This is a genomic window from Pseudomonas lactucae, assembly GCF_016937615.1.
In the GTDB taxonomy this organism is placed as follows: Bacteria; Pseudomonadota; Gammaproteobacteria; order Pseudomonadales; family Pseudomonadaceae; genus Aquipseudomonas; species Aquipseudomonas lactucae.
The window spans coordinates 1-57,671 of the sequence record NZ_JAFHKI010000059.1 but is presented as its reverse complement, the minus strand read 5'-3'; the positions used below and the strand labels follow the sequence as shown (position 1 = coordinate 57,671).

Annotated in this window: 47 protein-coding genes and 5 pseudogenes (1 of these 52 running past the window's edge); 20 read left to right on the top strand and 32 right to left on the bottom strand. The window is 61.2% G+C overall.

What is annotated here, in order from left to right; all coding sequences use genetic code 11:
* Both JWR98_RS12135 and JWR98_RS12130 read left to right on the top strand, forming a co-directional pair.
* Nucleotides 1-209: the end of a metal-dependent hydrolase gene (locus JWR98_RS12135; RefSeq protein WP_205490141.1), read on the top strand. The gene continues 634 nt to the left of window position 1, outside the view; 209 of the gene's 843 nt are visible here — the last part of the coding sequence; its start codon lies off the left edge, out of view; it ends in the stop codon at nucleotides 207-209.
* A gap of 163 nt (nucleotides 210-372) precedes the next feature.
* Complete coding sequence (locus JWR98_RS12130) at nucleotides 373-702, top strand: DUF6388 family protein (RefSeq protein ID WP_078733448.1); 330 nt, start codon at nucleotides 373-375, stop codon at nucleotides 700-702.
* A gap of 8 nt (nucleotides 703-710) precedes the next feature.
* Here the strand turns inward: JWR98_RS12130 and JWR98_RS12125 are convergent, their stop codons facing one another.
* The 17 genes and pseudogenes from JWR98_RS12125 to tssA form a co-directional block, all read right to left on the bottom strand.
* Entirely contained in the window at nucleotides 711-1,553 is an 843-nt protein-coding gene (locus JWR98_RS12125; protein ID WP_205490140.1) for a serine/threonine-protein kinase, read from the bottom strand.
* The gene (locus JWR98_RS12120; RefSeq protein WP_078733450.1) at nucleotides 1,550-2,278 is read right to left on the bottom strand and encodes a PP2C family protein-serine/threonine phosphatase; all 729 of its coding nucleotides are present in this window, start codon (nucleotides 2,276-2,278) and stop codon (nucleotides 1,550-1,552) included. The genes JWR98_RS12125 and JWR98_RS12120 overlap by 4 nt, the downstream gene beginning before the upstream one ends.
* Nucleotides 2,275-5,649 (bottom strand): type VI secretion system membrane subunit TssM, encoded by a 3,375-nt coding sequence (gene tssM, locus JWR98_RS12115; RefSeq protein ID WP_078733451.1) that lies wholly within the window; start codon nucleotides 5,647-5,649, stop codon nucleotides 2,275-2,277. Before tssM ends, JWR98_RS12120 begins: the two co-directional genes overlap by 4 nt.
* Nucleotides 5,650-5,664: 15 nt before the next feature.
* Nucleotides 5,665-6,525, bottom strand: coding sequence for a type IVB secretion system protein IcmH/DotU (gene icmH / locus JWR98_RS12110; protein WP_205490139.1), 861 nt, complete (start codon nucleotides 6,523-6,525; stop codon nucleotides 5,665-5,667).
* Between the two features lie 5 nt (nucleotides 6,526-6,530).
* The gene (gene tssK, locus JWR98_RS12105; RefSeq protein ID WP_078743618.1) at nucleotides 6,531-7,859 is read right to left on the bottom strand and encodes a type VI secretion system baseplate subunit TssK; all 1,329 of its coding nucleotides are present in this window, start codon (nucleotides 7,857-7,859) and stop codon (nucleotides 6,531-6,533) included.
* On the bottom strand, nucleotides 7,846-8,346 hold the full coding sequence (tssJ, locus tag JWR98_RS12100) for a type VI secretion system lipoprotein TssJ (RefSeq protein WP_205490138.1): 501 nt from the start codon (nucleotides 8,344-8,346) through the stop codon (nucleotides 7,846-7,848). Before tssJ ends, tssK begins: the two co-directional genes overlap by 14 nt.
* Nucleotides 8,347-8,351: 5 nt before the next feature.
* A complete protein-coding gene (gene tagH / locus JWR98_RS12095; protein WP_078733458.1) occupies nucleotides 8,352-9,530 on the bottom strand; it encodes a type VI secretion system-associated FHA domain protein TagH in 1,179 nt (392 codons plus the stop codon).
* Nucleotides 9,531-9,546: 16 nt separating this feature from the next.
* Nucleotides 9,547-9,678 (bottom strand): type VI secretion protein, encoded by a 132-nt coding sequence (locus JWR98_RS29400; RefSeq protein ID WP_078733459.1) that lies wholly within the window; start codon nucleotides 9,676-9,678, stop codon nucleotides 9,547-9,549.
* A gap of 59 nt (nucleotides 9,679-9,737) precedes the next feature.
* The gene (locus JWR98_RS29765) at nucleotides 9,738-10,235 is read right to left on the bottom strand and encodes an AAA-type ATPase lid domain-containing protein (protein ID WP_263974484.1); all 498 of its coding nucleotides are present in this window, start codon (nucleotides 10,233-10,235) and stop codon (nucleotides 9,738-9,740) included.
* Nucleotides 10,221-10,654: pseudogene (locus tag JWR98_RS29760) on the bottom strand (sigma-54 factor interaction domain-containing protein); the annotation flags it as partial. The gene JWR98_RS29765 and the pseudogene JWR98_RS29760, both read right to left, overlap by 15 nt.
* Nucleotides 10,655-11,265: 611 nt before the next feature.
* Nucleotides 11,266-13,698, bottom strand: a complete 2,433-nt coding sequence (locus JWR98_RS12085) for an AAA family ATPase (protein ID WP_078733461.1) — start codon at nucleotides 13,696-13,698, stop codon at nucleotides 11,266-11,268.
* 12 nt (nucleotides 13,699-13,710) lie between these two features.
* Complete coding sequence (gene tssG / locus JWR98_RS12080) at nucleotides 13,711-14,718, bottom strand: type VI secretion system baseplate subunit TssG (RefSeq protein WP_205490137.1); 1,008 nt, start codon at nucleotides 14,716-14,718, stop codon at nucleotides 13,711-13,713.
* Nucleotides 14,682-16,469, bottom strand: coding sequence for a type VI secretion system baseplate subunit TssF (tssF, locus tag JWR98_RS12075; protein ID WP_078733463.1), 1,788 nt, complete (start codon nucleotides 16,467-16,469; stop codon nucleotides 14,682-14,684). The genes tssG and tssF overlap by 37 nt, the downstream gene beginning before the upstream one ends.
* Nucleotides 16,459-16,860, bottom strand: a complete 402-nt coding sequence (gene tssE, locus JWR98_RS12070; RefSeq protein ID WP_205490136.1) for a type VI secretion system baseplate subunit TssE — start codon at nucleotides 16,858-16,860, stop codon at nucleotides 16,459-16,461. The genes tssF and tssE overlap by 11 nt, the downstream gene beginning before the upstream one ends.
* Nucleotides 16,861-16,874: 14 nt before the next feature.
* Complete coding sequence (gene tssC, locus JWR98_RS12065; protein ID WP_078733465.1) at nucleotides 16,875-18,350, bottom strand: type VI secretion system contractile sheath large subunit; 1,476 nt, start codon at nucleotides 18,348-18,350, stop codon at nucleotides 16,875-16,877.
* Nucleotides 18,351-18,376: 26 nt separating this feature from the next.
* Nucleotides 18,377-18,874 carry a type VI secretion system contractile sheath small subunit gene (tssB, locus tag JWR98_RS12060; RefSeq protein ID WP_078733466.1) on the bottom strand — a complete coding sequence of 166 codons (498 nt, stop codon included), beginning with the start codon at nucleotides 18,872-18,874 and terminating at the stop codon, nucleotides 18,377-18,379.
* 200 nt (nucleotides 18,875-19,074) lie between these two features.
* A pseudogene (gene tssA / locus JWR98_RS12055) lies at nucleotides 19,075-20,366 on the bottom strand (type VI secretion system protein TssA); the annotation flags it as partial.
* Between the two features lie 566 nt (nucleotides 20,367-20,932).
* Between tssA and JWR98_RS12050 the strand changes: the two are divergent.
* Complete coding sequence (locus JWR98_RS12050; RefSeq protein ID WP_003174383.1) at nucleotides 20,933-21,448, top strand: Hcp family type VI secretion system effector; 516 nt, start codon at nucleotides 20,933-20,935, stop codon at nucleotides 21,446-21,448.
* 51 nt (nucleotides 21,449-21,499) lie between these two features.
* Here JWR98_RS12050 and JWR98_RS12045 read toward each other — a convergent pair whose 3' ends face one another.
* Complete coding sequence (locus JWR98_RS12045) at nucleotides 21,500-22,321, bottom strand: aldo/keto reductase (RefSeq protein ID WP_078733468.1); 822 nt, start codon at nucleotides 22,319-22,321, stop codon at nucleotides 21,500-21,502.
* Nucleotides 22,322-22,427: 106 nt separating this feature from the next.
* Between JWR98_RS12045 and JWR98_RS12040 the strand changes: the two genes are divergently transcribed.
* The 12 genes and pseudogenes from JWR98_RS12040 to JWR98_RS11985 all read left to right on the top strand — a co-directional run bounded on the left by JWR98_RS12040 (nucleotide 22,428) and on the right by JWR98_RS11985 (nucleotide 37,452).
* Nucleotides 22,428-22,922 (top strand): DUF1543 domain-containing protein, encoded by a 495-nt coding sequence (locus tag JWR98_RS12040; RefSeq protein WP_078733469.1) that lies wholly within the window; start codon nucleotides 22,428-22,430, stop codon nucleotides 22,920-22,922.
* A 100-nt stretch (nucleotides 22,923-23,022) separates the two neighbouring features.
* Entirely contained in the window at nucleotides 23,023-23,304 is a 282-nt protein-coding gene (locus JWR98_RS12035) for a peptidylprolyl isomerase (RefSeq protein ID WP_078733470.1), read from the top strand.
* A gap of 130 nt (nucleotides 23,305-23,434) precedes the next feature.
* Complete coding sequence (locus JWR98_RS12030) at nucleotides 23,435-25,297, top strand: extracellular solute-binding protein (protein ID WP_205490134.1); 1,863 nt, start codon at nucleotides 23,435-23,437, stop codon at nucleotides 25,295-25,297.
* Nucleotides 25,297-26,358 carry a microcin C ABC transporter permease YejB gene (locus JWR98_RS12025; RefSeq protein ID WP_078733472.1) on the top strand — a complete coding sequence of 354 codons (1,062 nt, stop codon included), beginning with the start codon at nucleotides 25,297-25,299 and terminating at the stop codon, nucleotides 26,356-26,358. Before JWR98_RS12030 ends, JWR98_RS12025 begins: the two co-directional genes overlap by 1 nt.
* The gene (locus JWR98_RS12020) at nucleotides 26,358-27,380 is read left to right on the top strand and encodes an ABC transporter permease (RefSeq protein ID WP_003174389.1); all 1,023 of its coding nucleotides are present in this window, start codon (nucleotides 26,358-26,360) and stop codon (nucleotides 27,378-27,380) included. Before JWR98_RS12025 ends, JWR98_RS12020 begins: the two co-directional genes overlap by 1 nt.
* A gap of 10 nt (nucleotides 27,381-27,390) precedes the next feature.
* Nucleotides 27,391-28,964: pseudogene (locus tag JWR98_RS12015) on the top strand (ABC transporter ATP-binding protein).
* Entirely contained in the window at nucleotides 28,961-30,361 is a 1,401-nt protein-coding gene (locus JWR98_RS12010) for a sigma-54 interaction domain-containing protein (RefSeq protein ID WP_078733474.1), read from the top strand. Before JWR98_RS12015 ends, JWR98_RS12010 begins: the two are co-directional and overlap by 4 nt.
* 283 nt (nucleotides 30,362-30,644) lie before the next feature.
* On the top strand, nucleotides 30,645-32,036 hold the full coding sequence (locus tag JWR98_RS12005; RefSeq protein WP_078733475.1) for a GntP family permease: 1,392 nt from the start codon (nucleotides 30,645-30,647) through the stop codon (nucleotides 32,034-32,036).
* Nucleotides 32,037-32,043: 7 nt separating this feature from the next.
* Nucleotides 32,044-32,817, top strand: a complete 774-nt coding sequence (locus JWR98_RS12000) for a 3-hydroxybutyrate dehydrogenase (RefSeq protein ID WP_078733476.1) — start codon at nucleotides 32,044-32,046, stop codon at nucleotides 32,815-32,817.
* Between the two features lie 60 nt (nucleotides 32,818-32,877).
* Nucleotides 32,878-34,830: an acetoacetate--CoA ligase gene (locus JWR98_RS11995; protein ID WP_205490132.1), complete on the top strand. Its 1,953-nt coding sequence runs from the start codon at nucleotides 32,878-32,880 to the stop codon at nucleotides 34,828-34,830.
* 140 nt (nucleotides 34,831-34,970) lie between these two features.
* The gene (locus JWR98_RS11990) at nucleotides 34,971-37,145 is read left to right on the top strand and encodes a hybrid sensor histidine kinase/response regulator (RefSeq protein ID WP_205490131.1); all 2,175 of its coding nucleotides are present in this window, start codon (nucleotides 34,971-34,973) and stop codon (nucleotides 37,143-37,145) included.
* Nucleotides 37,146-37,176: 31 nt separating this feature from the next.
* Nucleotides 37,177-37,452: a peptidylprolyl isomerase gene (locus tag JWR98_RS11985; RefSeq protein ID WP_003174397.1), complete on the top strand. Its 276-nt coding sequence runs from the start codon at nucleotides 37,177-37,179 to the stop codon at nucleotides 37,450-37,452.
* 37 nt (nucleotides 37,453-37,489) lie between these two features.
* Here the strand turns inward: JWR98_RS11985 and JWR98_RS11980 are convergent, their stop codons facing one another.
* The 8 genes from JWR98_RS11980 to JWR98_RS11945 all read right to left on the bottom strand — a co-directional run bounded on the left by JWR98_RS11980 (nucleotide 37,490) and on the right by JWR98_RS11945 (nucleotide 43,937).
* Complete coding sequence (locus JWR98_RS11980) at nucleotides 37,490-38,395, bottom strand: sugar kinase (RefSeq protein ID WP_205490129.1); 906 nt, start codon at nucleotides 38,393-38,395, stop codon at nucleotides 37,490-37,492.
* Nucleotides 38,396-38,427: 32 nt separating this feature from the next.
* The gene (locus tag JWR98_RS11975) at nucleotides 38,428-39,636 is read right to left on the bottom strand and encodes an amino acid deaminase (protein ID WP_078733481.1); all 1,209 of its coding nucleotides are present in this window, start codon (nucleotides 39,634-39,636) and stop codon (nucleotides 38,428-38,430) included.
* Between the two features lie 9 nt (nucleotides 39,637-39,645).
* Complete coding sequence (locus JWR98_RS11970) at nucleotides 39,646-40,410, bottom strand: IclR family transcriptional regulator (protein ID WP_078733482.1); 765 nt, start codon at nucleotides 40,408-40,410, stop codon at nucleotides 39,646-39,648.
* 105 nt (nucleotides 40,411-40,515) lie between these two features.
* Nucleotides 40,516-40,905 (bottom strand): RidA family protein, encoded by a 390-nt coding sequence (locus JWR98_RS11965; RefSeq protein ID WP_010210958.1) that lies wholly within the window; start codon nucleotides 40,903-40,905, stop codon nucleotides 40,516-40,518.
* Between the two features lie 16 nt (nucleotides 40,906-40,921).
* Nucleotides 40,922-41,704: an amino acid ABC transporter ATP-binding protein gene (locus tag JWR98_RS11960; protein ID WP_003174403.1), complete on the bottom strand. Its 783-nt coding sequence runs from the start codon at nucleotides 41,702-41,704 to the stop codon at nucleotides 40,922-40,924.
* Nucleotides 41,701-42,363 carry an amino acid ABC transporter permease gene (locus tag JWR98_RS11955; RefSeq protein WP_003174404.1) on the bottom strand — a complete coding sequence of 221 codons (663 nt, stop codon included), beginning with the start codon at nucleotides 42,361-42,363 and terminating at the stop codon, nucleotides 41,701-41,703. The genes JWR98_RS11960 and JWR98_RS11955 overlap by 4 nt, the downstream gene beginning before the upstream one ends.
* A 12-nt stretch (nucleotides 42,364-42,375) precedes the next feature.
* Nucleotides 42,376-43,038: an amino acid ABC transporter permease gene (locus JWR98_RS11950; RefSeq protein ID WP_078733483.1), complete on the bottom strand. Its 663-nt coding sequence runs from the start codon at nucleotides 43,036-43,038 to the stop codon at nucleotides 42,376-42,378.
* 50 nt (nucleotides 43,039-43,088) lie between these two features.
* Nucleotides 43,089-43,937 carry a transporter substrate-binding domain-containing protein gene (locus tag JWR98_RS11945; protein ID WP_078733484.1) on the bottom strand — a complete coding sequence of 283 codons (849 nt, stop codon included), beginning with the start codon at nucleotides 43,935-43,937 and terminating at the stop codon, nucleotides 43,089-43,091.
* A gap of 330 nt (nucleotides 43,938-44,267) precedes the next feature.
* Here JWR98_RS11945 and JWR98_RS11940 point away from each other — a divergent pair.
* Nucleotides 44,268-44,540: pseudogene (locus JWR98_RS11940) on the top strand (thioredoxin family protein); the annotation flags it as partial.
* Between the two features lie 37 nt (nucleotides 44,541-44,577).
* Here JWR98_RS11940 and JWR98_RS11935 read toward each other — a convergent pair.
* Both JWR98_RS11935 and sohB read right to left on the bottom strand, forming a co-directional pair.
* Nucleotides 44,578-46,143, bottom strand: a pseudogene (locus tag JWR98_RS11935) (TerC family protein).
* Nucleotides 46,144-46,546: 403 nt separating this feature from the next.
* Nucleotides 46,547-47,575, bottom strand: coding sequence for a protease SohB (gene sohB / locus JWR98_RS11930; RefSeq protein ID WP_078733486.1), 1,029 nt, complete (start codon nucleotides 47,573-47,575; stop codon nucleotides 46,547-46,549).
* A gap of 194 nt (nucleotides 47,576-47,769) precedes the next feature.
* Here sohB and JWR98_RS11925 point away from each other — a divergent pair, with 194 nt between their 5' ends.
* Nucleotides 47,770-48,480, top strand: a complete 711-nt coding sequence (locus tag JWR98_RS11925; protein ID WP_205490127.1) for a histidine phosphatase family protein — start codon at nucleotides 47,770-47,772, stop codon at nucleotides 48,478-48,480.
* Nucleotides 48,481-48,536: 56 nt separating this feature from the next.
* Entirely contained in the window at nucleotides 48,537-48,851 is a 315-nt protein-coding gene (locus tag JWR98_RS11920; protein WP_078733488.1) for an SCP2 sterol-binding domain-containing protein, read from the top strand.
* A gap of 70 nt (nucleotides 48,852-48,921) precedes the next feature.
* On the opposite strand, the gene JWR98_RS11915 is transcribed toward JWR98_RS11920, so the two are convergent.
* Together JWR98_RS11915 and JWR98_RS11910 are read right to left on the bottom strand one after the other, a co-directional pair.
* The gene (locus JWR98_RS11915) at nucleotides 48,922-51,549 is read right to left on the bottom strand and encodes an MGH1-like glycoside hydrolase domain-containing protein (protein WP_078733489.1); all 2,628 of its coding nucleotides are present in this window, start codon (nucleotides 51,547-51,549) and stop codon (nucleotides 48,922-48,924) included.
* A 69-nt stretch (nucleotides 51,550-51,618) separates the two neighbouring features.
* Nucleotides 51,619-53,028, bottom strand: a complete 1,410-nt coding sequence (locus JWR98_RS11910; RefSeq protein ID WP_078733490.1) for an OprD family outer membrane porin — start codon at nucleotides 53,026-53,028, stop codon at nucleotides 51,619-51,621.
* 287 nt (nucleotides 53,029-53,315) lie between these two features.
* Here JWR98_RS11910 and hglS point away from each other — a divergent pair, with 287 nt between their 5' ends.
* Entirely contained in the window at nucleotides 53,316-54,692 is a 1,377-nt protein-coding gene (gene hglS / locus JWR98_RS11905) for a 2-oxoadipate dioxygenase/decarboxylase HglS (protein WP_205490125.1), read from the top strand.
* A gap of 172 nt (nucleotides 54,693-54,864) precedes the next feature.
* On the opposite strand, the gene JWR98_RS11900 is transcribed toward hglS, so the two are convergent.
* On the bottom strand, nucleotides 54,865-55,089 hold the full coding sequence (locus JWR98_RS11900; protein WP_205490123.1) for a DUF465 domain-containing protein: 225 nt from the start codon (nucleotides 55,087-55,089) through the stop codon (nucleotides 54,865-54,867).
* Between the two features lie 174 nt (nucleotides 55,090-55,263).
* On the opposite strand from JWR98_RS11900, the gene tkt reads away from it, so the two are divergent.
* Nucleotides 55,264-57,321 (top strand): transketolase, encoded by a 2,058-nt coding sequence (gene tkt, locus JWR98_RS11895; protein ID WP_205490121.1) that lies wholly within the window; start codon nucleotides 55,264-55,266, stop codon nucleotides 57,319-57,321.
* A 195-nt stretch (nucleotides 57,322-57,516) separates the two neighbouring features.
* Here the strand turns inward: tkt and JWR98_RS30190 are convergent.
* Nucleotides 57,517-57,671, bottom strand: a 155-nt coding sequence (locus JWR98_RS30190) for a DUF6124 family protein (RefSeq protein ID WP_425273182.1), incomplete at its 5' end; no start/stop codon positions are given.

The following is a 57,671-nucleotide window of genomic DNA, read 5'->3' as shown; positions in this document are numbered from 1 at the left end:
AGTCGGGCGGCCATCTCAAAGGTTTCTGGCGCATGCTGAAGTTTCTCTATGGTCCCAAGGGCGTTTTCCCACGAATGCTTAGGCCATGGCTGCACTACTTCAAGCCGGGTTTCCACCCTTGGGACCACGACAACCGCGCGCGCCTGGCGGGTATCGACAAGTTGGTCGAAGAGATCGAACAGACGCGCAACCGGTACGAATCGGCTTAATGGTTTCGACAGTGCCGCACGCTCATCCATTGGGTGCAACTGAACGTCCGGCAGTGCCTTGCTTTGTTCGCCAAGACACTTTCAAAATCGACGGCCATAATCACTACAAGCGAACGGATTAGAATGCCATTCGCACCTACCCCTCTCGATCTGGAGCAAACGCTTGTCCCAACCCTGTGAAACCCATCAGCTCGCGCTGGACCGATTCCTGCTGCAGCACCCCGAGGTGGCAGCCGAGCTGAACACACTGAACCCGCTCGCCGCCCGCGCCAAGGGCGAAACCCTGGAAGAGTACCGCGCCGAACGGCTGCATGAGGCGTTCGAGGCGCACGCGGAGCATGAGGGGCTGTTTGCGTGGGAATTGACGCTCAAGCTCACGTCGGACTCCGCGCAAGCGTTCGACGCCAAACGCCGGGAAGTGCACAAGGAAGTGGCGCAAATGGCCGGCCTCAGTTGGGCAGAATACTGCCAACTTCACGGATTGACCGTTTGATACTCACGTTACACAAACCACCGGCGCCGTCGACCGGCTATCGCGTCGCGCAGTTGCGTAACCGTGATACTTCGGTACGCAGGGTCCATCGCCAATGCCGAGTGCAATGCCGGCCAGCAATGCCGGGGTAACTGACGAGGCCTGGGCAAGGGTTTGTCGGGCTGGCGCTCACAGGGACGCTGTCCATGGGCGAGTTCATAGAGCACACAGGCAGCGCCATACAGGTCGGCGGTGGCGGACAGGCCCCCACCGGCCAGCAGTTCCGGTGCGGCGTACGCCGGGGTCCAGGCGTTCAAGCGACTACGACTCAAACCCGGCAACCCGGCCGCCTGCTGTGCCTGGGCGTGGCCCAGGCCAAAATCGAACAAACGCACGCCCTGCTCGCCCAGCATGATGTTCGAAGGTTTCACATCGCCATGCAGCACGCCTTGCCTGTGGACATAGGCAAGCGCATCCAGCAGTTGCACAGCCACCGGCTGCAATTCCTGCCAGGGCAAGCCGTCGGGGCACTCCAGCAGCAACCGGTCCAGGCTCATGCCATGCAGTAACTCCATGGTAAAAAACGCAACCTGGCGGGTGGTGTCGACTTCGAAGGCGAACACCCGTACCACATGGTCATGCCGCAAGCCTCGGGCCAGGGCAAATTCGCTGTAGAGCAATACATGACCATCGGCAGACTCGCAGAGCGTGTCGCCCAACAGCTTGACCGCGACCCACGCGTTGGGCTCACCGAAAGCCTCGTGCAGCAGGTCACGGGCGCGATAGACCACGCCCATGCCACCGGTCCCCAAAACGCGTTCCAACTGGTAGCGGCCGGAGAGCAGGTTCGATGCCGCAGTGATCCCACTCATGGCCGCACCACCACCGCCGTCAGGTCATCCCGCGCCGCTCCTCGCAACACTTGGGTGAACAACCGATCCACCACCTGCCGTGGCGAACCTGCATTCAAGGCGTTCCCCAACTCGTCATGGCTGAGCCCCTGATACACGCCATCACTGCACAACAGAAACACATCGCCTGGTCGGGTAGTCAATTCCAACACCTCCAGACTCAATGGCTGGCGGCCACCAATCGCACGGGTCAAGGCCTTGGCATTCGGATGCGCGCAGGCCTGCTGCTGGCTCAATCGCTGCTTGTCCATCAATTGCTGCTGCAGGGAATGATCCCTCGAAAGCTGATACAGGCGCTGCCCACGCCACAGATAGCAACGGCTGTCCCCTACCCAGATGCAGGCGGCACGTTGACCTTCCAGCAACAGCACCACCACGGTGCTGCCCATGATGCCGGCGCCGTCAGTGGCGTGCATCGCCGCCTGCCCTAAACGACTGTCGAGCCCTCGCAGACACTGCCGCACCGCTTGCATACGGCGGTCTAAACCGTCCTGGTCGGGTAACGCGGCGAGGCCGCTGACCACCCACTGGCTGGCCAGATCCCCGGCCCGGTGGCCACCCATGCCGTCGGCAACCGCCCAACAGCCGCGTTGCGGGCAGTCAAGATACGCATCCTCGTTGCGCTCGCGCGCCTTGCCCCGCAGCGTACGCCCGCAGCTGCGCCAGCGGTTTTGCGCCTGGGTCACAGCTGCTCCGGCAGACGGAACGTACGCCAGGCCGACATCTGGAAAGGGTTCGCATTGCGCTGGCTGACCAACATGAAGTTGGCGCGCAGACCGCCGAGATCGGCCTTGAGTAGCTGTGCGTCGCGGCCATTGGCGGGCTCACTTTGCAGCAAGTCCAGGAACCGGAACAACGACCAGGGCCCGTTGCTCTTTTCGATCCCCAACGGCCGCTGCGCACCGCGCTCCAATACCAGGCTACTGCGGTTATTGTGCGTATCGCCCGGCCACTGGAATGCTGTGGACACGATCGGGCCGTGCCGGTACTCAAGCTGTTGATCGCCGATGCTCAGCAGCGCCCGACTGACTGCCTGGTCCAGGCTGTAGGGCGCCAGCGTAAAGCGCACCGCCCAGTCGCCTTGGTCTTCCGTAAAAAAACCTTGCCGAATCAGTTGGGCTTTCGCCAGTTGATCCAGCAGCGAGCGCGACAACGGCAGGTTGCGACCGTCCATTGCGCGCAGCCGATAACGGTTGCCGTCGGCGCTGACGAAGGGACGCAGGTAACCATCATGGAATCGCGCCATGCCGCCTCTGGGCTTGAAGAATTCCTGGAAATCGCCAAGGGCGACGTCACTGCCGGCATGGGCGTTGAACGGATATCGACGCGCAATAGCCTTGGCGTAGAAGCCATACACCTCACTTTGGTAACGCTGGTTCACATGGAGATAGGCCTCGTCGAGCAGCAACCGCCAGCTGTCGTCGGCAATGCCGTCGAACCAGTCCTTGAAGGGTAGCGGCAAGCGTGCGGCGGCATCGCGCAAATCACCCAACAGTGGCAGTTGCCCTTCCATGCGTTGCTTGGCCATCTTGAAGGCCGCCTGCTCCGGCGCGCCCTCGCGGTTGAGGGCAGCGAGTTGCAGATGCCATTCATCGAGTAGCCGCAGGGCCTGCATCAGGTCCGCGCCGGGGTTCTGTTGCGCGTCGAGTAATAGGTGCAAGGGCTCGAAGCGCCGCTGCAGCGCTTGTCGAGCGGAGTCTGGCGGTGCCGGGTCCGCCGACGGGTTGAACAACACGGCGGAGGCGACCTCCTGGGCCGCTGTGCCCAGCGCACCCGCCTGTTGGGTCACCGCATCAAAACGATCGCTTGCCGTGGGCAGCCGGGTGTTTTCGCGCACCTGTTGCAGCAACTGCACCAGCGGTGACTGTGCTGACGTGAGGCTCGCGATCCCTTCGGCATGCTGGCGCAGGTTCTCACTTGGCTGCGGGCGGATGCGGCCTATGGCTTCGCTCCAGGCGTGTGCGTAGTCAGTGAAATAGCGCTGCTCCAGCGCTTGCATCAATTGGCGCAGCCCCAGGGCGCTAAGGTCGGCGGCCTCGCCCAGCACCCAATTATCCTGGGCGATGGCATTGACCAGGCGCGGCCCCTGTTTTTCAAAATACCGCACATACCTTTTGGTGTAGAAACCGGGTATAGCCTGGTCGACAGCGGCGAATCCTCGCCCCTGCGCCAGGCGATAGGGTTCCAGACTGCGCGATTGCTCACGCAACACCCGGTAGACCACGTCCGCCAGCGACTCGCCACGCAATTGCTGACGAGCCTGCGCCACTCGTTGCGCATTCAAGGGCGCCACAAAGGGTTGCGCCAGCAGCCGCGAGACATGTTCGTTCAAGCGCTTCTGCGCCGACGCATCCCCGGTATAACGCACAGACAGGTAAGCGGCCAAGTGCTGCGCCAGCCACGCGCTATCGCGGCGCTCGGGCAGGTTGAGCATCAGGTAGGCGCGCAGGGCTTCCAGCAACTGCTCGCGCTCATCCAGACGAGTGCGCACCTGTTCCTCCAGCAGCGCGGTCACCCAGGGCAATAATCGCTGGCGCAACGCGTCGTCATAGGCATTGGTCAACCGTGAACGGCTCGCCTCGCCTTGATACAAACCGCCCCGCTCGAACAAACGGGCATCCGCCAACGCGGGAAACACCTGTGTCGCCGCCAGCCGACTGTCCAGCAACGGCAGCAGCGCCAGGCCATCGTCCGTATCCGCTTGACCGGGCACGGAGGCGAGGCTCAGGTCCGCCAGTTGGCCCAGGCGCTGGTGGTTGACCCTGTAGCTGTGCGTCCATATCACCCCCGCGCCGGCCAGCACCAGCGATGCGGCCAGCGCCAGCAAGCGCTGGCGGCGACGAATACGCTGGCGTTCCGGCGTGTGTAACCCGGCAAGTTCGGCTTCGGCAAAAATCACTTGGTCGAACAGCGCCTGGACGAAATGCGCACGCCTGCCACCGCCCCCCGCGCACGTCAGGTAAAACCCGCGCAATCCGTTAATGCGCTGAAAGCGTTGGGCACAGAATGCAGACTCCACAAACAGGCACAAACGTTCACCGATGCTCGCCACCTGCCGAGGAAAATCCAGCATCCGGCCGCGACATTCCAGACTTCGCTCCTGGTGCATACGCGGGATCAGCTCTGCTCCCAGGCGCTGCAGCAACGTCTCGAACGCTTCTCGCACCTGGGCAATGTCGATGCCGGCCTTGCCTGGCGCGATACATTCACCCAATACACCTTCGCCGACATCTGCGTGTGGCGCATCAAAGAATTCGACGAACCCCGGCAACCGGTCGGCCTGGGTCAGCACCAGATAAACCGGCACGTCCACATGCAGCGCCTGCTGGATATCCTGCAAGCGGGTACGCACATGCCGCGCATGCAGGTCCAGGTCATGCTCGTTGCTGCCAAGCAGCGTCTCCACCGCCAGCGTCACCACGACGCCGTTGAGCGGGCGCGTTCTCTTGCGCGCCTTGAGCAGGCCCAGCAACGCCGACCATCCTGCCCCATCCACCGAGGGGTCCGGTTGGGTCAGGTAGCGCCCGGCACTTTCGAGCAGTATCGCCTGGTCGGCCATATGCCAGTCAAAACAGGCCGTGGCGCCCTCGCCCCGATCCAGCGGACGTTGCAGTCCGCGGGCTGCCAGCAGGCAGGTCTTGCCGCTGCCCGACGCACCGATCAACAGGTACCAGGGCAGGTCATCGCGCCAACGTTCGCTGTGGTCGCCGTAGCTTCGAGTGGTTTTAAGGGCGTGTTGCAGCGCCTTGAAGCGTCCCCGCACTTGCCTGCGCTCGTCAGCGATCAGGCTCTGGTGCTGATGGCGCTGCAAGTGCTCAGGCGGGTCTAGCCTTGCCGAGCGACGAGCGCCCACCACGACCATCGCCAGCCCCCAAAGCAGGCACAACCCGCAGATGGTCAGCAGGCGAGCCGTCGAACCTTGCCAGAAACGATGGTCATCCACCGCCAGCAACGGTCCGACAAACCACACCAGCAGCGCGCCGGCCAACAGCAGCAGCAGACTCCAGACCCAAACCTTGCGCAGCGCCGTGCCCGCGCCCTTGAAGAATGCGTTCATTCATTGCTCCCAGCGTTACAAGGGCGACCGCGTCTGATCCGGCGCCAAAGGTTGAAAAAGTTGGAGTACGGTGTTTCGCTCATTGGCCAGCACCCACACATACCCCGAATACATCGCCAGCAACGCGCTGAGCGCGATGACCGCGATCCAGGTGGCGGATATCACGCGCAACCGCGCGCCCGCCGGGTGAATGGCCACCGCTGGCCGATGCACCAGCGGACGGTCCCCGCGAACGTGCCTGATCTGTCGATACAAGCCATCGCGCACCGCCTCCAACTGCTCAGCGCCCCTCTCCATGACGCGGTATTTGCCTTCGAAGCCCATCGACAGGCACAGGAACATCAGCTCCAGTATCGCCAGGTGCTTGACGGGGTCCCGAGATAAACGCTCCAACAGTTGGAAGCACTTTTCGCCGCCGAAGGTTTCGTTGTGGAAGCGGCTCAACAGGCTCGTCTTCGACCAGTCGCTGCGACCACCCCATGCGGTGGTGACCACCGCTTCGTCAATGACGCTGCACAGCACATAACGCGCCGACATGACCTGACTCTGGTCCGCTCCCTGGTGCAAGGCTCGCGTCTCGAAGGCCGTAATGCCCAAAGACAGCCGGTCGTTGAGGGTCTGCAGGTTTTCTCGGCTGCTGGCCCTGAGTTGGGCAACCTGTGACAGCAGGTCCCAGGCCGCATCGACCAGGCTGTTCGGTCCTATATTGAAGTGCTGCCCTGCCGGCAACCCGGCGGCATAGATCATCCGGTCTTCCAGGTGTTCGAAGCGCGGCGGTGACGCAAAGTCCGTCACCGCTCCTTGCACCGGACCCTGCCCTTCGCGGTCCAGCAGCACGGTTTTTTCGTCTAGCGGGTATTCACTGTCCATAGTCATGGCGTTCAGTTCCTGATGGCCCAGAAGTTGAGTTCGAGCTCGACAAACTCGCCACTGGCGTGGAAGGCAAACCCTCCCGATTGCTCCAATTGCGTGATGTCACGGGTGCTGAGTTCAAGCATGAAATACGTCTTGCCGGCATGAAACGGGATCTGTCGCGGCGCCACCGGCAGTGGCCGGACCTTGATGCCGGCAAGGTGCAGGTTGACCAGTTCGCGGATACGCTCCACAGGACCGATCTTCAGGTGCGCTGGCAGCCGCTGACGCAGCGCCTCCGAATCGCACTGGGCGCTCGCTGCGAGAATGAAGGTGGCAGCGCCCAGCAACTTGAGGTCACTCACCGGGCAGACCAGGACCCCGTACTGACGCGGTTGCAAGGTCAGTTCGAGCGCGTGCTGCTCCAGTACACACGACAGTACGCTGCGAAGGCGCTCCATCAACCCGCGAAAACTCATGCCCTGATCGCCATGCCGGTAGCGTACGTCCACCTGCGCCCGTTTATTCTCGATGGCAAAGGTGGACAGCTCGCCCAGTATCGACAGCAACGCCCGATACAGCGCCTCCGGCCGCACCTGGCTCTGGTCCAGGTAGTGACGCAATATCAATTCGCTACGATTGATCATTTGCAACATGAGAAAGTCGCCGACCTGCGCCCCCGCCGCCCCGCCACCGCCCTCGATACGCGCAGCAATCGCATCCCCCCGACTGGCCAGCAGGCTGATCACTTCCTTGACGCACGATGACAGATACCCAGAACGTTGCAGGTAGATGAACGTCGGTACAAAATCCGCGTCCAGCTTCACGCCCCCCTCGCGGGTCGAATTCAGGACCTGCGCGACCTGCAGCGTCACATGCAGCGCATCGCCGGGTTGCTCGCCCAACAACAGACGCAGATCCGGGCGCGCGCAGTTGATCCGACAGCTGGCGTCGACGCCGGCATTGGAGTCAATGACCTGCGACTCACAGCTGACGTACCGCGACAGGACATCGTTTTGCGCCGGCGTTCGCACCTCGATCTGACTGCCGATGGCCAACGGCAATGCCAGGTACACGGCTTGTCCGTCGACGTCGGCCGGTACCTGCAACACCAGCGGCGGCATCGTGCCGTCGAGCTCGAACAGGCTTCCGTCGGGAAACACGCCACTGGCCTGGTTGACTACCACCTTGCCCATATTGAGGTATTGCATGTCGACGTCCAGGCCCAGGAACCCCCAACCATCACTACCCAGCAAGCGTGTGCGGTTGAGCTGCTGGTGGTAATACCGATCGTTGTGCTGCAGGTGCTGGGGTCGCAGCAACATGCCTTCTTGCCAGACGACTTTATGAACCGGCATCTCGATCCTCCCGATTGCGGGTTTGACGGTCGGTGGTGCGGATACCCGACTCATCGAATAGCAGGTCGGCACGCGTCAGTTGCTGTCGGGTCAGTGGCAGCACCAGCCGCCACTGCACATGAGGCAAGTCCCGATAGGCTGCCAGCACGCCGATATAGCGGCTGTGCGGTTCAACGCTGAGCTTGAGCGCCAGTTGTTCACCTGGGCGCAGTTCCAGTTCTTCGCTGCCGACCCAATCCTTGGGCAGTACCTGTTCGGCCCGACCATAGAGGCTGAAGAAATCGGCGTTCTCGAATGCCACGGGGTGGCGCAACTCGATCAGGTGCACAACCACGGGAGAGGGACGCCCGTGCAGGTCGGGGTTCACGGTTTCGCTGGCAGTCAATGTCAGGTCCAGTTTGGTCAAGGTTGAAAATGGTGACAGGCTGCTGCAACCGGCCAACAGGCCCAGCGCGACCAGCAGTGATACAACGGCGACTCGATACATGGCTGTCATCCCGGATAAGCCGAATGCAAGGTGGAAACCAGGCGTACCTGCTCTGCGTAGGCCTTGGAAAAATCGTTGCGCAACAGGTGATCGTCCAGGCCAGGCCCGTCGACCATCCGCCGGTAATGGCGTTGGTAAGCCCGCCAATAGGCACCGTCCGTGGAGAATCTCGGCGGGCTGTCCTCGCGTTCGAAACACAGCAACAGATGGCCCGGTGCGAACGCTGCCACTGCCGCGCGCAAACTGGCGCGACAAGCCACAACCAACGCCAGTTGATGGGCCTGAATCTCCCGGTTGGCCTGGCTGATCGCCAACTCGGCCGGCAGTTGGCCGGGCTCCGCAGTGCCCAGCAGTACCGTCAGGGCGGCCTGGGTGTCAGCGCACTCTCTCAAGGGGTTGCGACGGCCGAGCGTGGGGGAGGCAGCGCCCAGGTTCAATTCCATGTTCAGCTCATCGCGCGTTCGCAGGCTCTGCCGCACGCCTTCAATTGTCTGCTTGAACAGGCCCGCCACCTTGAGCGCCAGGGCCTCGCGCCCAGGGGTATCGAGCGCATCCACGCGTACGCCCAGGGCCTCGCCGAACTGCGACCAGAAGGCTTGCGGGATCGCCACTGTGGGCGGTTGAGCGGGTGCGTCAGTGCCCTCGGGCTCGGCCCATCTCGGCACGATCAGGTGATCTTGCTCTACAGCCCCGTGCGCGAGTTCGCAGATCGGCACCTGCGCCAGGGTTTGCAACGCATCGAGGTCCTCGGACGCATCGGCGTGCAGCCGTTCATGGTCGAGCGCATGCACGGGGTCCAACCCCAGGAAAGCATCATCAGGAATCGTATCGGCCCGCACCCTCATTGGCCTATCAGACACTGCCCCGCGCGCCACCAGCCGCGCGCGAATATCCACAGGCCCCAGTTGATAGATTTCACCTTCAGCGATCAAGCGTGCCCGGCCCTTGAGCAAACGCTCCGTACCGCCGGAAACGCCAATACCGTTGCTGCTGATGTCTGTGAGGTAATACTGACCCTCCCGGTAGCTGACCAGGCCATGATGGCTGGAGAGCGAGCGGCTGGCATCCGGCAGTGTCCAGTCACAGCCCGCTCCGCGGCCAATCACGCCGCCGGCGCCATCAAATACCTTGCTGGCTGGCGGCTCGCCGTTCGCGGTATCGCAGACCTCGAATACTAATTGCATGACAGGGTTCCCTTGTTCATTGGCTGCGACGGGACGCCTGGGGGTCACCCAGCGGACGGTAGTCAGCGTCATCAAAAACGTAATTGGCGTTACAACCGCCCAACAAACACAACACAAGCGCAACGGCTTGCCATGGACGCAGAGGCATCAGGTATCTCCCAGGAAAGTCAGGTCAGCGAAGCGGTATCGAACCCGCCGGTGCGTCATTCAGCCCTCCCCTCGGACGTCGCCACAGGGGATGTTCAAACGTGCAAGGCGGTACAACAGCGTGCGCCGCGCAACGCCCAGCTCACGGGCGGTGCGGGTGCGGTTGCCACGGTTTTTGTGCAGGCAATCGATCAGGAAAACCCGCTCCACCCGCTCCAGGCGCTGGCGCAACGTGGCGTCGGCCGGCACCCCGCTCGGTGCTGGCGACAGGGACAAGTGCGCCGGCAGGATCACCGCGTCATCACAGAGCAGTACCGCGCGCTCCACCAGGCATTTGAGCTCACGGACATTGCCGGGAAACGCATGGTTCGACAGTTGGTCCAGGGCCGAACTCGACCACTCCACCGGCGTGCGGCCCAGCGCTGCACAGGCCTTTTGCGCAAAATCCCGGGCCAGCAGCAACACGTCGCCGTCCCGTTCACGCAAGGCCGGTAGCTCGATGGGAAACTGTGCCAGGCGGTAGTAAAGGTCCTCGCGAAAACTGCCGTCGGCCACCATCGCGGCGAGGTCGCGGTGGGTCGCCGCGATAATGCGCACATCGACCTTGTGCGCCGTGCTGGCGCCCAGTGGACGAATTTCGCCCTCCTGCAAAACCCGCAGCAGCTTGGCCTGCAGTGACAGCGGCATATCGCCGATTTCATCCAGCAACAGCGTGCCGCCGTGGGCGGCGTCAAACAGCCCCGTGTGGTGACGCCCCGCACCGGTGAAGGCACCTTTGCGATAGCCGAACAATTCACTTTCCAGCAGCCTTCGGGGAAGGCGGCACAGTTCTGCACCACAAACGCCTTGCCACTGCGTGGCCCTGCGCTGTGAATAGCCCGCGCCACCACCTCTTTACCGGTTCCGGTCTCCCCGCGTAGCAACACCGTGTAGGCGGTATTTAGAACCTTGCCGATCAACCGGCAGGTTTCATCCATGCGCGGGCTGTTGCCGATCAGCCCATGGGCGGCACAGGCTATCGACGCAGAGGGCTTGGCCGCAGCGCCGTTGCAGGCAGGACGCATACGCTGCAGTCGTTCCAGTTGACTCAGGGTGAAGCTGCCCAGCTGGCTCAAGGACGGCGAATAGTCCTGCGACACCGCCGTGCGCTGGCTGGCGCACAGCAGCACGCCGGCAACGGTTTTGCGCCGATCGAACAGGGGCATGCACGATATTGAACGCCAGGGCGTTGCCGTTGCCGGCAGGAACCCGCACTGGAACAGGCTGTTGGCCGGATCGTTGAGCGACAGGGAGCAACGCTGATCCACGACATATTGCAGCACCTGTTCATGTTGAAAGTCAGGGCCACGCGCCACCTCGCCCAGTGGCAATGCGCCGGGCCCATGCTGGGCAATCAAGTCGAGCCGACCTGTTGCTTCGTCGCGCCAATACAGCTGGCTGAGTTCGCACTGGCTCAGTTGTGCGACCGCCGCCACACACAGGTCGGGCAAGTTCGTCTCGTCGCCATCGATGCCCAGGCGAGTGAACCAGGCCAGCAGCGCTTCGGCGTAAGCCAGGGAATGAGGCACGGGTGTCAACAGGCTCTGCGTCATTGGCTGATCTCACAAACCGGTTGCCCGTTGCCATCCAGGCCGGCATGTGCCCGTGACAGGCTTTCACCGGCGGCCATGGCGCCCAGCAGTCGATCGACGATCTGCGGCAACAAATGGGCTTCAATCCAGTGATCGATGTAGCGCGCCCCGCTGTCGCTGTGGGTACAGCACTCGGCCATGTGCGTGACCAGTTCGGCGCTATAACTGAAGGCCAGGTTGCGTGACTGCAACCGCTGCCCAAGACGGTCCAGCTTGAGCCTCGTCAGGTCGTGCAACACTTCGCCCACCACCGGGTAATAGGGCACCACACACATACGCGCCAGCAACGCCGGCTTGAAATAATCGCGCAGCAGCGGACGAATCGCTTCCTGCACCGCCTGCGCATCCGGGCGCGAACCACCGGCGCAGACATCGACGATGCAATCGCTACCCAAGTTGGAGGTCATCAAAATAAGCGTGTTGCGAAAGTCGATTTCCCGCCCTTCACCGTCATTGGCCCGCCCCTTGTCGAAGACCTGATAGAACAGATTGAGCACCTCGGGGTCGGCTTTTTCGACTTCGTCGAGCAGCACCACCGAATAGGGACGCTGGCGCACGGCCTCGGTCAACACGCCGCCTTCGCCATACCCGACATAACCCGGTGGGGCACCGATCAATCGCGACAGGGAGTGCTTTTCCTGAAACTCAGACATATTGAGCGTGGTAACGAAGCGCTCACCGCCGTACATCAGGTCACCCAGTGCCATGGCTGTCTCGGTCTTGCCTACCCCACTGGGCCCCACCAGCAGGAATACGCCGAGGGGGGCATCGGGCTTGTGAAGTCCGGCAGCCACGGCGCGCAGACTGCGATCAAGCGCCTGCACGGCTTGCTCCTGGCCGAGAACGCGCGCGCGCAGAGCGTCGGCAAACCCCAGTACCCTTTCATTGTGTTCAAGGGACAGCTGTTGAACGGGGATACCGGTCCAGGCGCTGACGACCTGGGCCACCCCGCGCGGACACACCTCAAGATTGACCACCGGTTGCGCACCATGCAGCGTGATCAGCCGTTGGCGCTCGCACTCGACAGCCTCCAGGCGCAGATTCAACGCGTGCAGGGCTTGTTCATCCACCGCAAACCCGGCGTCGCGGTCACGGGCCAGTGCCTGGGCCCGCCGGACGCCCTCGGTCTGCTCAAGATCCAGGCACTGCAAGGCTTCGGGCAAGGCTTCGCGATTGATACGTACGCGAGCGCAGGCGGTATCCAGCACGTCCACTGCCTTGTCGGGCAACTGGCGCCCGGCCAGGTAACGGGCACTCATATGGGCGGCGGCAACCACGGCATCGTCGCGCACGTACACGCCATGGCTGGATTCGTACACCGAGACCAGCCCGCGCAGAATCGAAACCGCCTGCTCAACGCTGGGCTCGTCCACCTGCACAGGCTGGAAACGCCGCGCCAATGCCGGGTCCTTTTCAAAGTACTTTTTGTACTCCGACCAGGTGGTGGCGGCGATGGTGCGTAGCTCGCCGCGTGCCAGAGCCGGCTTGAGCAGGTTGGCGGCATCGGAGCCTCCCGCCTGGCCCCCCGCCCCCACCAGGGTATGGGCTTCGTCGATAAACAGGATGACACGCTGGGGTGAGGCATTGACCTCATCGATTACACCCCTTAGGCGCCGTTCGAATTCACCCTTCATACTGGCGCCGGCTTGCAGCAATCCCATATCGAGGGTAAGTACTCGCACATTCTTAAGAGGCTCCGGCACCTGCGACCGGGTAATGCGCAGGGCCAGGCCCTCGACCACGGCGGTTTTGCCCACTCCAGCTTCGCCAACCAGGATCGGGTTGTTTTTGCGTCGGCGAATCAGGATGTCGATCAACTGGCCAATCTCGCCATCGCGACACAACACGGGGTCGATACGCCCTTCTTGCGCCTGATGTGTGAGGTCGTGGGTAAACCGCGCCAACAATGACTCACTGCTCGCTGCCGAGGCGGCTTGCGTCGCCTGGCTCAGCACAAAACCGAGCACGCGCTGCGCATCGAGGCGACTTAACCACTGTTGATAACCACTGCCCGCATGCTGCTGCGGGTGACGCAGCAATGCCAGTAACAGCGCACCGTGATCAACATCGGTTTGGCGCAACTCCAGGTGGGCAACCATCAACGCCTGTTGCAGCCATTGCACGAGGGTCTGGGCGAACACCGGATTGCGCGAAGCACTCGCCTCGCTTTTGGGTTGCAGTGTCGCTTCCAGCTCGCCGACCTCGAGCCCGGCGTCAGCCAGCGCCCGCACCAACAGGCCATCACGATGCTCCATCTGGGCCAGTAGAAGGTCTTCAACCAGAACTTCCCTGCCACCGCGTGTCACGCAACGTTCAGCCGAGCGTTCAAGGTCTCGACGTGCCCGCGGAGTCAACGTCTGTATCAGTTGTTGCAGGTCTACATTCATCATGATCAATTGTCCCTAATGCGTATCGCCGGCCACGATGACCACGCCGTCGGCGCATTCGTGTGCCAGCCAACTGGTCCAGCCCAGTCGGCAGATGTTGTGTTCACCCAGGTGCAGCGGCCGCACGTGCTCTTTGGCCAAGACCAACCGCAAGTCATATTCCAGGGGGTCCCGCACCGTCAGCCGCACCAACGAACACAGCAGCGGGTAGTCGGGGCCGGTGGGCAAAAAATCGTGAAAGCGCTGCCAGTCCAGGCCCTCCAGATGCACCCTGAATTTGCCGCCGCAGTCGGCAACGCGGCTTCCCAACACCTGGTCCTGGCCCAGCGCGCTATTGGCCTCCCCCAACCGGTTTCGCTGTGAGTCGGCGATGACCACCGAACGCTCGACCCATTGCTCGATAAACAAGCGGTTATGTTTGAAGTAGTACCGCAGCACGGTCTCGATCAAGGCTGCCGAATGCGCCCGCAGGCCAAGCAATCCCAAATAGGGCAATAGCCGTTTACAGTCCAATTGCGCAGCACCACGGATCTTCTTCCCGCGCAAACCGATCAGGGCAAACATCTGCTCGGAAAACGCATCTCGCGCCCCGGCCTGAAAACACGCCCGGTAGCGGTATTTGCGCCAGATTGGCAACATCAATCGCTGCAGGCGATGATGAAACAGGTCCAGGAAATCCCGGGTCGCGTTCCCATGCGCACCATCGGCAAACGCCTGCTCGCCATAAAAGGCCGGCAATGGCGAGGCCGCACCGCACAGGCCCAGCACGTTCAGGCGCAGGCGAGCACGCAATTGGCCGTGCTCGATAAAAAACTCCAGTCGATCGATGTCGTGGCCGGGAAACCCAAGGCCCGGATTGGCTTGAAACTCCAACCGGTCATACAGCGCGTTGTCATCCAGCAACGGATGGGCATCGCGCAGGCGTTCGATCACTTGCAAAATCGCTTGGAACAGCGAGTACTCGCGGATGACGCGAGACAGGTCGGTCAAAGCAGGGGTTGCAGGCCCATACGGGGTGGCCATAGGTACACGTTTCCTTGTGTGCTGATGACTTGTAGTTCGTGGTAGGCATTCAGGCTGGCGTACAGCGCAAAGAACTCATTGAGTACCGACGCGAACACAAACACTTCGCCCTGGCCCAGGAAGCCCTGGGCATCGATGGCCAGGTCGATCCGCACGCCTCGAAAGGGCATGCCACGGTGCAGGCGGTCGACGGCTGTATGACTGATCGATTGCAGTGCACCGAGCTTTCTTTGGCTGACCTTCCGCGCCTGCCGGTCGTGATAACGCGGCAGATCGTAGGTTTCGAGAATCAGCTTCAGCGCGTTGATATCGCTCAGCGACAGGTAGTTGAGCGACATGTTGCTTATAAGCCGCCAGAGAAAATCCTGATCCAGGGGTGGCGCAAAACTAGCGGTCGGCGCGCAGATATTGCGAAACGACAAGCCCTGGGGCGTGTGTTCGCACGGCTGGTTGATATCGCCCGCCTGGAGTTGCCGAGGCAGGTTGTGGTTCGTGCACGTCAGCTCGATCGACAGCGTTTCCTGGCCATGGCCCTGACCACCATCAAAGGCCAGCCAGGTGTCGAGGCCTTCGTGATGGGCCGAGGTGCGCTGGCGAATGCTGTAGCTGGAGGCGCCTGCCGATCCGCCGTCACCACGGTCATGCTCAAAGGATTCAAACGGCACGTACACCTGATGCCCCAGGCCGCCAGGACGCCAACCTGTAACCTCGTCTACGGAAAATACACAAGCGTTTCCCCGTGAGTACTCATTCGGAATCAGCAGGTATTCATCCTGCTTGCCATCCAGGCGAATCGGCACCGCATCGTGCTTGAACAGATTGACGATGGGCGTGCAGTGCAACTTCACGTTATCCAACGTCGGGCGCTGGGCGTCCTGGCACGGGGTGCGCAGCTCGAAGCACAAGGTCATGCCGCAGACCTGCCCGAGCACCTCATGATGCAGTCGCTGCAGAACGTCCAGACCCAGCACATCGACAAACAGGTATTTGTCCGCGAAGGCAAAGTACTCTTGCAGATGGCGATACCCACCAAAGGTATTACGCGGGTAGGGAATCAGTGCCTGATCCTCGGCAAACCCCACCGGCTGCACCTGGTCGGCGCCAAGCCGCAGCGCCAGAGTCTGGCCGTGCGCATCATTGACCGCACGCCCGTTGCGGTCGAACGGCAGCAGCACGATGCCTTCCAGTTGGCGCAACAGGCTCAGGTACAGCCCCTGGCTGATGTAGCGATCACCCGCCAGGTGCAGGCGCAATTGATCGAACGCGCACTCACTGAAGTTGCCCTCGGCACTCATTTCCAGACGCAGACTCAACAGCGCGCGTTCGCCCTGGACGGCGTATTCCAATGCACTCAGTTGCAGCGGCAAGACCTGTGTGGCGTAACAGGTTCGAAAGCGGCAGCGCTCACCATTGACTGCCGCGCTTTCGATGGGCGTGTCCCGTGCGACCATGACGCCGCGACCTGCGTGTTTCAACGAATCAAACTGCAGGATGCTGAACGCCGGCATCGGCCGCATATAATTGGGCCACAGCAAATGCATCAAGGCGTGAGTCAGTTCGGGCAACTCATCGTCCAGCTTCTGACGCAGGCGACCGGTGAGAAAGGCAAAGCCTTCGAGCAAGCGCTCCACATCCGGATCCTGGCCGGCTTGCGCAAGAAACGGCGCGAGCGCTGGATTACGCTCGGAAAAGCGTCGCCCGAGCTGTCGCAACGCGCTGAGTTCACGTTGGTAGTAAGGGTTAAGAGACATCCGGCAAGACCTCGACCTGCCCCGCGTCACGCAGGCGCGCAGTGAACAGCACAGGCTGCGTGACACCGTCGATGCACAAGGTGGCCTCGATGGCAAACGCGAGGGCCAGGGCATCGTGGACACGGGGCAATGCCCTCACCCGAACGTGCTTCAATCGCGGTTCGTACGCGCGGATAAAGCGCTCGATCAGCAGCCGCGACTGGCTCAATGATTCGTGCAGGCTGCGGTTCATGTCATTGAGATCGGGCAAGCCGTAGTCGGGCAGCGTCTGCACGCTGCCTGCACGGATGCTGAGCATTTTTCCCAGATGAGCCGCCACAGACGTCGCGCCACACGCGGAGGTTTTTGCCGGGCCTTCGAGCCGCTCGAAAAGGCTTTGGTAGCGGGTCATCCGCAAGCCCCCGTTCATTCTTTATCGAGCTTGCCGACCAGGGACAGGGTGAAGTCCGCCCCCATGTACTTGAAATGCGGCCGTACACTCAGATTGACGCGATACCAGCCCGGCTCGCCCTCAACCTCGCTGACGAGGATGCGCGCCGCACGCAGCGGCCGCCGACCGCGCACTTCGGCACTGGGGTTTTCCTGGTCTGCGACGTACTGGCGAATCCACTTGTTGAGTTCCAGCTCCAGGTCGGTACGTTCCTTCCATGAGCCCAGTTGCTCGCGTTGCAGCACCTTGAGGTAATGTGCGAGGCGGTTGACCACCATCATGTAGGGCAACTGGGTGCCAAGGCGATAATTGAGCTCGGCCTCCCTGCCCTCGGCACTGATACCGAAATGCTTGGGTTTCTGCACGGAGCTGGCGGAGAAAAACGCGGCATTGTCACTGCCCTTGCGCATGGTCAAGGCAATGAAGCCCTCTTGCGCCAGTTCGTATTCGCGCCGGTCGGAAACCAGAACCTCGGTGGGAATCTTGGTTTCGATTTCGCCCATGCTGTGGAAGTGATGCAGGGGCAAGTCTTCCACGGCACCGCCGCTTTGGGGGCCAATGATATTCGGGCACCAGCGAAACCGCGCAAAGCTGTCGGTCAAGCGCGTGGCAAAGGCGTAGGCGGTATTGCCCCACAGGTAATGCTCGTGGCTGTTGACCACGTTTTCCCGGTAGGCAAAGGTCTTGACCGGACATTCAAGGGGATCATAGGGCGTGCGCAGCAAAAAGCGCGGTACGGTCAGCCCGATGTAGCGCGCGTCTTCGCTCTGGCGAAAGCTCTGCCATTTGGCAAACTGCGGTCCCTCGAAATGATCTCGCAGATCCTTGAGGTCAGGCAGGCCGGTGAAGCTTTCCAGCCCGAAGAATGCCGGCCCGGCTGCGGCGATAAACGGCGCGTGAGCCATGCAGGCCACGCTGGAAGCGTATTGCATCAGCTTCACATCGGGTGCGCTGGGGGAAAGAAAATAGTTGGCGATGATCGCGCCCACCGGCTGGCCACCGAACTGACCGTACTCGGCACTGTAGACATGCTTGTAGAGCCCGGACTGAGTCACCTCGGGCGAGTCTTCGAAGTCATCGAGCAAATCTTGTCGAGAGACGTTGAGCAGTTCGATCTTGATGTTTTCCCGAAAGTTGGTGCGGTCGATCAACAACTGCAACCCCTTCCAGGCGGACTCAAGGGCCTGGAAGTCCGGGTGATGCAAAATCTCGTCGATTTGCCGGCTGAGCTTTTCGTCAATCTCGGCAATCATTCGGTCAACCAGGCGTTTCTTGACCGGTTCCCCGCTGTTATGCGGCTTGATCAGTTCTTCGATAAATGCCGAGACGCCGCGCTTGGCAATGCCATAAGCCTCGTCGTCCGCACTCAGTAACGTCTGGGCGATGATGTTGTCGAGGATGCTGTATTCGTCTGCAGCCTGGACAGGTATGGGGGTGTGTTGCAGGGTCATGGGTCAGTGTCCTTTTACTGAAAATGTCAGGCGGTTTGGCTGCTCAGCCCGAGCTCGGCCAATACCCGGGCGCGGGATTCGTCGTCGGCCAGGGCCTGTTCGATGGCCTTGCGAAAGCTCGGCGTATTGCCCAGAGGCCCCTTGAGCGCCATCAGCGCCTCACGCAACGCCATCAACTTTTGCAGCTCGGGAATCTGCTCGACCAGCTGTGCCGGGTTGAAATCCTTCATCGAATTGATGTGAACCTGAATGCCCAACTCCTCGACGTCGGCGCATTCCTGCAGACGGTTGGGCACATTCAGGGTGAGGCTCAACGCCTGCTTGGCCAGCACTTCATCGAGGGTGTTTTTGTCGATGCCAATGGGCTTACGGTCTTCAAGCTTGCGTGGGTCCTCGCGTTGGATGAAATCCCCCAGCACCAGCAGTTTCAACGGCAGTTCAACGTCTTCCCGGGCATCGCCGATAGCGGGTTTGAAAGTGAGATTGATGCGTTCCTTGGGTGCTACCGAACCTTCTTTGGCCATGGTATTTCTCCTTGTTCGAGTGGCTCGAAAGCCTATTCAAGTACCGCTTCAAGATCGAAGAGGCACAGCCTGCGGTGGGTGTCTTCCTTGCGCTCACGCACGGCGTGATCCTGGGGTAACAGGTCGCAGCAGCGGTGCAGAAGCCGCGTTACTTGAAGCGCCAGCTCGGGCTCCCAGCGTTCCAGGCCCGTGCGCTGCAACTCATGGTCCAGATGTTCGAGCTGATTTTTGCCAACTCGTGCTTGCCGGCCTGGACACACACACGCGCCTGGGCCAGCCGCCAATGGAAGCGGGCGCGCTCGCTGCGGGCCGCATGCAGGCCTTGGTTGAGTTCATGGATGGCGGGCTTGAGTCCGTCTTTGCGTAGCCTGGGCATCAGGTCCTGCAAGGCGAGTTCCCAGGGTTCGGTAGCGGCCGCCACGCCGGGTATCTCGGTTTTTTGCAGATGATGGGAAACGTGCTGTGCAATCCAGTCGCGCGTCGTGGCGTCGGCAAACGGCGCACCGTCGTGAAAGCGAAACTCAGGCAGATTCGGCAGACGCTGCAACAGCAGGGCGAAGCTCACTTCCAACTCCGTCATGGCCAGGTCAGCCTGCAACGCCTCCAGGCATTGCCAGACCATACGAACGCCGTCCAGCCAGAACATCGCCGTTGAGACGCTGGCTTCGAGTTCCAGCATCAAGTCGGCAAAATGCCCCTGGGCGAAACGCTCTTGATAACGCTTGAGCTTGTCGGGCGCTGGGCCGCGCAATGCGGTGACCCGCTCACTGTCGGCATCCGGATAATTGACCAGAACCAGCCATGCCAGTGTCCGGTTCAAGCGTAAGGCCCGCAGGTCGGTGGCATTCTGGCGCAACCACCAGTTGCACAAAGGGCGTGCCTGTTCCTGCAAGGTGCGCAGTAATCGGTGGGCCTCTTTTTCGTTATCGATCGCCGGCTCCGGTTTCAGCAACTGTGTCGCAGCCTGTTTGACCTGGGCGATGACACCCGTCACCCCCATGGCCGCGGCGTTCGCCAAGTCGATACGCTCGGATCGCTGGTCCAATTGCCGGCGAATCGGCAGCAACCGCGGCGCGTCATCCCCCAGGTACTCGGTCCAAAGCCTATCGAGCCACGCCAGATGCTCACGCAGGGCACGTAGCAGAGGCCGCTGGTCCGGAGTCGACAGGCTTTGTTCGGGCAACGCTTCCAGGCGCAAGACCAACCAGCCAAAGGCTGCGCCACGCGTACGCAACTTTTGCGGGTAAACCGCCGGCCAGTGATGCTCGCACAGGTGGCACAGCACGCCGAGGCCCGCCAGCAAACCGGGGAAAGACTCGCGCTGATGCAGCGCCCAGGTCAGCCAGACGGCCACGCGCACATCCTTGGAATGCTCGCGCAACACAGATTCGCTGACCTCCAGAACCTTTTGCCAATCCGGCTGGCCGCAATGAATGGATTGCATCTTGCCCATTTCGGACTCCAGCGCCTCGTACTCATTTGAAAAGCGCATATCACTGCCCGAAAAACCATTTTGCAAACACGGCTGCCTTGCAAGTTCAAGGTAATAAGCGCTGAGTTTTTCCGAATAATCCATTTGGCAACACACGCAACTAATCAAGGCATGAGCGACACCTTCATTGCGCTTTAAACCGCGCAACATGGCGTCATATAAACTTCAGTAACTGCATCACGAAGTTCGCAAACCTTAGCCACCCTCACACCATTCGGCAAGCAACACAGCGACACTTAAGAACTTTCCTACACTCCAGAAAATACGCTGCCTGCGCAGCATTTTGCACAGTAAAAATCCTACACTAAGCCAGAACACCAGGTGAGAACCATTGATTTAACGGGCAATAACCTTGAGCAACCAAATGCACACTTATGCGCAAATACAACCCGGCTATCCCGCTAAAAAAAACATCCAAACTTATCAAACTAACAGCGCACTCCAACGCCACCTGCCGTATTCATTGGCGCTCGCACTTTCCGGCATGCTTTTTGTTATAGGCATTCAGCCCAGCCGGCACAGTGGTCGGTGGGCACTACCTCTTCAATCAGGCAAGGAAACCCGTCATGCCAACACCCGCGTATCTCTCCATCACCGGTGTCAAACAAGGTTTGATTACGGCAGGCACGTTCACTCAGGACTCGGTAGGCAACATTTATCAGGAAGGCCACGAGGATCAGATTCTGGTCCAGGCTTTTTCCCATCAGGTCATCATTCCTCGTGACCCGCAGTCGGGTCAGCCAACGGGCCAGAGGGTTCACAAGCCGTTGATGATCAGCAAGGTCTTCGATAAATCCTCACCGTTGCTGTTCAGCGCATTGACCAGCGGCGAAGAGGTCAAGTGCAGGTTGGAATGGTTCCGCACCTCTTCGGCCGGCACCCAGGAGCATTACTTCACCATTGAACTGGAGGGCGCGACCCTGGTGGATATCCAGTCACGCATGCCCAACTGCCAGGACCCGGACAACGCCCACTTCACCCACCTGGAGGATGTGTACTTCACCTATCGCAAGATTGTGTGGACCCATGAAGTGTCCGGCACCTCAGGTTCGGATGACTGGCGCAGCCCGATAGCCGGTTAAGCCGCCCCCCCACAAACGGCTGCCAGGGACGGCAGCGTTTGTGTCGAGCCGCTACACCATTGCCAGGGGATGCTTGCGTTTGGGCGCACCGAACACCCGGTCGATGGCGTCCAGGTCGTGTTCGTCGAGTTTCAGGTTGGCGGCGGCGGCGTTAAGACGCACGTGCGCAGGCGTTACGGCCTTGGGAATGGCGATCACCCCGTCCTGGCGCAGCACCCAGGCCAGGGAAACCTGGGCAGGTGTAACCCCGTGGCGCTGGGCAATCTGCTTGAGCGTCGGGCTGGAAAGCAGTTGACCACCCTGGGCGATCGGACAGTACGCCATCAACGGCAAATGGTGCTGTTGCCACCAGGGCAACAGGTCGAATTCGATGCCGCGCTCCTCGATGTTGTAGAGCACCTGGTTAGTGGCGCAGGCCGCAGATGCGAGTTCCTGCAGGTCGGCCACGTCAAAATTGGAGACGCCCCAACGGCCGATCTTGCCGGCCTCGCGCAGGCGTTCGAAGGCTTCGACGGTTTCTTCAAGGGGGTATTGGCCCCGCCAATGCAGCAGGTACAAATCGATATGCTCGGTCCCCAGGCGCCGCAAGCTGGCGTCGCAGGCACGCGGAACGCCCTTGTGGCTGGCATTGTGCGGATACACCTTGCTCACCAGGAACACCTGGTCACGCTTGCCACGAATGGCTTCACCGACGACCTCTTCAGCGCCACCCTCGCCGTACATTTCGGCGGTATCGATCAGGGTCATGCCTTCGTCGATTCCCAGTTGCAACGCAGCGACTTCCTCCCGGCGCCGGCCCGAGTCTTCGCCCATGCGCCAGGTGCCCTGGCCGATGACAGGAACGGGAACGCCCGCCAGATCGATGGTACGCATGACAACCTCCTGATGAGTTCACGGATTAAACAGTGTGGCATTGACCGGACAAAAGGGTTCAACCGAAGTATGGTTGCGTCCGCCAAGTCGCCAGGAAGGACCTGCAATGCTGTTTGTCGTGATGCTCGGGGGCAAGCACCCAAGGGCCAGGATCGAAGTCCATGATGTGGTGTTCACCGCCGCGGACACGCTGGAAGCCACCTATGCGCAACTGCGCGATGCGTGGTTCGGCAGCCCCAAGGGCGTGCACATCGATTCGTGGATGGCGGTCGACGGCGTGGACGGCTGGAGAGTCGAACTCAGCCACCTGGCGCCACAGGCAGATGCGCATCACCTGTACTTCATCAACCTCGGTGGTTATGAAGCCAATAGTTTTGGCGAAGCGCACCACTATTCACTGGTGGTCGCCCGCAACAAACAGGAAGCCAAAAGCAAGGGCAAGCAACAGATGCTGCGGCATTGGTCCCAGGCGCATACGGACGCGGTGATGGACGTCGACGACTGCCTGCCCATCGACCTGGTGGACGGTCGTTATGTGCACCTGGTGCCAGGCCCGCACCGCCCGATCCTGCAGCGCAACGACTATATCGTCCTGGGTTGAGTCGCCAGGTGCGCCACTCAGGCAATCCGTGGGAACTTTGCCAGGAAATAACCGCCTGAATCCGGTACGCTCACCCTTTTCATTCAAGGAGTTACTCATCATGGCCAAAGCCACCGCCCGTCACATCCTCGTTTCCACTGAAGCCAAGTGCAACGAACTGAAGACCCAAATCGAAGGCGGCGCTGATTTCGCAGAAGTTGCCAAAACCAATTCCAGCTGCCCATCGAGCCGTCAGGGCGGCGACCTGGGTTCGTTCGGTCCAGGCCAGATGGTCAAGGAGTTCGACACTGTCGTATTCAGCGCCCCGGTCAATACCGTGCAAGGTCCGGTCAAGACTCAGTTCGGCTACCACCTGTTGGAAGTCACCAGCCGTCAGGACTGATCCCGACGTGCACTGATGCGAGAAACGACGCCCGCCTTTTGGTGGGCCGTTGTGCATGTGATGACTGGCGACGCTGCGGCCGTTAGCGTACAAATCCCTATCCTTCTTCACCCGGCATTCAAGGCTGACAATGCGATTGGCTTTTTCCACACCCCTGCTCAGTGCTGCATTGGCTATTCTGTTGGCCAGCACCGCTGTGATCGCAGCCCCGCAACCCTACCTCACGGTTTATGGCGAACCCGCCAAGTACCCCGCCGGCTTCAGCCATTTCGACTACGCCAACCCCAACGCCCCCAAGGGCGGCAGCCTGAAGCGTTCGGCGATCGAAATCGGCCGCTTCGACCATGTATTGCCCTATATCGACAAAGGCATCGGCGTGACCCAGGTCGACGGCTGGCTGTACGCGCCCCTGGCCCAGCGCTCCCTGGATGAGCCCTATACGGTCTATGGCCTGGTCGCCGAGAAGATGGAACGCGCCGATGACGGCCTGTCGCTGCGCTTCTACCTGAACCCCAAGGCGCGTTTCGCCGACGGCAAGCCGATTACCGCCGAAGACGTACGCTACAGCTTCGATTTGTTGATGACTCAAGGCAGCCTGCGCTTTCGCACACTGTTTGCCGACGTAAAACACGTCGAGGTGGAAGGTGAGCGCCAGGTGCGCTTCGATTTTTCCAGCAACGAAAACCGCACCCTGCCCCTGGATATCGCCACCCTGCCGGTGTTCCCCGAGCACTGGTGGAAAACCCGCGACTTCGCCAACGGCGGCGGCTACGAGGCGCCGCTAGGCAGCGGCCCGTACAAGATCAGCAAGATTGACTCCGGCAGCACCATCACCTTTACCCGCGACCCGGACTGGTGGGGCAAGGACCTGCCGGTGAGCCGTGGCCTGTACAACTTCGATCACCTGAGCCTGGAGTATTTCGGCGACACCGAAGTGGCGCGCCAGGTACTGCGTGGTGGCGCCTACGATTTCAACCGTGAATTCTCCGCCACCGGCTACTCCATCGGCTACAACGGACCGGCCCTCGACGACGGCCGCCTGCAACGTGCGCACTTGGCCAAGCAAATGCCACAACCGGCCCAGGGCTATGTGTTCAACGTGCAGAAGCCGATGTTCAAGGACCGCCGCGTACGCCAGGCTCTGGCAATGTTGTGGGACTTCGAATGGGCCAACCGGCAGATGATGCGCAATATGTACATCCGCCAGCAGAGCTTCTTCTCCAACAGCCCGTTGGCGGCCAGCCAACTGCCAACCAAGGAAGAACTGGCGATTCTCGAACCGCTGCGCGGGCAAGTGCCCGAGGAAGTCTTCACCCAGGTGTTCAAGGCGCCGGTCACCGATGGCAGCGGCATGATCCGCGACAAACAATTGCAAGCCCTGGCGCTGCTGGAAGACGCCGGCTGGAAACCGGACGGTGACAAGTTGGTCAATGCCGAGGGCGAACCACTGGAGTTCACCTTTCTCAACGCCCAGGCCGGCCTTGAGCGACTGTTGCTGCCATACAAGCGCAACCTGGCGCAGATCGGCATCACCCTGAACATCCGCCGTATCGATTCTTCCCAGTACGTCAACCGTTTGATGACGCGGGACTACGACATGATCGTCACCGGTTTTCCGGTCACCACCTCGCCAGGTATGGAGCTGTACAACTATTTTGGTTCAAGCGCAGCCTTCGATCCGGGTGCCAACAACTACATGGTGCTCAAGGACCCGGCCGTCGACAGCTTGATCAAGGGCCTGGTCAAAGCCGACACCCAGGCGCAGATGCTCACCTATGCCCATGCCCTGGACCGCGTGCTGCAATGGAATTACCTGTGGATCCCCAATTACTACCCGCCCGGCACCTCCGCTGCGTGGTGGAACCGTTTCGGTCGCCCGGCCATCGAGGCCAAAAACGATGAAGCCCTGGAAACCTGGTGGGAGATCAGCCCCACGCCGCTGACCAATGAGCAGATGAACGCCGAACTGAAAAAACGCGGAGGGGCCCGCTGATGTTTGCCTATATCGTGCGGCGCCTGCTGCTGATCATCCCGACCCTGGTGATCATCCTGCTGGTGAACTTCGTGATCGTGCAGGCCGCTCCCGGCGGCCCGGTGGAGCAGGCCATCGCCCATCTGCAAGGGATTGGCGGCGGTGGCGTCGGCGGCTCCTCCGGCGAAGGCATCGGCAGCGGTTCTCGCGCCAGCCGTGGCCTGGACCCGAAGCTGATCAAGGACATCGAAAAACAATACGGTTTCGACAAACCCGCGCCGGAACGCCTGTGGCTGATGCTCAAGAGCTACGCCCAACTGGACTTCGGCAACAGTTTTTTTCGTGGCAAGACCGTGATCGACCTGATCCTGGAAAAGATGCCCGTCACTATTTCCCTGGGCCTGTGGGCCACTCTGATCACCTATTTGGTATCGATTCCCCTGGGCATTCGCAAGGCAGTGCGCCACGGCAGCAGCTTTGATGTGTGGAGCAGCACCGCCATCGTGGTCGGCTATGCAATGCCCGCCTTCCTGTTTGCGATGTTCCTGATCGTGGTGTTCGCCGGCGGCACTTCGCTGAACTGGTTCCCGGTGCGCGGCCTGGTCTCGGAAAATTTCGAGGAACTGAGTACCGTGGGCAAGATTGCCGACTACTTCTGGCACCTAGTGCTGCCGGTGACCTCATTGGTGATCGGCGGCTTCGCCACCTTGACCATTCTCACCAAGAACTCCTTTCTCAATGAAATCACCCGCCAGTACGTGGTCACCGCGCGCGCCAAAGGCTTGAGCGAACGACGGGTGTTGTATGGCCATGTGTTCCGCAACGCCATGTTGCTGGTGATCTCCGGGATTCCACAGGCGTTTATCAGCGTGTTCTTTGCCGGCTCTTTGCTCATTGAAGTGATCTTCTCCCTCGACGGCCTGGGCCGCATGAGCTACGAAGCCGCCGTGTCGCGGGACTACCCGGTGGTGTTTGGTTCGCTGTTTATCTTCACCCTGTTCGGCCTCTTGATAAAACTGATCGGTGACCTCTGCTACACCCTGGTGGACCCGCGTATCGACTTCGTCGCGAGGAACGCCTGATGCTTAACCTGTCTCCCGTGGCCCGTCGGCGTTTCGAGCGGTTCAAGAAAAACCGTCGGGGCTGGTGGTCGCTGTGGCTGTTTATCGGCCTGTTTATCCTGACCCTCGGCGGCGAGTTGATCGCCAACGACAAACCGTTGGTGCTCAGCTACAAAAACGAGCTGTATTTCCCGGTGTTCAAGCGCTACACCGAGCAGCAGTTTGGCGGGCAATTGCCATTCCAGGCGGACTACCGCAGCGACTACGTGCAAAAGCTGATCAAGCAGGACGGCGGCTGGATGCTGTTCCCACCGATCCCGTTCAGTGACGACACGCCCAACTACGAACTGACCCGCCCTGCCCCCAGCCCACCCTCGGCGGTGAACTGGCTGGGCACCGATGACCAGTCGCGCGATGTGCTGGCGCGGGTGATCTTCGGCGCGCGGGTGTCGATCCTGTTTGCCCTGGCACTCACTGCGATCAGCGCCGCCATCGGCATTGCCGCCGGCGCCTTGCAGGGTTACTACGGCGGCTGGGTCGACTTGATCGGCCAGCGTGTCCTGGAGGTCTGGTCCGGCCTGCCGGTGCTGTACCTGCTGATCATCCTCTCAGGGTTCGTCGAGCCGAATTTCTGGTGGTTGCTGGGGATCATGGCGTTGTTTTCCTGGCTGGCGCTGGTGGACGTGGTACGCGCCGAGTTCCTGCGCGGGCGCAACCTGGAATACGTCAAGGCCGCCCGCGCGCTGGGCCTGGGCGATGGCAAGATCATCCGCCGGCATATCCTGCCCAATGCGATGACCGCCACGTTGAGCTATCTGCCGTTTATCCTGACCGGGGCGATTTCCACCCTCAGCGCCCTGGATTTCCTCGGCTTCGGCATGCCCGCCGGCAGCGCCTCGCTGGGCGAGTTGATCGCCCAGGGCAAGCAGAACCTGCAAGCGCCGTGGCTGGGTTTGACGGCGTTTTTCACCCTGGCGCTGATCCTGTCGCTGCTGGTCTTTATCGGCGAGGCGTTGCGTGACGCCTTCGACCCACGTTCATGAGCGAATCCCTATGAACCTGATCGAAATACGTGACCTCAATGTCGCTTTCAGCGGCCAGACCGTGGTGCGCAACCTGTGCCTGGACGTGCGCCCCGGCGAATGCCTGGCGCTGGTGGGCGAATCGGGTTCGGGCAAATCGGTGACCGCCCATTCGATCCTGCAACTGCTGCCCGAGGCCGGCACCGAAACCACCGGTTCCATCACGTATCGCGGCCAGGCGTTGATCGGCGCATCCACCGCCACGCTGCAAAAGCTGCGCGGCAACCGTATTGCGATGATCTTCCAGGAGCCGATGACCTCCCTCAACCCGCTGCACAGCATCGAAAAACAGATCGGCGAAACCCTGCTGCTGCACAAAGGCCTGGGCGGCAAGGCGGCGCAGGCGCGTATCCTCGAACTGCTTGAACTGGTGGGTATCCAGAAACCCCAGGAACGCCTCAAGGCCTATCCGCACCAACTGTCCGGCGGCCAACGCCAGCGGGTGATGATCGCCATGGCCCTGGCCTGCGAACCGGAACTGCTGATCGCCGACGAGCCCACCACCGCGCTGGATGTGACCGTGCAGCGCAAGATCCTGCTGCTGCTCAAGTCGCTGCAACAACGCCTGGGCATGTCGCTGCTGCTGATCAGCCATGACCTCAACCTGGTGCGCAGCATTGCCCAGCGCGTGTGCGTGATGCGCGCCGGCGAAATCGTCGAGCAGGCCGAGTGCGAAACCTTGTTCACCGCGCCGCAACACCCCTACAGCCGCCTGTTGCTGGACGCCGAACCTTCCGGCGATGTGTTGTGCAGTGACCCGCGCGAGACGGTACTGGAAGTGAACGACCTGAGCGTCCAATTCCCACTCGGCGGCGGACTGTTTCGGCGCAAGACTTATTTGCACGCTGTGGACGGCATCAGCCTCAGCGTGCAGCGCGGCAAGACCCTAGGGATTGTCGGCGAGTCCGGCTCAGGCAAGTCCACCCTCGGCCAGGCGATCCTGCGTTTACTCGACTCCACCGGCAGCATCCGCTTCCAGGGTGAAGCCCTCGACCCGCTCAACCACCAACAGATGCGTCCGTGGCGCAAGCAGATGCAGGTGGTGTTCCAGGACCCTTATGCAGCCTCAGCCCGCGCATGTCGGTGCAGCAGATCATCAGCGAAGGCCTGGAAGTGCATGCGCCGTGCAGCCTGGCCGACCGCGACGCCCAGGTGATCCAGGTGCTCAAGGATGTGGGTCTGGACCCTGCCAGCCGCCATCGCTACCCCCATGAATTTTCCGGAGGCCAGCGCCAGCGCATCGCCATCGCTCGCGCGCTGGTGCTCAAGCCGGCGCTGATGCTACTGGACGAACCCACCTCCGCCCTCGACCGGACCGTGCAGAAACAAGTGGTGGCGTTGCTGCGTGAGTTGCAGGAAAAGTACGGCCTGACCTACCTGTTCATCAGCCATGATCTGGCGGTGGTGCGAGCCATGGCACACGACATGATCGTGATCAAGGATGGCAAGGTAGTGGAGCGCGGCGCGAGCCATGACGTCTTTGAATCGCCGCAGCATCCATACACCCAGGAGTTGCTGGCCGCTGCGTGTGGACTGTCGACATGAACACCCGCCTGACGGACTACCAACACGTTCGGGGCCTGGCCATCCAGTCGCTGTTCGAGATCATCGAGCAGTCCAGCGAAGGCACGGTGATCGTCGACCGTGACGCGAATATCGTGTGGATGAACGAGCGCTACGCAAAGCGCTTCGGCCTCAAAAGCGCCGAAGAGGCCATCGGCCAACCGTGCGAACAGGTGATCTCCAACAGCCTGTTGCGCCAGGTGGTGCGCAACGACCGGCCGATTTTGCTGGATATCCAGGACACGCCCAAAGGCCCGTTGGTGGTGATGCGCCTGCCGATCCACGACGATGCCGGCGGGGTGATCGGGGCGATTGGTTTTGCGCTGTTCGACGAACTGCGCAACCTGTCGCCATTGATCGAACGCTACCTGAGCATGCAGCAGGAACTGGCTTCGACCCGCTCGCTGCTGCGTTCACGCCAGAGCAAGTACAACTTCGCGCACTTTATCGGCACCAGCGCCGCCAGCCTGGAAGTCAAACGCCGGGCGCGACGCAGTGCGAGTGCCGAATCGCCGGTCTTGCTGCTGGGGGAAACCGGCACCGGCAAGGAGCTGCTCGCCCAGGCCATCCACGGCGCCTCCACGCGGGCGCACAAGGCGTTTGTCAGTATCAACAGCGCCGCCATCCCGGCAGACCTGCTGGAAGCCGAGTTCTTCGGCACGGCGCCCGGTGCGTTTACCGGCGCCGACCGCAAGGGCCGCCCCGGCAAGTTCCAGATCGCTCAGGGCGGCACACTGTTCCTCGATGAAATCGGCGATATGCCCCTCGCCCTGCAAAGCAAACTGCTGCGGGTGTTGCAGGAAAAGGAATTCGAACCGGTCGGTTCCAACGAAATGCTGCACAGCGATGTGCGGGTGATCGCGGCCACGTCCATGGACCTGGAGGCAGCAATCAAGCGCGGCGAGTTTCGCGCGGATCTGTATTACCGGCTCAACGTGCTGCCGATTCAGGTGCCGCCGCTGCGGGAGCGGCTGGAGGATATTCCGGCGTTGAGCGAGGCGATCCTGGAAGAACTGCGCAGCCGGCATGAACTGGACCGCGAGGCCCTGGCGCTGTTGGCGCAACATGCCTGGCCGGGGAATATTCGTGAGTTGCGCAATGTGTTGGAGCGGGCGGCGTTGTTGACCGATGACCTGGTGCTGGATGCCGCGCAGATTCGCGCTGCGATTGGCACATTTACCCCGGTTGAGCGCAGTGAAGTGATGGCGATCGCGGGTGAAACCTTCGGTGCGGCGCGGGAGCGGTTTGATCGGCAGATCATTGGCGCGACGCTCAGGGACTGTGAGGGGAATGTGGTGGAGGCTGCCAGGCGATTGGGGCTTGGAAGATCGACCCTTTACAAAAAAATGGTTGCATTGGGTATCAGCGAATCTCAATAAAGAGACTTCATTCTCCATACAAAGACAAACCCTGTGGGAGGGGGCTTGCTCCCGATAGCAGTGTGACAGTCGCTGTAGTAGTTGACTGGTTCCACCGCTATCGGGAGCAAGCCCCCTCCTACATTTGATTTATGCACGTCTCAAAAAAGAGACAAGCGTAAAAATCGCTTAAACAAAATCAAAAAATACTCTTATATTTCAATAAGTTGCATAAGTGGCATAGATCTCGCTTTAGCTTCCAAAGCTTTATCCCACAACAATAACAATCCGATGGAGACACACCATGAGTGTGATCATTGCCCTGGCCGCGCTCGCGCTGCTGATGCTGGCTGCCTACCGTGGCTATAGCGTTATCCTGTTCGCCCCCATCGCCGCGCTCGGCGCTGTGCTGCTCACCGACCCGTCCGCTGTCGCTCCTGCCTTTACCGGGGTGTTCATGGAGAAAATGGTCGGCTTCATCAAGCTGTATTTCCCAGTGTTCCTGCTCGGTGCGGTGTTCGGCAAATTGATCGAGCTGTCGGGGTTTTCGCGCTCGATCGTCGCGGCCGCGATCCGCTTGCTTGGCACGCGCCAGGCGATGCTGGTGATCGTGCTGGTCTGCGCCCTGCTCACCTACGGCGGCGTGTCGTTGTTTGTGGTGGTGTTTGCGGTGTACCCGTTCGCGGCGGAGATGTTCCGCCAGAGCAATATCCCCAAGCGCCTGATCCCGGCGACCATCGCCCTCGGCGCGTTTTCGTTCACCATGGATGCCCTGCCCGGCACGCCGCAGATCCAGAACATCATCCCCAGCACCTTCTTCAACACCACCGCCTGGGCGGCGCCATGGCTGGGCTTGATCGGCACGATTTTCGTGTTCTGCGCCGGCATGCTCTACCTGTCGCGCCAGCGCAACAAGGCGCAGCGCGCCGGTGAAGGTTACGGCACCGAGCTGCGCAACGAGCCGGAAACCGCCGAGAACCTGAGCCTGCCCAACCCGTGGGTCGCGCTGTCGCCGCTGCTTCTGGTGGGGGTGATGAACCTGTTGTTCACTCACTGGATCCCGCTGTGGTACGGCAAGACCCACAGCCTCAGCCTGGCCGGCATGAGCACCCCGGTGACCACCGACATCGCCAAGCTCACCGCGATCTGGGCGGTGCAGGCGGCGTTGCTGGTGGGGATTATCGTGGTGTTGGTGTTCGGTTTTTCGGCAATCAAAAGCAAGCTGGCCGAGGGCAGTAAAAGTGCCGTCAGCGGTGCGCTGCTGGCGGCGATGAACACCGCCTCGGAATACGGCTTTGGCGCGGTGATCGCCTCGCTGCCGGGTTTTCTGGTGCTGGCGGACTGGCTCAAGGGCATTCCCAACCCGTTGGTCAACGAAGCGATTACCGTGACCTTGCTGGCAGGTATCACCGGTTCCGCTTCGGGCGGCATGAGCATCGCCCTGGCGGCCATGTCCGAGAGCTTTATTGCGGCGGCCCACGCGGCCAATATCCCCCTTGAAGTGCTGCACCGGGTCGCGGCCATGGCCAGCGGCGGCATGGACACCCTGCCCCACAACGGCGCGGTGATCACGTTGCTGGCGGTCACCGGGCTGACCCACCGCGAAGCCTACAAGGACATTTTCGGCATCACGATCATCAAGACCCTCGCGGTGTTCGTGGTGATCGGTACTTTCTACGCCACTGGCATTGTGTGAGGTTTGTATGACGACATTGAACGGCAAGACTGCGCTGGTCACCGGCTCCACCAGCGGCATCGGCCTGGGCATCGCTCTCAGCCTGGCCAAGGCCGGCGCCAACCTGATTCTTAACGGCTTCGGCGACGCCAGTGCAGTGATCGCCCAGGTGCAGGCGTTTGGCGGCAAGGTCGGGCATCACCCGGCGGACGTCAGCGACCCGGCGCAGATCGCCGACATGCTCGCCTACGCCGAACGTGAGTTCGGCGGTGTGGACATCCTGGTCAATAACGCCGGGATCCAGCACGTGGCGGCGGTGGAAGACTTCCCGGCCGAGCGCTGGGACCAGATCATCGCGATCAACCTGTCCTCGGTGTTCCACAGCACACGCTTGAGCCTGCCGGGCATGAAGGCCAAAGGCTGGGGACGTATCGTCAATATTGCCTCGGTGCATGGCCAGGTCGGCTCGGTGGGCAAGGCGGCGTATGTGGCGGCCAAGCACGGCGTGATCGGCCTGACCAAAGTGGTGGGCCTGGAGACGGCTACCAGCAATGTGACCTGCAATGCGATCTGCCCGGGCTGGGTACTGACGCCGCTGGTACAGAAACAGATCGATGACCGCATCGCCACGGGCGTCGACCCGCAACAGGCACAGCATGATTTACTGGCCGAGAAGCAGCCATCGCTGGAGTTCGTGACGCCGCCGCAATTGGGTGAGTTGGTGTTGTTTTTGTGCAGTGAGGCCGGCGCCCAGGTGCGTGGTGCGGCGTGGAATATTGATGGCGGCTGGCTGGCCCAATAAGACCAGACACATTGATCTATGTTGTCAGGTAGATTTTTACAAGAACAAGAGACTTTGCTGATGTCCGACATCCTCTGGCAGCCCTCCCCGGAACGCATCGCCAACACCCGAATGGACCAGTTCCGGCGCTTCATCAATGACCGCCACAACGTGCAGCTCAATGACTACCCCGCCCTGCACCAGTGGAGCATCGACCAGCGTCCCGACTTTTGGCGCGCCATCGTAGCGTTCTTCGACGTGCAGTTTCGCAGCCCGCCCAGGGCGGTGCTGCTCGAAGACGTCGAGATGCCCAGCGCGCAGTGGTTTCCCGGTGCGACGCTGAACTTCGCCGAACACCTGCTGCGCCGTCGCGACGATCACCCCGCAGTGGTCGCCATCAGCGAAGACGGCCAGCGCGAGCAACTGACTTACGCCGAACTGGCCGCCCATGTCGCCGGCCTGCAAAAAAGCCTGCTCGCAGCCGGTGTGACCCAGGGCGACCGCGTGGCGGCGTGCATGCCCAATACCTGGCAAACCCTGGTAGGCATGCTCGCCACTACCAGCCTGGGGGCGATCTGGTCGTGTTCCTCGCCGGAGTTCGGCACCCAGGGCGTCATCGACCGTTTCGGCCAGATCGAGCCCAAGGTGCTGATCACCTGCGCCGGCTACCACTACGCCGGTAAAACCATCGACCAGAGCGCCAAGCTCAATCAAATCCTCGACCGGCTGCCGTCCCTGCGGCAATTGATCGTGGTGCCCTATGCGCGCCCCCAGGCGCGGGTCGAGGACTACCGCACCCAGGCGAACGTCGCGCTGTGGCATGACTTTTACCAACCCGACGGCGAGCCGGAATTTGTCGCGGTGCCGTTCGACCATCCGCTGTACATCCTCTACTCCAGCGGCACCACCGGCGTGCCCAAGTGCATCATCCACGGCACCGGTGGTGTGTTGCTCACGCACCTCAAGGAACACGGCCTGCACGCCGACCTGTCACACGAGGACTGCCTGTTCTACTACACCACCTGTGGCTGGATGATGTGGAACTGGCTGGTGTCGGTGTTGGCGATCGGCGCCACGGCGGTGCTGTATGACGGTTCGCCGTTTCACCCAGGCCCTGAGCGTTTGATCGACCTGATCGATGCCGAACGGATCAGCGTGTTCGGCACCAGCCCCAAGTTCCTCGCCACCGTGGAAAAAGCCGGGCTGCAACCGCGCCTGAGCCATGACTTGAGCAGCTTGAAGACGCTGATTTCCACCGGTTCACCGCTGTCGCCGCAGAGCTACGACTACGTGTACCGCGAGATCAAGGGGGAGCTGTGTCTGTCGTCGATGTCCGGCGGCACCGATATCGTCTCCTGTTTTGTGATCGGCAACCCGGTGCTGCCGGTACGGCGCGGCGAAATGCAGTGCAAAAGCCTGGCGATGGCCATCGAGGTGTGGGACGACCAGGGCCATCCCTTGATCGGTGAGAAAGGCGAACTGGTGTGCACCCGGCACTTCCCGGCCATGCCCATTGGTTTGTGGAACGACCCGGATCGAAACAAGCTGCGCGCTTCTTATTTCAGCCAGTTTCCCGGCGTCTGGTCCCAGGGCGACTACGCCGAGCAACGCCCCAATGGCAGCCTGTTGATCCACGGACGTTCCGACGCGGTGCTCAACCCCGGCGGCGTGCGCATCGGCACGGCGGAGATCTACCGCCAGGTGGAAAAAGTCCCGCAGGTGCTGGAAAGCCTGGCCATCGGCCAGCGCTGGCAGGACGACGTGCGTGTGGTGCTGTTTGTGCGCCTCGATGACGGTATCGCGCTGGATGATGCGCTGGAACAGCAGATCCGCCAGGTGATCCGCGCCAACACCACCCCGCGCCATGTGCCGGCCAAGATCCTCGCCGTCACGGATATCCCACGCACCCTCAGCGGCAAGATCGTCGAGTTGGCGGTGCGCAACGTGGTGCACGGAGAACCGGTGAAGAACACCGACGCCCTGGCCAACCCGCACGCGCTGGAGGAGTTTCGCAACCGGCCCGAACTGGCGTAAAGATGAAAGGTTTCAGCCCAAACGCACACCGTTGAAGACAAACCCCCAATGCGTGCTATTTTTTGGGGGTAGTCACCCTTTCCCGGCTCACGGGATAATGGGTGTTGTCATTTTTCAAAGCGTTACGCTCAGGGCTTTTTATGAAGGAAACATCCACCGGTAGCGAAGCCGCTGCGTTGATTGCACGGCTGGACTGGGCACAAAGCCCGCTCGGTGAGGCCAATGACTGGCCGCAAAGCCTGCGCACAGCCATTAACATCGTCATCGATTCGCCGATGCCGATGCTCCTGCTGTGGGGCAGCCAACTCACCCAACTCTACAACGATGGCTTCGCCTTGCTGGCGGGCAACAAACACCCCGAGGCCATGGGCCAGCCGGCGCACCAGACATGGCCGGAGCTGGAGAGCTTCACCGCGCCGATCTACGCTGCCGGTTTCGGCGGCGAGGCGCGCACCTTCAGCGAGCAGCGCTTTGTGCTGCAACGCGATCATCGCGACACCGAGATCTGGCTCGACCTGACCTACAGCCCGGTCCGCGATGAAAGCGGCGATGTGGCCGGCATCCTGGTCACCGCCATCGAAACCAACGAACGGCGCAGCAAAGCGCTGGAGTTGCAGCAACGTTCCGAAGACAGCCTCAAGGCCCAGCACGACACCGAACAACGCCTGCAACTTGCACTGGCGGCGACCGACGCGGTGGGCACCTGGGACTGGGATATCGGCGAAGACCGCTTTATTGCCGATGCCCACTTCGCGTATCTGCATGGCGTCGACCCCAGCGATGCCAGCCTGCTGCCCATCAGCGACTACCTGCACGGCGTCCACCCCGAAGACCGTGGCACGGTGGCGCGCAGCATCAAGCATTGCATCACCCACGGCACCGAATACGCCGAGGAATACCGCCTGCTGCAAGCCGATGGCCAAGTGCGCTGGGTGTTTGCCCGGGGCCGTTGCTACAAGGATCGCCACGGTCGCCCGGCGCGATTCCTGGGCGCCGCGCTGGACCTCACCGAGCGCAAGAACATCGAGCAGGCCTTGCGCAACCTCAACGAAAACCTCGAAGAACGCGTGGCCCAGCGCACCCAGGCGCTGGCCGAAGCCAACCAACGCCTGCAAAACGAAATGTTCGAACGCGAGCGCGCCGAAGACGCACTGCGCCATGCGCAAAAGATGGAGGCGGTGGGCCAGCTCACCGGTGGCATCGCCCACGACTTTAACAACATGCTCACCGGGATTATCGGCAGTCTGGACCTGATGCAGCGCTATATCGCTGCCGGGCGCAGCGAGGAAATCGGCCGCTTTACCGATGCCGCCGTGTCTTCGGCCCATCGCGCCGCCGCCCTTACCCACCGCCTGCTGGCGTTCTCGCGCCGCCAGTCGCTGGACCTGCGCCCGCTCGATCCGAACCAACTGGTGGCGTCCCTCGAAGACCTGTTCCAGCGCACCAAAGGCGCGCATATCCACCTCAAGGTGCAACTGGGCCAAGACATCTGGCCGGTCAACACCGATGCCAGCCAACTGGAAAACGCCCTGCTCAACCTGGTGATCAACGCGCGCGATGCCATGCCGGATGGCGGCGAACTGCTGATCGAAACCGCCAACAGTTATTTGGACGGCACCGATATCACCACGCTCGAGCCGGTCAAGGCCGGTGACTACGTCATGCTTGGGGTGCGCGACAACGGCAGCGGCATGGCACCTAAAATCCTTGCCAAGGCGTTCGACCCGTTCTTTACCACCAAACCCATCGGCCAGGGCACCGGCCTGGGGCTGTCGATGATCTACGGCTTTGCCCAGCAGTCCGGCGGCCACGTAACCATCCAGAGCGAACCGGGCCAGGGCACCTGCGTGCGCCTGTACCTGCCGCGCCTGCACGGCACCGCGCTGGAGAGCAACTTGCCCGCCAGCCTCGGCGAAGCGCCGGTGGCCTTGGCCGGTGAAGCCGTGGTGGTGGTCGAGGACGACCCGGCGGTGCGCATGCTGGTAGTCAATGTGCTCGATGAACTGGGCTACACCGCGCACCAGGCGGCGGACTCGCGCACGGCATTGCCACTGCTGGAGTCGGACCTGCGGGTGGACTTGCTGGTGACCGATGTGGGCCTGCCGGGGATGAATGGTCGGCAACTGGCGGAAATCGCCCGCCAGCATCGTCCGGATCTCAAGGTGTTGTTCATGACCGGTTACGCCGAGACAGCCGCCGAGCGCCAAGGCTTCCTGGAGGCTGGCATGGACATGGTGGCCAAACCGTTTTCGATTGACCTGCTGGCCACTAAAATCCGCAGCATGATCAACGCCGATGATCCAGTTCAGGCATAATCGCGCGCCGTCGCACACCTGGTAGAGCCTTATGAAAGCCCAAGCCCGTCATATTCTGGTGAAAACCAGCGAAGAAGCCGAACAGCTCAAGCAGCGCATCGCCAAGGGTGAAGCCTTCGATGTGCTGGCCAAGAAATATTCCACCTGCCCGTCCGGCAAGCGCGGTGGAGACTTGGGTGAAGTGCGGCCTGGGCAGATGGTCGGGGCGATCGATGCGGTGATTTTCAAGAAGCCGGTGAAAGTGGTGCATGGGCCGATCAAGAGCAAGTTCGGGTATCACCTGGTGCAGGTGTTTTACCGCGATTGAGGGTTTGACTTGCTCCCGATCCGCTGTAAGCGGCCATTCACCTCGGTATCAAGGCCCCCGGCACCTGAATCACCCGACTCGCCAACCGATGCCCCGCCAACGCCGCCTCCTCCGGCGAACCGCCCTTGAGCCGGCTGGCCAAGTACGCCGCACTGAACGAATCCCCCGCCGCCGTGGTGTCCACCACCTTCTCCACCTTCAGCGCCGGCATCGCACAGTGCTCGCCGTTGCAACGGATCAGGCATGCATCCGCGCCACGCTTGAGCACCACTTCGGCAATCGCCGGGTACGCTGCAAACACCTGCTCACTGTCGGCATATCCAAACAGCGCCTGCTCGTCGTCCTCGGTCAGCAAGGCGATATCCACCTCGGCCAACACCTGGCGATAGGCCGCGCGCGCGGCCTCGATGCTGGCCCAGAGGCGTGGCCGGTAGTTATTGTCGAACACCACCCTGGCGCCGCGCCGACGGGCTTCGATCAGCGCGCGCAGTAAGCGCTCACGCCCGACTTCCCCCAGTACCGCCAGGGTAATGCCGCTGAAATACACTACGTCGTAACCCGGTAACGCCGCCAGAATCGGTTCGGCCGCAGGCGTGGTGAAGCAGTCGCGCACGGCGGCCTCGTTGCGCCAGTAGAGGAATTTGCGTTCGCCGTTGGCATCGGTCTGGATGCAATACAAGCCCGGCAAGCGCCCAGGCAACCGCTGGACCCTGCTCAGCCCCAGGCCTTCGTCGGCCCACTGCTGGCACATGGCGTCGCTGAAACTGTCATCGCCCAGGGCTGTGACGTAGTCGACGCTGCCGCTATCGCCCAACTCACGACACAGATACACCGCCGTGTTCAGGGTGTCGCCACCGAAGCTTTGCTGCAGGCTGCCGTCGGCGCGGTGTTGCAGTTCGATCATGCATTCGCCGATGAGGGCGATGCGGGGTGGAGTGTTCATGGCTTGTGATCTCTGGTGTGGCTGATGGCCTTCTAGAAGCAGGTATGCAGGGTTTCGATCACGCGCAACTCTGAATCCACCAGGCACCCGACCTGCCACTTATCGAACGTCAGGCACGGGTGGGAAGTACCGAAGGAAATGATGTCGCCGATGCGCAGTTCAACCCCTGGCGCCACGAGCATGAACGCGTGCTGGTCCATCACCGCCGTGACGGTGCAGGCGCTGACATCATCGCCTTCGGCCGGCACAATGCCCGCCTGGTAGCGCTTGAGCGGCACCGGCAAGCCCGCGTCGTAGGCCACGTCGCGCTTGCCCAGGGCGATCACCGCAAACCCAGGCTCAGGCAACGATTGCACATGGGCCCAGACTTCCAGGGCCGGGCGCAGGCCTTCGTTGAGATCACTGCGTCGATCAAGCACGCAGCACTGCGCGTCTTTGTAGATGCCGTGGTCGTGGGCCACATAGCTGCCGGGGCGCAGCACACTGAGGAAGCGGCCGGCGGCGTTCTGCTGTTCAAAGGACTCGGCGATCAGGTCATACCAGGCCGACCCCGACGCCGTGATGATCGGCTTGGGCAAGTCGAAAGAACCGCTGTTTTGCAGGTCTACCGCCAAACGCACCAGGCTCGCGGCGAAGTCGCGGATGCCGCTGATGGCATGCTCGCCATGGATCACGCCTTCATAACCTTCAATGCCGGTGAGGGCCAGGGCCGGCTGCGCCCTGATGGCTTTGGCGAGGTCGCGCACTTGCCGTTCGCTGCGGCAACCGCAACGGCCACCGACCACACCGTATTCGATCATCACGTTCAGGCGCAGGCCGCGAGCGGCGAAGAACAGCCCCAGGTCGGCGACATTGTCCGGGTGGTCGACCATGCAATGGAAGTCGAAATCCTTGTCCGCCAACAGGTCGGCGATCAACGCCATGTTCGGCGCGCCGACCAGTTGGTTGGCCATCAACACCCGGCGTACGCCACCGGCGTAGGCGGCACGGGTCTGCACCGCGTTGGCCAGGGTGATGCCCCAGGCGCCCGCCTCGAGCTGACGCTGGAACAGTGCCGGCATCATGCTGGTCTTGCCATGGGGCGCGAGTTCGGCGCCGCTGCTGCTGACAAAATCCTGCATCCAACGGATGTTGTGCTCCAGGGCCTCTCGATGCAGCACCAGGGCCGGCAGGCTGACGTCACGGACCAGGTGGGCACCGACGGCGGCGGCGCCTTTTTCAACGGCGTTGAGGGCAGACATGGAAAACTCCTATTCGTTAATACGACGGGCCAGGTTGTTGGCGCTTTCAATCAGAACCCGGCGATAGTCGTTGTAATTTTTGATAGCGTCGGCCCGTGGCGCGACGATGCACAGGGTGGCGATGCTGACGCCCTGCGCGTCCCGCACCGGGGCGGCAAAGCAGTGGGTGAAGGTGTCGGCCACGCTGTCGAAGGAGAAGAACCCTTCGAGGGTGGCCTGACGGATTTGCGCCAGGAACGTCTCCAGCGCCAGGCGCTGGCCGTCCGGCAGGATGAAATCCTCGGGGTCGATCAGGTCGACGATCTGCTGGTCGCTCAAGTGCCCCAGCAACAGGCGCCCGGAGGCGGTCCAGGGGATCGGCGCGTTTTCGCCGATGTCCGAAGAAATACGGAAATGCCGCTCGCCTTCGCGCATCAGCGCCACGGTGTATTTGCGCCCGTTGAGCAGGCACATCTGCGCGGTTTCGTGGGTCTGGCTGACGATCTCCTGCAAGGCCTGGTCGGCCTCGCGGGTCAGGTCGAAGTGACGCAAGTGCGCCTGGCCGAGAAAGTACAGCTGACGGCCCAAATACACGTGGCCGTCCTTGCCTACGGTTTCCAGGATGCGCCGCTCCAGCAGCGAGGCGACCAATTCGTAGACGGTGGACTTGGGGCTGCCGATGCCACTGGCAATATCATTCGGACGCAGGGGCTGGCCGATCTCCTTGAGAAAATCGAGGATATCGAATGCACGGTCCAGGCCTTTGGCGCGGCGTTTGATGGTGTCTTCGGTCATGACAGTTTTCGGTCCGGTAAAAGGGTTGTGCTGCACAGTGAACCCTGTGGGAGGGGAAAGCCCCTCCCACATTTGAGCTTCAGTGGGCTTCAAGAGTGGGGCAATTTAGCCCTTTTTCTTGTAGGCCACGCAATCGATCTCCACCTTGCAATCAACCATCATATTGGCCTGCACACAGGCCCGCGCCGGAGCGTGCTCGGGGGTGAAGTATTCGCCGAACACCTTGTTGAAACTCCAGAAATCGCGCGGGTCTTCCAGCCACACGCCCACGCGGACCACGTCCTTGAGTTCATAGCCGGCTTCTTCGAGGATCGCTACCACATTGCGCATAGTCTGCCGGGTTTGCTCGATGATGCCGCCGGTGATGATTTCACCGTCCACTGCTGGCACCTGGCCCGAGACGTAGAGCCAGCCGTCCGCTTCCACCGCGCGGGCAAAAGGACGTGGCTGGCCACCGCCGGCGGTGCTGCCGGCGCCGTAACGAGTAATGCTCATAAACTATGCTCCCTGATTAAAAACGAATGTTCTTTAAAAATTCCGCCAGGCGCGGCGACTGTGGTCGTTCGAATATATCCTTCGACGAGCCCTGCTCTTCAATGCGCCCCTGGTTCATGAATACGATCTGGTCCGAGACTTCATAGGCAAAACGCATTTCGTGGGTGACCAGCAACATGGTCATGCCCTCCTCCGCCAGGCCCTTGATCACACTGAGCACCTCGCCTACCAATTCCGGATCGAGGGCCGAGGTGACTTCGTCGAACAGCATCAGGCTGGGGTTCATCGCAATGGCGCGGGCAATCGCCACACGCTGTTGCTGACCACCGGATAACTGGCCGGGGAAGTGGTTGCGACGCTCCAGCAACCCTACGCGGTCCAGCCATTTTTCCGCCAACGCCACAGCCTCGTCCTTGCCCATTTTCTTGACCTTGAGCAGGCCCAGGGTGACGTTCTGCAACGCGGTCAGATGCGGGAACAGGTTGAACTGCTGGAATGCCATGCCGGTCATTGCACGGTGCTGGGCAATCACCCGCTCCGGGTGGCGCACGCGCTTGCCGCCGACGTCGCTATAGCCGATGGACTCGCCGTCCAGAGTGATCTGGCCACCCTGGAACTCTTCCAACAGGTTGACGCAACGCAATAACGTGGTCTTGCCCGAGCCGCTGGAGCCGATCAAGGTCACGACGTTGCCGCGCTGCATGGACAGGTCGACGCCTTTGAGCACTTCGACTTCGCCGTATTGTTTACGCAAACCGCGAATGTTCAACAGCGGCTCGATGGTTTGAGCTTGGTTCATGGCAAGGCCACCCGTTTTTCAATGTAGCGCCCGAATAACTCGATGGCGTAGTTGATGACAAAGAACATAAAGCCCGCGAACAGGTAGAACTCAAGGGTCATGAACGTGCGTGCGATCACTTGCTGGGTGCTCAGCAGCAACTCGGCCACGCCGATCACCGAGAGCAGGGTCGAGGCCTTGACGATTTCCGTGGAGGAATTGACCCAGGTCGGCAGGATCTGGCGCAGCGCCTGGGGCAACAGCACGTAGGCCAGGGACTGCGGGAACGTCAGGCCGATCGCCTTGCCCGCTTCGAGCTGCCCACGGGGAATGGCTTGCAGCGCGCCGCGCACGATTTCCGAGACGTGGGAGCCGCAAAACAACGTCAGCCCGACCGCACCGGCCTGGAACGCGGTGATCTGCCAACCAAGCGCCGGCAGCATGTAGAAACACGCCAGCACCAGCACGAACACCGGCGTACCCCGGATCAAATCCACATACAACCGAAACGGCGCACGCATCCAGAATGTGCCGTAGGTCAGCACCAGCCCGGCAAAAATACCGATCAGGGTGCCGAAGACAATCGCCAGCGCCGAGCAATAGATGCTGGTCTGAAACCCCGCCCAGAGGGTGTCCCGGGCGATCCACAATTCATGCAGCCAACTGGGGGACTCGTACATGCATACCCTCCTTTAACGACGGATCGCCAGACGCTGTTCCAGGTAACGGAGCAGCATGGCAATGAGGTAACAGGCCGCCACGTAGAGCGCGGTCGTGACCAGCCAGGTTTCGATCACCCGGTAGCTTTCAACGTTGATCTTGCGGGCGTAATACGTCAGTTCAGGTACCGCGATGGCAGCGGCCAGCGAGGTGTCCTTGAACAGCGAGATAAAGTTGTTCGACAGCGCGGGCAGCACGTTGCGCAGCATCACCGGCACGGTGATATAGGCGCGGATACGCCACTCGCCAAGGCCAATCGCCAGGCCGGCTTCACGCAGGCCCTTGGGAATATTCAACAACCCGGCGCGGAATACTTCGGTCAGATAGGCACCGGCGTAGAGCGACAGGGTGATGATGAACGACGGGATCTTGTTCAGCCGGATGCCCAGGCTCGGTAAGGCGAAGTAGATCAACAGGATCAGCACCAGGATCGGCGTATTGCGGATCACCGTCACGTACACCGAGGCAAAGACACGCAAGGCGCGGTGCCTGGACAGCATGGCAAATGCCATCAGCAGGCCGATCACGCAACCGATGGCGATCGACAGCACAGCCAGTTGCAGGCCCAGACCGAGCCCCGCCAGCAAGGTGTCGAAATCGCGCCACACGGCGGCAAAGTTCAACTGATAATTCATGGTCAACAGTACCTGGATGGGCGCCTTGACGGCGCCCCGGTTATTCCGAATCACTTGAATTCAACAGGGAAACCAATCGCCGGTTCCGGCAGATCGACGCCGAACCATTGTTTGAAAGACGCCTTGTAGGTGGGAAATTCCACGCCGGTCATGGCTTCATGCAGGGCGGTATTGACGAAGTTCAGCCAGTCCTGGTCGCCACGTTTGACAGCACACGCATAGGTTTGCGGGCTCCAGGCGTAGGCCGGGCTACGGTAGCGGCCCGGGTTCTGCACCATCAGGTATTTGACCGAGGACTGGTCGGTGGCGGCGGCATCGGCGCGACCGGAGTTCACGGCCTGGTACATCAGGTCGACGCTGTCGTACTGGTCGACCTTGGCCTTGGGCAGCGCCTGGTGCACCAGTTCTTCGGCATACACGTTCTGCAGCACGGCCACAGTCACGCCATCACCCGCCGCCTGCAGGTCTTCGATCTCTTTGTACTTGCTGTTGTTCGGCAGCAGCAGGCCCACGCCTTCGCGGTAGTACGGCAGGGTGAACGCCACTTGCTGCGCACGGCTGGCGGTGACGGTGATGAACTGGCAACTCATGTCGACCTTATCGGTCAGCAGGTTGGGAATACGCGCGTCGGACGACTGCACCACAAACTCGACTTTGGACGGGTCATTGAACAACCCCTTGGCCACGATGCGACCGATGTCGATATCGAACCCTTGCAACTTGCCATCCGCTCCCTGGAAGTGCCACGGCGCATTGGTACTGCCTGTACCCACGACCAGATGCCCACGCTTGAGCACGCTGTCGAGCTTGCTGTCAGCCGCCTGCGCGGTGCTCGCGAGGGAAGCCGATGCGGCGAAGAAAAAAACACACGCTTTGAACACAGAAGGTCGGTGATGCATGGCAAGCACTCCAGGGGTTGTGTATTCCGCTATACCGGAACTTGGTATGTAACAACGGAATAGACAGCAGAAAGTGTGCCATACGTTTCCACCGAAACCTATGAGAGCAATAAAAACGTTAACAATCAGTTGGATAAATCAGGGTATGAGAAAGCGTCGGGCGCCTGCGGCTGCAATCAAAATGCTACCCAGGGCCCCACGCGGCGGTGACAGCGCCATTGCAGTGCGTCACCGCCCTGTTACCGGGCACCTGTCAAGGTTGACAGTAGACGACAGCATTCCCTGGACCTAGCGTTGGCAAACCTCTTCGCTGCTCAAAGGAAGCTCATCATGGGAATTGCGACTGCGACCATTGCCAATGCCGAGGACTACCGACGCGCACTGAACACATCGCAGCCGGTGTTCATGCTATTTATTTCGCACCACTGCCCGGCGTGCGGCTCCTCCACCCCCCTGTTCGAGCGAATCGCGCGCGAGCACCCATCAGTCGTCAGCCTGGTGCTCAATTGCGCCGAGACGCCGAGGCACCCGAACGTTACAGGTACCCCGACATTGCTGATTTTCCTGAATGGCACCTTGATGGAGACCTTCAAGGGTTTCGGCCCCGAGGCTGAACAGGCTCAGGTGCTGACAGATATTTTCAAACGTTATGCTGACCGCAAGGCTGCAAAACCACCTGCGTCACCCGCCGCTCCTCCACCGCAGCCACCGTCAAGCGCCAGCCTGCATGCTCCAGGCTATCGCCCACCACCGGCAGGCGGTCGAGCAGACTCATTACCAAACCGGCCAGTGTCTGGTAATCCTCGGTCGCGACAGCCTTGAAGCCGGTGCGCTGACGCACCTGGTCAAGGTTCAGAGCGCCGTTGGCACGGAAGCCACCGGCCTCCTCGACGATATCCGGCCCTTCGATTTCGCTGGCATCCGGTAATTCACCGGCGATGGACTCAAGAATGTCGGTCATGCTCAACACGCCCATGAAGTCGCCGAATTCGTTGATTACGAAGGCGATGTGGGTCGACTCCTGGCGCATCTGCTCCAGGGCATTGAGGATCGAGAAACTCTCCAGCAGGTTGATCGCCCGACGTGCCAGGTGCGCAAGGTTCGGCTCGCTGCCGGCCAGGTATTCCTTGAGCAGCTCCTTCTTGTGCACGAAGCCTAGAGGCTCATCCACCGCGCCATTGCGGATCAACGGCAGGCGCGAGTAGGACGAGTGCATGAGTTTCAGGCGGGTCGTGTCGGGAGCGTCCGCCAGGTCGATAAAGTCGACCTTGGCCCGTGGCGTCATCAACGTGCGGATCGCCGTTCGGCCAGTTGCAGCACGCCGCTGATCATCACCCGTTCCCGGCGTCGAACAGCGGACCCTGCGCAGCATCCGGTTCGCCCAGCAAATCGGCGACCTCTTCACCCACCTCATCCACCGCCAGGCTGCGGCCGCCGAGCAAGCGCATCACCGCGTGGGCGTACGCTCGCGCACCGGCAAAACACCCTGCGCCGACTTCCTGCGGCGGGCGCGGGCGATCTGGTTGAACACCTCGATCAGGATCGAGAAACCGATGGCCGCGTACAGGTAGCCTTTCGGAATATGAAAGCCCAGGCCTTCGGCGGTCAGGGCGAAACCGATCATCATCAAGAAGCCCAGGCACAACATGATCACCGTCGGGTGGGCGTTGACGAAACGTGTCAGTGGCTTGCTGGCGACAATCATCAAGCCGATGGAGATAATCACCGCGATCATCATCACCGCCAGCTCATCCACCATGCCCACGGCGGTGATGACCGCGTCCAGCGAGAACACCGCATCGAGCACCACGATCTGCGCCACGATCGGCCAGAACATCGCGTAAGCCACATTGCCCGTGCGCTGAGCCACGTGCCCCTCCAGGCGTTCGTGCAGCTCCATGGTGGCCTTGAACAGCAGAAAAACACCGCCAAACAGCATGATCAGGTCACGGCCGGAGAAGCTCTTGTCGAACACTTCGAACAGCGGCTGGGTGAGGGTTACCAACCAGGAAATACTCGCCAGCAGTCCCAGGCGCATCAGCAGCGCCAGGGACAAACCGATCAGCCGGGCGCGGTCACGCTGCTCCGGTGGCAGCTTGTCCGCCAGGATCGCGATAAACACCAGGTTGTCGATACCCAGCACCAGTTCCAGCACAATCAAGGTCAACAAGCCGAGCCAGGCCGTTGGATCCGCTAACCATTCCATTTATAGAGTCTCTGTATTCGGAATATTCAGAATGTCGGGCACGGCAAGGCGCGGCCATGGGACCAGAACAAGGTGAGTCGACGGAATACGGGGTGCTTGAGCGGAAACAGCGACAGCGGATGTCTTGGGGAAAGACGACTGGGGGGGCTCCGAGAGGGTGTTCATGCAAGTCCTGCGATTAAGAAAGGACTTGAATCGTACAGCCGAAAAGCAAAGTTCCTACAACGCAGAACTATTACAAAATCTGTATGCCACGGTTACCCGCTTGCCGGGTGGGGAGCGTTCCGCTGCAAAAAGCGGGAGTCTGCTGCGCAGACGGCGGGAGCAAGCTCCCTCGCCACAGCAATCCCCCTCACCAGAGCAAGCTCTCACAAGAAATCATCTGCGCATTCAGAATCAGCAGTTACCAGAAGCGCTGCTGGGTCAACCGGCTCCACCAGGTCAGCAGTACGCGGTCCACCGAGCCGCTGGCGGCCAGGCCCACGCGTTCCTGCAGGCTTTTGCGCTCGGCATAGTGCAGGTGGAACACCTCGGCGGTCTTGGCCTTGGTGGCCAGGTATTCGTCACTGGTCTGCAGTTCGTCGACCAATTGTTTGTCGAGCGCTGCAACACCCAGCCACACTTCCCCGGTCGCGACCTCATCAATCGCCAGTTGCGGGCGATAGCGCGACACGAAGTTCTTGAACAACTGATGGGTGATGTCCAGGTCTTCCTGGAACTTCTCGCGGCCCTTCTCGGTGTTTTCGCCGAACACCGTGAGGGTGCGCTTGTATTCGCCGGCGGTCAGCACTTCAAAGTCGATGTCGTGCTTTTTCAGCAGGCGGTTCACGTTGGGCAGCTGCGCCACCACACCGATGGAGCCCAGGATGGCGAACGGTGCGCTGATGATCTTCTCGCCGATGCACGCCATCATGTAGCCGCCGCTGGCCGCGACCTTGTCGATGCACACGGTCAACGGCACGCCCGCCTGGCGGATACGCGCCAGTTGCGACGACGCCAGGCCATAGCTGTGCACCATGCCGCCACCGCTTTCCAGGCGCAGCACCACTTCGTCCTTGGGCGTGGCCAGGCTCAATAGCGCGGTGATTTCATGACGCAGGCTCTCGGTGGCCGACGCCTTGATATCGCCATCGAAATCCAGCACAAACACCCGCGGCTTGGCCTCGGGCTGCTTTTTCTTGCTATTTTGCTTTTCGGTCTTGCTTTCGGATTTACGCAGGGCCTTGAGCTGATCCTTGTCGAGCAGGGTCGATTCCAGGCGCTCACGCAGGCCTTTGTAGAAATCATTGAGCTTGCTGACCTGCAATTGGCCGGCGGATTTGCGACGGCCTTTGCTGCGCAATGCCGCGAAGCTGATCAATACCACCAGAATAGCGACCACCAGGGTGACGGTCTTCGCCAGAAAGCTCGCGTATTCGGCCAGAAAATCCATGTTGCTCCTTACAAGTGCAGTGCGCCAGGCGCGGATTGCCCCAGCATACCGACGGCCAGGCGTTCGAGCCAGTGATCAAACCGCCAGCAATACAGCGCTCCAACAGCCTTTTAAAACAAGCGTATGTTTTTTCATTGACAGCTCCCTGGCATCCTCATAACCTCGCCAGACTTCAACGTACCGGGAAAACGGACGTGGGCAGCATCTATCTGATTCGACATGGCCAGGCCTCCTTCGGTGCAGACGACTATGACGTCCTGTCGCCCATTGGCGTGGAGCAAGCCCAAGTACTGGGCCGCCATCTGGCCGACATGGGTCTGGTATTCGACCGCTGCGTGGCCGGCGACCTGCGCCGCCAGCAGCACACCGCCAGCGCCGCCTTCGATCAATACAGCGCCCTTGGGCTGCCGGTCCCCGCCCTGGAAACCGACAGCGCCTTCAACGAGTTCGACGCCGACGCGATCATTCGCGCCCTGCTCCCCGACCTGCTTACCACCGAACCCGACGCCCTGGATACCCTGCGCAATGCCGCGCAAAACCGCAGTGAGTTCCAACGCATCTTTGCCTTGATCATCGACCGCTGGCTGGCCGGCACCTACGACCCGCCGGAGCTGGAAAGCTGGCTGGGGTTTGTCGAGCGCGTCCAGAGCGGTCTGCAACGCCTGCTGGAAACGGCGGACAACACGCAGAAGATCGCCGTGTTCACCTCCGGCGGTACCATTACCGCCCTGCTCCACCTGATTACCCGAATGCCTGCCGCCCAGGCCTTTGAACTTAACTGGCAAATTGTTAACACCTCGCTCAACCAGCTGAAGTTCCGCGGTCGCGAGGTGGCACTGGCTTCCTTCAACAGCCATACCCACTTGCAACTGTTGAAGGCGCCGCAGCTCATCACCTTCCGGTGAACTGCGGCCAACCGTGACCCCAAGGTCACTGGACTCTACCCTAAAGGATCGAAACCATGACTGACGTAGCTAAAGCCGTACAAGCAATGAAAGCCAAATTCAACCCAAGCGCTGCCGAAGGCTTGGACCTGGTATTCGGTTTCCGCATTGACGACACCAAGAACTTCTCCCTGGTTGTCAAAGACAAGACCTGCGAGCTGCAAGAAGGCGAAAATCCGGACGCCCAAGTGACCCTGGTCATGGACAGCGAAACCCTGGAAGGTATCGTCGACGGTTCCACCGACGGTATGCAGGCCTTCATGGGCGGCAAGCTGCGCACCGAAGGCGACATGATGCTGGCGATGAAGCTGAGCGAGCTGTTCCCGTCCTGATTCACGGGCAAGCCTAACTCAAAAAATGTGGGAGGGGGCTTGCTCCCTCCACATTGGGTTGTGGTGTTGGTTAAGATTTCGGTTGCAGCAGCAACGCCACCAACGCACTCCACCCCGTCTGGTGCGACGCCCCCAACCCACGCCCGGTTTCGCCATGAAAATACTCATGGAACAACACCAGGTCACAGCTGAGCGGGTCCGCTTGCAGCTGCGCATACCCCACCATCGACGCTCGCATGCCGTTTTCATCCCTTAAAAACAACCGGGTCAGCCGCTGACTCAGGCTGTCGGCCACTTCCTCCAGTGACGACAGATAACCGCTGCCTGTCGGGTACTCCACCGAGAAGTTGTCCGCGTAGTACCGGTGAAATTCACGCAACGATTCGATCAGCATGTAGTTCACCGGCATCCACAACGGCCCTCGCCAGTTCGAGTTGCCGCCGTACAAGCGCGAATCGGATTCGCCGGGCTGGTAGCACGCGCTCAAGGTATTGCCATTCATCTTCAACGCCAGGGGCTGCTCGGCGAAGGCTTTGGACAAGGAGCGCACCCCAAACGCCGAGAGGAACTCATCGTCAGCGAGCATGCGGCGCAGCAGGTCCTTGGTGCGCTCCCCCCGCAACAATGCCAGCAACAGTCGATTGCCCTGCCCCGGTTCATTCCAGCGCGAGACCAATTCAGCCAGGTCCGGCCGGTGTTTCATAAAACCTGACAAGCGCTCGCGCAACCCGTCCAGGCCCTCATGCTCGCGCTGCTCCAGCACCAGCACGGCGAACAACGGCATCAAGCCGACGATGGAACGCAGGCGCACCGGCTCGTTCTGGCCATCGGGACGATGCAGCACGTCGTAGAAGAACAGGTCCTGCTCGTCCCACAGGCCTTCGGCGCTGTCGTCGACACGGTTGATGGCGCCGGCGATGTACAGGAAGTGCTCGAAAAACTTCACCGCAATGTCGACATACACGCCATTGCGCTTGGCCAGTTCCAGGGCGATGCGCATCAGGTCCAGCGCATAGGCCGCGACCCAGGCCGTGCCGTCGGCCTGATCCAACTGATAGCCCGCCGGCAAGGCCGCCGAACGGTCGAACAAGGCGATGTTATCCAGCCCCAGGAAGCCGCCCTGGAACAGGTTGCGGCCCTCGGCGTCCTTGCGGTTGACCCACCAGGAAAAATTCAGCAGCAACTTGTGGAAAATCCGTTCCAGAAAGTCCATATCACCGACACCGGTCAGCGCCTTGTCCTGCTGATACACGCGCCAACTGGCCCAGGCATGCACCGGTGGGTTGGCGTCGTCAAAGCGCCATTCATACGCAGGCAGCTGGCCGTTTGGGTGCATGAAACGGTCCTTGACCAGTAACAGCAGTTGTTGCTTGGCGTACCCCGGATCGATCAGTGCGATAGCCACCGCCTGGAAGCCTTGGTCCCATGAGGCGTACCACGGGTATTCCCAGGTGTCGGGCATGGACAGGATGTCGAAGTTGGACAGGTGCCGCCAATGGGTATTGCGCAGGCGCAAGCGCTCGGACGGTGGTGCCGGTTGGGTCGGGTCGCCGTCGAGCCATCGGTTCACATCGAAGTAATAGAGTTGCTTGGACCACAGCAAACCCGCCAGGGCCTGACGCTGCACATTGCGTGCGTCCGCATCGGCGATACCATGTTGCAGGGCGGTGTAGAAATCATCCGCTTCCTGGCGACGCTGTTCGAACAGCTTGCGCGCGTTGACCGGCGGCGCAACGGCGGGAGCAAAGCGCAGATACAGGGTTTTGCTCTGCAGCCCGTCCAGTTCAACGATGAAGCGCGCGGCAACCTTGGTGCCGCTGTCACGCCGAATCGCCGCTTCAAGGCCCTGCACCACGTAATCGTTGATGCCATCCTTGAACGGCCCCGAGGCCATCAGCCCGTCCAGCTTGACGACATTGCTTTCATTTTCGCAGAACAACCACTCCAACCCATCCTGGCCCCATGCGCTCAGACGGCGATCCGGCAACTCATGATGACGGGCCAACACGTGCTCGCCGTCCATCGACAACTGTGGCTTGGGTGCGTCAAAGGTCCAGCTCCAGTCATTGCGCGCCCACAGCTGGGGCAGCACCTGCAAACGGGTTGGCTGATCCGAACGGTTATGCAGCGTGATCCGCATGAAAACATCGTCAGGCTGATGCTTGGCATACTCGACGCTGACATCGCAATAACGGTTGTCCTCGAACACGCCGGTATCGAGGATTTCATATTCGGCGTCAGCCAGCCCGCGACGGGCGTTTTCGGTGATCAGGTCGGTGTAGGGAAACGCTGCATGGGGGTATTTGTAGAGCATGCGCATATAGGCATGGCTCGGCACGCCATCGACGAAAAAGTACAGCTCCTTGACGTCTTCACCGTGGTTGCCCTCGGCGTTGTTCAGGCCGAACAGGCGCTCCTTGAGAATCGCGTCACGCTCATTCCACAGCGCCAGCCCCAGGCACCAGCGTTGCGCCTTGTCACTGAAACCGGCCAGGCCGTCCTCGCCCCAACGGTAGGCGCGACTGCGTGCGTGTTCATGGGGGAAGTAGCGCCAGGCATCGCCATCGGCGCTGTAGTCTTCGCGCACCGTGCCCCATTGGCGTTCGCTCAGGTAGGGGCCCCACTCGCGCCAGCGCTCGGCGTCTTCGGCTGCCAGGCGCTGACCTTCTATTGTTTGGGTTACGGGCGTGGCCGTCATTGAGTCCTCCAACACCTACACAGTGAGGTGCAGTGTAGGACCCATCCACGCCCGGTTGCACATGAAGACTTAGAAGATTGCGTAGGTGTAGTTGAAGATCAGACGGGTCTGGTCCTGGTCGGCGGTGCCGGTGTTTTTGCCGTGATAGGTGCCGGTACGCAAGGTGGTACCGAAGCCCTTCAGCGGACCTGCCTGCACCACGTAGTCCAGACGGAAGTCGGCTTCGTTTTCTTTCTGGTCAGGCCCACCGGCGACATTGGACTTGATGTCCTTGCCGTCCAGATAGGCCACGGACGCCTTCAGGCCCGGTACGTAGGCCTTGAAGTCATAGGCATACTGGCCGAAGTTGACCTGCTCGCCCGCGCGGGAGAACTGGCCGACCACCGCATCGGTGAACAGGTAGAAGTCGCTGCCGCCGGCGCCCTGCGCGTGCGGGTCGGCCAGGCTGCCCTGGTTGACCCAGACGAAGCCACCGTCATCCCCCACGCCGATGTGGCCGAGCATCAGGCTGCTGCCGCCCAACTGGTAGGTGAAGGCTGCACTGTAGGTTTTGTTGTCCACTTCGCCGGCATGCCGGGCAAAGCCGCCGTTGTTGTTGAACGCATAACCGCTCGAACCATTCTTGCCGTCGCTGGTGCTGTCGAAGTAGCGCAGGTCGGTCTTGAACGATTGGTCATTGCCCAACGGCAGCACATGCACCAGGCCTACATAGTTCTGTTTGTAGAAGTCCTGCAACTGCGCGTAGTAGTACTGCAGCGTCAGGTTTTTCGTAAGGGCGTTATCGGAGGAGCCGAAGGGTTTGTAGTCCACGCCACCGAACTTGAAGCTGTCGCTGTCGCGCTGGCCACCGGCAACGCTCAAGCCCGTGGAATTACTGGAAGCACGACCTTCGGCGCGGTTCAACTCACCACCGGTGAAGGTCACGTTAGGGATGTCGTTCGAAGTCAGGACGCCGCCGTCGAAGGTCTGCGGCGCCACACGGCTGTCGTTGGCCACCAGGATCGGCAACACCGGCGCCAGGCCGCCGCCCACATGCAGTTCGGTCTGGGAAATGCGGAACTTCACATTGCCCGCCGCGCGACCAAAGGCATCGGCAGGTTCGGTACCGTTGTTCTTGGTCGGGAAGAAGCTGTTGCCGTTGCCCGCCAGGCCTGGGCCCGCGGCATGACCATCGCCGCCATCCAGGCGCAGAGCGCCGAACGCCATCACATCGAAACCGACGCCGAGCGTGCCTTGGGTAAAGCCGGATTTGTAGTCAAAGCGCAGCGCGGTTGCGGCTTCGCGCAGGTCGTTATTGGTGCCCGAGCGGTTGTCTGCACTGTAGTACATGGTGCGTGAGCTGACGGACGCATGACTGTCCTCCACAAAACCGCTGTGACCATTGCCCGTGCCCAGCGAGCCAAGCCCGAAATCATCCGCGCAAGCGTGTTGTGCAAGCACGGCGGCGGTGATGGATAACGCCAATGTAGATATTTTCATTAACGACAGCCCCTGAATATTTTTTTATGTCGATTGTGTGCAAAACGGCGTTTCACCCCTACAAACGTGACGATTGTTTCATGGGGACCGGGGCCGACGCCGTGAAGAAAAAGTTAGGAAAAGGCGCGAAAAATGAAATTATCCGTATGCCGTTTTTTGTCATATTCCGTTCATTTCATTCATTTGAAGAATGAAGTTCAGAGGATTCTTCGTTTGCGCGGCGGCGCGGTGCCCAACAAAATCGGTGAATGGTCACGCCTCTCTCCATCGTCATCAGGAATTTTTCTATGCCCAATGCCGCCCATGTCAGCCCCGACGAGATCCGTAAAGGCTTTTCCAAGGCCATGTCCGATATGTACCGAGATGAAGTTCCCCTGTATGGCGCGCTGATGGAGCTGGTGGCTGAGGTCAACGCGCGTGTGCTCGACACCGAACCAAGCCTGGCGCACCAGCTGCAACGCACCGGTGAAATCCAGCGCCTGGACAGGGAACGACACGGCGCCATCCGCCTGGGCACCGCGGCGGAACTGGCGACCATCAACCGCTTGTTCGCCGTGATGGGCATGCAACCGGTGGGCTACTACGACCTCACGCCGGCGGGTGTACCGGTGCACTCCACGGCGTTTCGCGCGGTGCATGAGCACGCCCTGCAAACCAGCCCGTTTCGCGTGTTCACCTCATTGCTGCGCCTGGAGCTGATCGAAAATCCCGAGCTGCGCGCCTTCGCCGAAACCGCCCTGGCCAAGCGTTCGATCTTCACCCCAGGTGCCCTGGCGTTGATCGAACAAGCGCAGAACGACGGCGGCCTCGACGCCGAGGACGCCGCGCACTTCATCCGCGAGGCCCTGGAAACCTTCCGCTGGCACCACACCGCCACCGTCACTGCCGCGCAATACCAGCAACTGAGCGACCAGCACCGCCTGATCGCCGACGTCGTCGCCTTCAAGGGCCCGCACATCAACCACCTCACCCCGCGCACCTTGGACATCGACCAGGTACAGGCCGCCATGCCCGGCAAAGGCATCACCCCCAAGGCCGTGATCGAAGGCCCGCCGCGCCGCCAGTGCCCGATCCTGCTGCGCCAGACCAGCTTCAAGGCCCTCGACGAAGCCATCGCCTTCACCGACGCCCAAGGCAGCCACAGCGCACGCTTCGGCGAAATCGAACAACGTGGCGTCGCGCTCACCCCCAAGGGGCGCGCGCTCTATGACCAACTGCTGAACGCCGCACGCGACGAACTGGGTGCATTTCCCAACGAGGGCAACGCCGCACGCTATACGCAATTGATGGAACAGCACTTCCAGGCCTTCCCCGACAATCACACGCAAATGCGCGAACAGGGCCTGGCGTACTTCCGCTATTTCGTCACGCCCAAGGGCCTTGCGGCACGCGGCCACGCCGAGCAACCGCGGACCCTGGAGGCACTGGTCGCGGCCGGCCACGTCGATGTGGAGCCATTGGTGTATGAGGATTTCCTGCCGGTGAGCGCGGCGGGGATCTTCCAGTCGAACCTGGGGGATGCGGCGCAGAGTCACTACGCGGCCCCTTCGAACCAGGCGGCGTTCGAGCAAGCGCTGGGGCGTCAGACGATTGATGAACTGAAGCTGTATGCCGAAACGCAGCAGCGTTCAATGGATGCGTGCTTGGACGCACTGTTGGCCTGAAAACCGGTGCCCGCCCGCCTCACCGGCGCAATCATTGCGCCGATTCAATTGGGACGGATTGTTGTGGCGAGGGAGCTTGCTCCCGTTCGGCTGCGCAGCAGACGCCAAGGCCTGGGGGCGCTTCGCACCCCAGCGGGAGCAAGCTCCCTCGCCACGGTGGTTGCGGTGCTGCTTAGCCCAATCGCCCCACGATTTCATCTTTAATCAGAAGTCTCTTTTTCTTCAGTTTCTCAACATCCTCATCGCTGGCACTGGCTGATTCCGCCTTGAGCACCTCCCCGTCGGCAGCGTCATATTGCGTGAGCAGCGAGTCCAGGCGTTTATCTATCGCCCTGCGTTCGTGAACGACTTCCTTGCTCAACCCCAAGTCCTGATACAGGTCGTGTTTCACTGGCATGGCGTACCTCCGCATGTTGATCAATGGTCTACGCCCTTGAAACTAGCCCATTCCTGGCCGTCTTGTCATATTTGCGCTCAATACGTCCCCGTTCGTCGCGGTGACGGCGATGGGACCAAACCTTTGCGACGCCCGGCCCTCAACAGTAGATGACCGCTTGAGGGAGACCGTTTCATGACGCTTGCCGCCACCACTGTCGACACCCTGTGCATCAACACCCTGCGCACCCTGGCAATGGACGCCGTGCAGAAGGCCAATTCCGGCCACCCGGGTACGCCCATGGGCCTGGCGCCGGTGGGGTATACGCTGTGGAGCCGGTTCCTGCGGTATCACCCCGAACATCCCGACTGGCCCAACCGCGATCGGTTTGTGCTGTCGGTGGGGCATGCGTCGATGCTGTTGTATTCGCTGCTGCACCTGGCCGGTGTGGTGGAGATCGATGCCCAGGGCCAGCGCACCGGGCAGCCGGCGATCAGCCTGGACGACATCAAGCAGTTTCGCCAAGCCGAATCCAAAACCCCCGGGCATCCGGAATACCGCATGACCACTGGCGTCGAGACCACCACCGGCCCTCTCGGCCAGGGCTGCGCCAACAGTGTAGGCATGGCGATGGCCGAGCGTTGGCTGGCTGAGCGTTTCAATCGTGACGGCCAGGTGCTGTTCGACTACAACGTCTACACCCTGTGCGGCGACGGCGACATGATGGAAGGCATCAGCAGCGAAGCGGCGTCGATGGCCGGGCATCTGAAGCTGGATAACCTGTGCTGGATCTACGACAACAACACCATCAGCATCGAAGGCCACACCGAACTGGCGTTCAGCGAGGACGTGATCAAGCGCTTCCAGGCCTACGGCTGGCACACGCTGCACGTCACCGATGCCAATGACCTGCAGGCGCTGAGCACTGCCCTGGAGACCTTCCAGGCGAACATCGGCGCGCCGACGTTGATTGTGGTCGACAGCGTGATCGGCTACGGCTCGCCCCACAAGCACAATACCGCCGCCGCCCATGGCGAGCCGTTGGGTGATGAGGAAATCCGCCTGACCAAGGCCGCGTATGGCTGGCCGCAGGATTCGAGTTTCCTGGTGCCCGATGAAGCTCGCACGGTATTGCGCGATGCGCTGCACGCACGCGCCGAGCCGCTGTACCAGCAATGGAACCAGACCCTGGCCAATCTAGAGCCGCACCTGGCCGATGAACTGCGACGGATGCGCGCCGGCGAGATGCCCGAACAATGGCAGGCCGATCTACCGAGCTTTGCGGCGGATGCCAAAGGCGTCGCCAGTCGTGCGGCAGGCGGTGAGGTGTTGAATGCCTTCGCCCAGCAAATCCCCTGGCTGATCGGTGGCTCGGCTGATTTGTCGCCGTCGACCAAGACCAACCTCACCTTCGACGGCGCCGGACGCTTCAGCGCCGACGACTACAGCGGGCGCAACCTGCATTTCGGGATTCGCGAACACGCCATGGGCGCGATTGCCAATGGCATGGCGCTGTCCTATCTGCGCCCGTACACCTCGACGTTCCTGGTGTTCAGCGACTACATGAAACCGCCGATCCGCCTGGCGGCGATCATGGAATTGCCGGTGGTGTTCGTGTTTACCCATGACTCCATTGGCGTGGGTGAGGATGGGCCGACGCACCAGCCCATCGAACACTTGACTCAGTTGCGGGCGACCCCGGGGTTGCTGACCCTGCGCCCTGGCGACGCGAATGAAACCCTGGAATTGTGGAAAGTCGCCCTGGCGCAAACCCATCGGCCGAGCTGTGTGGTGCTGTCGCGTCAGCCGTTGCCGACATTGGACCGCACGAAATATGCAGCGCCAGCCGGTGCAGCCAAGGGCGCGTATGTATTGGCCGGGGCGGATAAGCCAGAAGTGATCCTGATCGGCACCGGCAGCGAAGTCAGCCTGGCGGTGGCGGCCTACGAACAGCTCACGAATGAAGGGGTGGCGGCGCAGGTGGTGTCGATGCCCAGCTGGGAATTGTTCGAAGAGCAGGACCAGGCTTACCGCGACAGCGTATTGCCGCCAGCGGTGAAAGCGCGGGTGGTGGTGGAACAGGCCGGGCCACTCGGATGGGACCGCTATGTCGGCCAGACCGGCGCCAAGGTAGTGATGAACAGCTTTGGCGCGTCGGCGCCGTTGGCCAAGTTGCAGGAGAAATTCGGGTTTACGGTGGAGCATGTGGTGAAGCAGGCCAAGGTGCAGATCCAACACAACTCAACTGAATAAACACAGTAACTGTGGGGGGAGCGGTGCGACGATTCGACTTGCTCCCGATAGCGGTGTGTCAGTCAATACATCTGGCACTGATATTCCGCCATCGGGAGCAGGTCGAATCGTCGCACCGCCCCTCCCACAGGTTCAGAGCCACGCCAACATTGTGTAGATACCTATGCTGCGCTGAGGTCCTGAAGGACGACGCTGTTACTGCGCTCGTGCCTCGCCGTATCCATCTACTACGCGATCAACCAGCAACTGCACGCCCTCTACCATTCGACAAAGCCCCAGCACCATACTGCGCTGCGGACCATCAACTTCAAAAGCGAGATAAGTCGCGATGCACTGATGGATTCCAGATC

What these genes read in the sequence shown, in the direction of transcription:
- tssF (WP_078733463.1), bottom strand. Translation starts at nt 16,469, where the DNA reads ATGTCTCTTAACCCTTACTACCAACGTGAACTCAGCGCGTTGCGACAG.
- JWR98_RS11995 (WP_205490132.1), top strand. Translation starts at nt 32,878, where the DNA reads ATGTCCGACATCCTCTGGCAGCCCTCCCCGGAACGCATCGCCAACACC.
- JWR98_RS11985 (WP_003174397.1), top strand. Translation starts at nt 37,177, where the DNA reads ATGAAAGCCCAAGCCCGTCATATTCTGGTGAAAACCAGCGAAGAAGCC.
- tssK (WP_078743618.1), bottom strand. Translation starts at nt 7,859, where the DNA reads ATGCCGGTTCATAAAGTCGTCTGGCAAGAAGGCATGTTGCTGCGACCC.
- JWR98_RS11950 (WP_078733483.1), bottom strand. Translation starts at nt 43,038, where the DNA reads ATGAATTATCAGTTGAACTTTGCCGCCGTGTGGCGCGATTTCGACACC.
- JWR98_RS11920 (WP_078733488.1), top strand. Translation starts at nt 48,537, where the DNA reads ATGACTGACGTAGCTAAAGCCGTACAAGCAATGAAAGCCAAATTCAAC.
- JWR98_RS12005 (WP_078733475.1), top strand. Translation starts at nt 30,645, where the DNA reads ATGAGTGTGATCATTGCCCTGGCCGCGCTCGCGCTGCTGATGCTGGCT.
- JWR98_RS11965 (WP_010210958.1), bottom strand. Translation starts at nt 40,905, where the DNA reads ATGAGCATTACTCGTTACGGCGCCGGCAGCACCGCCGGCGGTGGCCAG.
- JWR98_RS12125 (WP_205490140.1), bottom strand. Translation starts at nt 1,553, where the DNA reads ATGAGTGGGATCACTGCGGCATCGAACCTGCTCTCCGGCCGCTACCAG.
- JWR98_RS11990 (WP_205490131.1), top strand. Translation starts at nt 34,971, where the DNA reads ATGAAGGAAACATCCACCGGTAGCGAAGCCGCTGCGTTGATTGCACGG.
- sohB (WP_078733486.1), bottom strand. Translation starts at nt 47,575, where the DNA reads ATGGATTTTCTGGCCGAATACGCGAGCTTTCTGGCGAAGACCGTCACC.
- JWR98_RS12050 (WP_003174383.1), top strand. Translation starts at nt 20,933, where the DNA reads ATGCCAACACCCGCGTATCTCTCCATCACCGGTGTCAAACAAGGTTTG.
- JWR98_RS12035 (WP_078733470.1), top strand. Translation starts at nt 23,023, where the DNA reads ATGGCCAAAGCCACCGCCCGTCACATCCTCGTTTCCACTGAAGCCAAG.
- JWR98_RS12085 (WP_078733461.1), bottom strand. Translation starts at nt 13,698, where the DNA reads ATGATGAATGTAGACCTGCAACAACTGATACAGACGTTGACTCCGCGG.
- icmH (WP_205490139.1), bottom strand. Translation starts at nt 6,525, where the DNA reads ATGACTATGGACAGTGAATACCCGCTAGACGAAAAAACCGTGCTGCTG.
- JWR98_RS12025 (WP_078733472.1), top strand. Translation starts at nt 25,297, where the DNA reads ATGTTTGCCTATATCGTGCGGCGCCTGCTGCTGATCATCCCGACCCTG.
- JWR98_RS12010 (WP_078733474.1), top strand. Translation starts at nt 28,961, where the DNA reads ATGAACACCCGCCTGACGGACTACCAACACGTTCGGGGCCTGGCCATC.
- JWR98_RS12045 (WP_078733468.1), bottom strand. Translation starts at nt 22,321, where the DNA reads ATGCGTACCATCGATCTGGCGGGCGTTCCCGTTCCTGTCATCGGCCAG.
- JWR98_RS11910 (WP_078733490.1), bottom strand. Translation starts at nt 53,028, where the DNA reads ATGAAAATATCTACATTGGCGTTATCCATCACCGCCGCCGTGCTTGCA.
- JWR98_RS11915 (WP_078733489.1), bottom strand. Translation starts at nt 51,549, where the DNA reads ATGACGGCCACGCCCGTAACCCAAACAATAGAAGGTCAGCGCCTGGCA.
- hglS (WP_205490125.1), top strand. Translation starts at nt 53,316, where the DNA reads ATGCCCAATGCCGCCCATGTCAGCCCCGACGAGATCCGTAAAGGCTTT.
- tkt (WP_205490121.1), top strand. Translation starts at nt 55,264, where the DNA reads ATGACGCTTGCCGCCACCACTGTCGACACCCTGTGCATCAACACCCTG.
- tssM (WP_078733451.1), bottom strand. Translation starts at nt 5,649, where the DNA reads ATGAACGCATTCTTCAAGGGCGCGGGCACGGCGCTGCGCAAGGTTTGG.
- JWR98_RS12040 (WP_078733469.1), top strand. Translation starts at nt 22,428, where the DNA reads ATGCTGTTTGTCGTGATGCTCGGGGGCAAGCACCCAAGGGCCAGGATC.
- tssE (WP_205490136.1), bottom strand. Translation starts at nt 16,860, where the DNA reads ATGACCCGCTACCAAAGCCTTTTCGAGCGGCTCGAAGGCCCGGCAAAA.
- JWR98_RS11945 (WP_078733484.1), bottom strand. Translation starts at nt 43,937, where the DNA reads ATGCATCACCGACCTTCTGTGTTCAAAGCGTGTGTTTTTTTCTTCGCC.
- JWR98_RS11955 (WP_003174404.1), bottom strand. Translation starts at nt 42,363, where the DNA reads ATGTACGAGTCCCCCAGTTGGCTGCATGAATTGTGGATCGCCCGGGAC.
- tagH (WP_078733458.1), bottom strand. Translation starts at nt 9,530, where the DNA reads ATGCAATTAGTATTCGAGGTCTGCGATACCGCGAACGGCGAGCCGCCA.
- tssC (WP_078733465.1), bottom strand. Translation starts at nt 18,350, where the DNA reads ATGACCCTGCAACACACCCCCATACCTGTCCAGGCTGCAGACGAATAC.
- JWR98_RS12000 (WP_078733476.1), top strand. Translation starts at nt 32,044, where the DNA reads ATGACGACATTGAACGGCAAGACTGCGCTGGTCACCGGCTCCACCAGC.
- JWR98_RS11980 (WP_205490129.1), bottom strand. Translation starts at nt 38,395, where the DNA reads ATGAACACTCCACCCCGCATCGCCCTCATCGGCGAATGCATGATCGAA.
- JWR98_RS29400 (WP_078733459.1), bottom strand. Translation starts at nt 9,678, where the DNA reads ATGCCTCTGCGTCCATGGCAAGCCGTTGCGCTTGTGTTGTGTTTGTTG.
- tssB (WP_078733466.1), bottom strand. Translation starts at nt 18,874, where the DNA reads ATGGCCAAAGAAGGTTCGGTAGCACCCAAGGAACGCATCAATCTCACT.
- JWR98_RS29765 (WP_263974484.1), bottom strand. Translation starts at nt 10,235, where the DNA reads ATGGTGGCCGACGGCAGTTTTCGCGAGGACCTTTACTACCGCCTGGCA.
- JWR98_RS11960 (WP_003174403.1), bottom strand. Translation starts at nt 41,704, where the DNA reads ATGAACCAAGCTCAAACCATCGAGCCGCTGTTGAACATTCGCGGTTTG.
- JWR98_RS11970 (WP_078733482.1), bottom strand. Translation starts at nt 40,410, where the DNA reads ATGACCGAAGACACCATCAAACGCCGCGCCAAAGGCCTGGACCGTGCA.
- JWR98_RS11975 (WP_078733481.1), bottom strand. Translation starts at nt 39,636, where the DNA reads ATGTCTGCCCTCAACGCCGTTGAAAAAGGCGCCGCCGCCGTCGGTGCC.
- tssG (WP_205490137.1), bottom strand. Translation starts at nt 14,718, where the DNA reads ATGGCCACCCCGTATGGGCCTGCAACCCCTGCTTTGACCGACCTGTCT.
- JWR98_RS12020 (WP_003174389.1), top strand. Translation starts at nt 26,358, where the DNA reads ATGCTTAACCTGTCTCCCGTGGCCCGTCGGCGTTTCGAGCGGTTCAAG.
- tssJ (WP_205490138.1), bottom strand. Translation starts at nt 8,346, where the DNA reads ATGTATCGAGTCGCCGTTGTATCACTGCTGGTCGCGCTGGGCCTGTTG.
- JWR98_RS12030 (WP_205490134.1), top strand. Translation starts at nt 23,435, where the DNA reads ATGCGATTGGCTTTTTCCACACCCCTGCTCAGTGCTGCATTGGCTATT.
- JWR98_RS11900 (WP_205490123.1), bottom strand. Translation starts at nt 55,089, where the DNA reads ATGCCAGTGAAACACGACCTGTATCAGGACTTGGGGTTGAGCAAGGAA.